This is a genomic window from Haloferax prahovense DSM 18310 (assembly GCF_000336815.1).
GTDB classification, from domain to species: Archaea; Halobacteriota; Halobacteria; order Halobacteriales; family Haloferacaceae; genus Haloferax; species Haloferax prahovense.
In genome coordinates this window covers 1-55,161 of sequence record NZ_AOLG01000010.1, presented here as the reverse complement: position 1 = coordinate 55,161, position 55,161 = coordinate 1, and the positions used below count along the sequence as shown (strand labels likewise).

General features: G+C 68.2%; 57 protein-coding genes, 1 tRNA gene and 1 other RNA gene. 35 read left to right on the top strand and 24 right to left on the bottom strand.

Annotation, left to right across the window (positions count from 1 at the left end; genetic code table 11):
• The first annotated feature begins 27 nt into the window (after nt 1–27).
• The 3 genes from C457_RS05440 to C457_RS05430 all read left to right on the top strand — a co-directional run bounded on the left by C457_RS05440 (nt 28) and on the right by C457_RS05430 (nt 3,712).
• Nucleotides 28–564: a type II toxin-antitoxin system RatA family toxin gene (locus C457_RS05440; RefSeq protein WP_008092660.1), complete on the top strand. Its 537-nt coding sequence runs from the start codon at nt 28–30 to the stop codon at nt 562–564.
• An 85-nt stretch (nt 565–649) separates the two neighbouring features.
• Entirely contained in the window at nt 650–1,987 is a 1,338-nt protein-coding gene (gene trkA / locus C457_RS05435) for a Trk system potassium transporter TrkA (protein WP_008092659.1), read from the top strand.
• 120 nt (nt 1,988–2,107) lie between these two features.
• The gene (locus C457_RS05430) at nt 2,108–3,712 is read left to right on the top strand and encodes a TrkH family potassium uptake protein (RefSeq protein ID WP_049913408.1); all 1,605 of its coding nucleotides are present in this window, start codon (nt 2,108–2,110) and stop codon (nt 3,710–3,712) included.
• Between the two features lie 34 nt (nt 3,713–3,746).
• Here C457_RS05430 and C457_RS05425 read toward each other — a convergent pair whose 3' ends face one another.
• Together C457_RS05425 and C457_RS05420 are read right to left on the bottom strand one after the other, a co-directional pair.
• On the bottom strand, nt 3,747–5,408 hold the full coding sequence (locus C457_RS05425) for a TrkH family potassium uptake protein (protein WP_008092655.1): 1,662 nt from the start codon (nt 5,406–5,408) through the stop codon (nt 3,747–3,749).
• Nucleotides 5,408–6,088, bottom strand: coding sequence for a potassium channel family protein (locus C457_RS05420; protein WP_008092653.1), 681 nt, complete (start codon nt 6,086–6,088; stop codon nt 5,408–5,410). Before C457_RS05420 ends, C457_RS05425 begins: the two co-directional genes overlap by 1 nt.
• A 274-nt stretch (nt 6,089–6,362) precedes the next feature.
• Between C457_RS05420 and C457_RS05415 the strand changes: the two genes are divergently transcribed.
• Together C457_RS05415 and C457_RS05410 are read left to right on the top strand one after the other, a co-directional pair.
• Complete coding sequence (locus C457_RS05415; protein WP_049913407.1) at nt 6,363–7,748, top strand: APC family permease; 1,386 nt, start codon at nt 6,363–6,365, stop codon at nt 7,746–7,748.
• A gap of 89 nt (nt 7,749–7,837) precedes the next feature.
• A complete protein-coding gene (locus C457_RS05410) occupies nt 7,838–8,500 on the top strand; it encodes a potassium channel family protein (protein ID WP_008092649.1) in 663 nt (220 codons plus the stop codon).
• Nucleotides 8,501–8,578: 78 nt separating this feature from the next.
• Here the strand turns inward: C457_RS05410 and gatA are convergent, their stop codons facing one another.
• Both gatA and gatC read right to left on the bottom strand, forming a co-directional pair.
• Nucleotides 8,579–9,850, bottom strand: coding sequence for an Asp-tRNA(Asn)/Glu-tRNA(Gln) amidotransferase subunit GatA (gatA, locus tag C457_RS05405; RefSeq protein WP_008092647.1), 1,272 nt, complete (start codon nt 9,848–9,850; stop codon nt 8,579–8,581).
• The gene (gatC, locus tag C457_RS05400; protein WP_008092645.1) at nt 9,851–10,129 is read right to left on the bottom strand and encodes an Asp-tRNA(Asn)/Glu-tRNA(Gln) amidotransferase subunit GatC; all 279 of its coding nucleotides are present in this window, start codon (nt 10,127–10,129) and stop codon (nt 9,851–9,853) included.
• A gap of 262 nt (nt 10,130–10,391) precedes the next feature.
• On the opposite strand from gatC, the gene C457_RS05395 reads away from it, so the two are divergent.
• Both C457_RS05395 and C457_RS05390 read left to right on the top strand, forming a co-directional pair.
• Complete coding sequence (locus tag C457_RS05395) at nt 10,392–11,348, top strand: transcription initiation factor IIB (protein WP_008092643.1); 957 nt, start codon at nt 10,392–10,394, stop codon at nt 11,346–11,348.
• Between the two features lie 96 nt (nt 11,349–11,444).
• Nucleotides 11,445–11,927, top strand: a complete 483-nt coding sequence (locus C457_RS05390) for an NUDIX hydrolase (protein ID WP_008092641.1) — start codon at nt 11,445–11,447, stop codon at nt 11,925–11,927.
• A gap of 35 nt (nt 11,928–11,962) precedes the next feature.
• On the opposite strand, the gene C457_RS05385 is transcribed toward C457_RS05390, so the two are convergent.
• On the bottom strand, nt 11,963–13,054 hold the full coding sequence (locus C457_RS05385) for an asparagine synthase C-terminal domain-containing protein (RefSeq protein WP_008092640.1): 1,092 nt from the start codon (nt 13,052–13,054) through the stop codon (nt 11,963–11,965).
• The gene (locus C457_RS05380; protein ID WP_004977563.1) at nt 13,054–13,737 is read right to left on the bottom strand and encodes a PHP domain-containing protein; all 684 of its coding nucleotides are present in this window, start codon (nt 13,735–13,737) and stop codon (nt 13,054–13,056) included. The genes C457_RS05385 and C457_RS05380 overlap by 1 nt, the downstream gene beginning before the upstream one ends.
• Before the next feature lie 268 nt (nt 13,738–14,005).
• On the opposite strand from C457_RS05380, the gene C457_RS05375 reads away from it, so the two are divergent.
• Nucleotides 14,006–14,440 carry a CBS domain-containing protein gene (locus C457_RS05375; RefSeq protein ID WP_049913405.1) on the top strand — a complete coding sequence of 145 codons (435 nt, stop codon included), beginning with the start codon at nt 14,006–14,008 and terminating at the stop codon, nt 14,438–14,440.
• 96 nt (nt 14,441–14,536) lie between these two features.
• Nucleotides 14,537–16,645, top strand: coding sequence for a phosphoribosylformylglycinamidine synthase subunit PurL (gene purL, locus C457_RS05370; RefSeq protein ID WP_008092635.1), 2,109 nt, complete (start codon nt 14,537–14,539; stop codon nt 16,643–16,645).
• Between the two features lie 48 nt (nt 16,646–16,693).
• On the opposite strand, the gene C457_RS05365 is transcribed toward purL, so the two are convergent.
• The 3 genes from C457_RS05365 to C457_RS20425 all read right to left on the bottom strand — a co-directional run bounded on the left by C457_RS05365 (nt 16,694) and on the right by C457_RS20425 (nt 18,211).
• Complete coding sequence (locus tag C457_RS05365; RefSeq protein ID WP_008092634.1) at nt 16,694–17,665, bottom strand: quinone oxidoreductase family protein; 972 nt, start codon at nt 17,663–17,665, stop codon at nt 16,694–16,696.
• Nucleotides 17,666–17,751: 86 nt separating this feature from the next.
• Complete coding sequence (locus C457_RS20570) at nt 17,752–17,925, bottom strand: DUF7550 family protein (protein WP_162832764.1); 174 nt, start codon at nt 17,923–17,925, stop codon at nt 17,752–17,754.
• Between the two features lie 127 nt (nt 17,926–18,052).
• A complete protein-coding gene (locus C457_RS20425; RefSeq protein WP_008092629.1) occupies nt 18,053–18,211 on the bottom strand; it encodes a hypothetical protein in 159 nt (52 codons plus the stop codon).
• Nucleotides 18,212–18,398: 187 nt separating this feature from the next.
• Between C457_RS20425 and hisF the strand changes: the two genes are divergently transcribed.
• Nucleotides 18,399–19,211, top strand: coding sequence for an imidazole glycerol phosphate synthase subunit HisF (gene hisF, locus C457_RS05360; RefSeq protein WP_008092627.1), 813 nt, complete (start codon nt 18,399–18,401; stop codon nt 19,209–19,211).
• 132 nt (nt 19,212–19,343) lie between these two features.
• Nucleotides 19,344–19,904, top strand: coding sequence for a DUF1684 domain-containing protein (locus C457_RS05355; protein WP_008092626.1), 561 nt, complete (start codon nt 19,344–19,346; stop codon nt 19,902–19,904).
• A gap of 51 nt (nt 19,905–19,955) precedes the next feature.
• On the opposite strand, the gene C457_RS05350 is transcribed toward C457_RS05355, so the two are convergent.
• Nucleotides 19,956–20,246, bottom strand: coding sequence for a DNA-directed RNA polymerase subunit L (locus C457_RS05350; protein ID WP_004970976.1), 291 nt, complete (start codon nt 20,244–20,246; stop codon nt 19,956–19,958).
• Nucleotides 20,247–20,272: 26 nt separating this feature from the next.
• The gene (locus C457_RS05345) at nt 20,273–21,265 is read right to left on the bottom strand and encodes an MBL fold metallo-hydrolase (RefSeq protein WP_008092623.1); all 993 of its coding nucleotides are present in this window, start codon (nt 21,263–21,265) and stop codon (nt 20,273–20,275) included.
• Between the two features lie 166 nt (nt 21,266–21,431).
• On the opposite strand from C457_RS05345, the gene C457_RS05340 reads away from it, so the two are divergent.
• Together C457_RS05340 and C457_RS05335 are read left to right on the top strand one after the other, a co-directional pair.
• The gene (locus C457_RS05340; protein ID WP_049913404.1) at nt 21,432–22,658 is read left to right on the top strand and encodes a J domain-containing protein; all 1,227 of its coding nucleotides are present in this window, start codon (nt 21,432–21,434) and stop codon (nt 22,656–22,658) included.
• Nucleotides 22,659–22,720: 62 nt separating this feature from the next.
• The gene (locus C457_RS05335) at nt 22,721–23,395 is read left to right on the top strand and encodes an MBL fold metallo-hydrolase (protein WP_008092616.1); all 675 of its coding nucleotides are present in this window, start codon (nt 22,721–22,723) and stop codon (nt 23,393–23,395) included.
• Nucleotides 23,396–23,805: 410 nt separating this feature from the next.
• Here the strand turns inward: C457_RS05335 and C457_RS05330 are convergent, their stop codons facing one another.
• Both C457_RS05330 and C457_RS05325 read right to left on the bottom strand, forming a co-directional pair.
• Nucleotides 23,806–24,432 (bottom strand): uracil-DNA glycosylase family protein, encoded by a 627-nt coding sequence (locus tag C457_RS05330; RefSeq protein WP_008092614.1) that lies wholly within the window; start codon nt 24,430–24,432, stop codon nt 23,806–23,808.
• 138 nt (nt 24,433–24,570) lie between these two features.
• Nucleotides 24,571–25,044 carry a DUF5793 family protein gene (locus tag C457_RS05325; protein WP_008092612.1) on the bottom strand — a complete coding sequence of 158 codons (474 nt, stop codon included), beginning with the start codon at nt 25,042–25,044 and terminating at the stop codon, nt 24,571–24,573.
• Nucleotides 25,045–25,184: 140 nt separating this feature from the next.
• Here C457_RS05325 and C457_RS05320 point away from each other — a divergent pair, with 140 nt between their 5' ends.
• From C457_RS05320 to C457_RS05275, 10 genes are all read left to right on the top strand, one after another.
• Nucleotides 25,185–25,553 carry a cupin domain-containing protein gene (locus tag C457_RS05320; RefSeq protein WP_008092610.1) on the top strand — a complete coding sequence of 123 codons (369 nt, stop codon included), beginning with the start codon at nt 25,185–25,187 and terminating at the stop codon, nt 25,551–25,553.
• 94 nt (nt 25,554–25,647) lie between these two features.
• The gene (locus C457_RS05315; RefSeq protein WP_008092609.1) at nt 25,648–26,145 is read left to right on the top strand and encodes a DUF7549 family protein; all 498 of its coding nucleotides are present in this window, start codon (nt 25,648–25,650) and stop codon (nt 26,143–26,145) included.
• A gap of 102 nt (nt 26,146–26,247) precedes the next feature.
• Entirely contained in the window at nt 26,248–27,942 is a 1,695-nt protein-coding gene (locus tag C457_RS05310; RefSeq protein ID WP_008092608.1) for a type II/IV secretion system ATPase subunit, read from the top strand.
• 1 nt (nt 27,943) lies between these two features.
• Nucleotides 27,944–30,070 carry a type II secretion system F family protein gene (locus tag C457_RS05305; RefSeq protein WP_008092607.1) on the top strand — a complete coding sequence of 709 codons (2,127 nt, stop codon included), beginning with the start codon at nt 27,944–27,946 and terminating at the stop codon, nt 30,068–30,070.
• 85 nt (nt 30,071–30,155) lie between these two features.
• A complete protein-coding gene (locus C457_RS05300) occupies nt 30,156–30,824 on the top strand; it encodes a class I SAM-dependent methyltransferase (RefSeq protein WP_008092606.1) in 669 nt (222 codons plus the stop codon).
• A 118-nt stretch (nt 30,825–30,942) separates the two neighbouring features.
• Nucleotides 30,943–31,971, top strand: a complete 1,029-nt coding sequence (locus C457_RS05295) for an NAD(P)/FAD-dependent oxidoreductase (protein WP_008092605.1) — start codon at nt 30,943–30,945, stop codon at nt 31,969–31,971.
• A gap of 122 nt (nt 31,972–32,093) precedes the next feature.
• Nucleotides 32,094–33,296 carry a DUF4382 domain-containing protein gene (locus C457_RS05290; RefSeq protein WP_049913409.1) on the top strand — a complete coding sequence of 401 codons (1,203 nt, stop codon included), beginning with the start codon at nt 32,094–32,096 and terminating at the stop codon, nt 33,294–33,296.
• 179 nt (nt 33,297–33,475) lie between these two features.
• Nucleotides 33,476–33,546, top strand: a tRNA-Gly gene (locus C457_RS05285).
• A gap of 113 nt (nt 33,547–33,659) precedes the next feature.
• A complete protein-coding gene (locus C457_RS05280) occupies nt 33,660–34,430 on the top strand; it encodes an SDR family oxidoreductase (RefSeq protein ID WP_008092602.1) in 771 nt (256 codons plus the stop codon).
• A gap of 199 nt (nt 34,431–34,629) precedes the next feature.
• Entirely contained in the window at nt 34,630–34,902 is a 273-nt protein-coding gene (locus C457_RS05275; RefSeq protein WP_008092600.1) for a twin-arginine translocase TatA/TatE family subunit, read from the top strand.
• Nucleotides 34,903–35,069: 167 nt separating this feature from the next.
• Here the strand turns inward: C457_RS05275 and ffs are convergent.
• Nucleotides 35,070–35,381: signal recognition particle sRNA (ffs, locus tag C457_RS19420), an RNA gene on the bottom strand.
• Between the two features lie 150 nt (nt 35,382–35,531).
• Complete coding sequence (locus C457_RS05270; protein WP_008092598.1) at nt 35,532–35,945, bottom strand: DUF7548 family protein; 414 nt, start codon at nt 35,943–35,945, stop codon at nt 35,532–35,534.
• A 93-nt stretch (nt 35,946–36,038) separates the two neighbouring features.
• On the opposite strand from C457_RS05270, the gene C457_RS05265 reads away from it, so the two are divergent.
• From C457_RS05265 to C457_RS05255, 3 genes are read left to right on the top strand one after another with little or no spacing between them, the layout of a single operon-like run.
• Entirely contained in the window at nt 36,039–37,190 is a 1,152-nt protein-coding gene (locus tag C457_RS05265) for a thiolase family protein (RefSeq protein ID WP_008092597.1), read from the top strand.
• Complete coding sequence (locus C457_RS05260; protein ID WP_008092595.1) at nt 37,190–37,567, top strand: OB-fold domain-containing protein; 378 nt, start codon at nt 37,190–37,192, stop codon at nt 37,565–37,567. The genes C457_RS05265 and C457_RS05260 overlap by 1 nt, the downstream gene beginning before the upstream one ends.
• Before the next feature lie 40 nt (nt 37,568–37,607).
• Entirely contained in the window at nt 37,608–38,075 is a 468-nt protein-coding gene (locus tag C457_RS05255) for a hypothetical protein (RefSeq protein ID WP_008092593.1), read from the top strand.
• 39 nt (nt 38,076–38,114) lie between these two features.
• Here the strand turns inward: C457_RS05255 and C457_RS05250 are convergent, their stop codons facing one another.
• The 3 genes from C457_RS05250 to C457_RS05240 form a co-directional block, all read right to left on the bottom strand.
• Nucleotides 38,115–38,918: a DUF7547 family protein gene (locus C457_RS05250; protein WP_008092591.1), complete on the bottom strand. Its 804-nt coding sequence runs from the start codon at nt 38,916–38,918 to the stop codon at nt 38,115–38,117.
• Nucleotides 38,919–38,989: 71 nt separating this feature from the next.
• Nucleotides 38,990–40,078 carry an NADH:flavin oxidoreductase/NADH oxidase gene (locus C457_RS05245; RefSeq protein ID WP_008092590.1) on the bottom strand — a complete coding sequence of 363 codons (1,089 nt, stop codon included), beginning with the start codon at nt 40,076–40,078 and terminating at the stop codon, nt 38,990–38,992.
• Between the two features lie 63 nt (nt 40,079–40,141).
• Nucleotides 40,142–40,906 carry a carbon-nitrogen hydrolase family protein gene (locus C457_RS05240; RefSeq protein WP_008092589.1) on the bottom strand — a complete coding sequence of 255 codons (765 nt, stop codon included), beginning with the start codon at nt 40,904–40,906 and terminating at the stop codon, nt 40,142–40,144.
• A gap of 118 nt (nt 40,907–41,024) precedes the next feature.
• Between C457_RS05240 and C457_RS05235 the strand changes: the two genes are divergently transcribed.
• Nucleotides 41,025–42,284 carry a HEAT repeat domain-containing protein gene (locus tag C457_RS05235; protein WP_008092588.1) on the top strand — a complete coding sequence of 420 codons (1,260 nt, stop codon included), beginning with the start codon at nt 41,025–41,027 and terminating at the stop codon, nt 42,282–42,284.
• Between the two features lie 126 nt (nt 42,285–42,410).
• Nucleotides 42,411–44,099 carry a phospholipase D-like domain-containing protein gene (locus C457_RS05230; RefSeq protein WP_008092586.1) on the top strand — a complete coding sequence of 563 codons (1,689 nt, stop codon included), beginning with the start codon at nt 42,411–42,413 and terminating at the stop codon, nt 44,097–44,099.
• Nucleotides 44,100–44,126: 27 nt separating this feature from the next.
• Here the strand turns inward: C457_RS05230 and C457_RS05225 are convergent, their stop codons facing one another.
• Nucleotides 44,127–46,028, bottom strand: coding sequence for a DHH family phosphoesterase (locus tag C457_RS05225; RefSeq protein WP_008092584.1), 1,902 nt, complete (start codon nt 46,026–46,028; stop codon nt 44,127–44,129).
• A gap of 104 nt (nt 46,029–46,132) precedes the next feature.
• Complete coding sequence (locus C457_RS05220; protein WP_008092582.1) at nt 46,133–46,987, bottom strand: fructosamine kinase family protein; 855 nt, start codon at nt 46,985–46,987, stop codon at nt 46,133–46,135.
• A 102-nt stretch (nt 46,988–47,089) separates the two neighbouring features.
• Here C457_RS05220 and C457_RS05215 point away from each other — a divergent pair, with 102 nt between their 5' ends.
• Both C457_RS05215 and C457_RS05210 read left to right on the top strand, forming a co-directional pair.
• Nucleotides 47,090–47,575 (top strand): Mov34/MPN/PAD-1 family protein, encoded by a 486-nt coding sequence (locus C457_RS05215; protein ID WP_004977600.1) that lies wholly within the window; start codon nt 47,090–47,092, stop codon nt 47,573–47,575.
• On the top strand, nt 47,572–48,000 hold the full coding sequence (locus C457_RS05210) for an adenylyltransferase/cytidyltransferase family protein (protein ID WP_008092579.1): 429 nt from the start codon (nt 47,572–47,574) through the stop codon (nt 47,998–48,000). Before C457_RS05215 ends, C457_RS05210 begins: the two co-directional genes overlap by 4 nt.
• A gap of 124 nt (nt 48,001–48,124) precedes the next feature.
• On the opposite strand, the gene coxB is transcribed toward C457_RS05210, so the two are convergent.
• On the bottom strand, nt 48,125–48,886 hold the full coding sequence (coxB, locus tag C457_RS05205; RefSeq protein ID WP_008092577.1) for a cytochrome c oxidase subunit II: 762 nt from the start codon (nt 48,884–48,886) through the stop codon (nt 48,125–48,127).
• A 162-nt stretch (nt 48,887–49,048) separates the two neighbouring features.
• Between coxB and C457_RS05200 the strand changes: the two genes are divergently transcribed.
• From C457_RS05200 to C457_RS05185, 4 genes are all read left to right on the top strand, one after another.
• Nucleotides 49,049–50,455, top strand: coding sequence for a heme o synthase (locus C457_RS05200; RefSeq protein ID WP_008092576.1), 1,407 nt, complete (start codon nt 49,049–49,051; stop codon nt 50,453–50,455).
• Between the two features lie 23 nt (nt 50,456–50,478).
• A complete protein-coding gene (locus C457_RS05195; RefSeq protein WP_008092575.1) occupies nt 50,479–51,138 on the top strand; it encodes a DUF7546 family protein in 660 nt (219 codons plus the stop codon).
• A gap of 66 nt (nt 51,139–51,204) precedes the next feature.
• Nucleotides 51,205–51,438 carry a SelT/SelW/SelH family protein gene (locus C457_RS05190; protein WP_008092573.1) on the top strand — a complete coding sequence of 78 codons (234 nt, stop codon included), beginning with the start codon at nt 51,205–51,207 and terminating at the stop codon, nt 51,436–51,438.
• Nucleotides 51,439–51,450: 12 nt separating this feature from the next.
• Nucleotides 51,451–51,855: a metal-dependent hydrolase gene (locus C457_RS05185; RefSeq protein ID WP_008092571.1), complete on the top strand. Its 405-nt coding sequence runs from the start codon at nt 51,451–51,453 to the stop codon at nt 51,853–51,855.
• Nucleotides 51,856–51,900: 45 nt separating this feature from the next.
• On the opposite strand, the gene C457_RS05180 is transcribed toward C457_RS05185, so the two are convergent.
• The gene (locus tag C457_RS05180; protein WP_008092570.1) at nt 51,901–52,923 is read right to left on the bottom strand and encodes an aldo/keto reductase; all 1,023 of its coding nucleotides are present in this window, start codon (nt 52,921–52,923) and stop codon (nt 51,901–51,903) included.
• Nucleotides 52,924–52,975: 52 nt separating this feature from the next.
• Complete coding sequence (locus tag C457_RS05175) at nt 52,976–53,203, bottom strand: hypothetical protein (RefSeq protein ID WP_008092568.1); 228 nt, start codon at nt 53,201–53,203, stop codon at nt 52,976–52,978.
• Between the two features lie 79 nt (nt 53,204–53,282).
• Here C457_RS05175 and C457_RS05170 point away from each other — a divergent pair, with 79 nt between their 5' ends.
• On the top strand, nt 53,283–54,281 hold the full coding sequence (locus C457_RS05170) for a Gfo/Idh/MocA family protein (protein WP_049913403.1): 999 nt from the start codon (nt 53,283–53,285) through the stop codon (nt 54,279–54,281).
• A gap of 32 nt (nt 54,282–54,313) precedes the next feature.
• Here C457_RS05170 and C457_RS05165 read toward each other — a convergent pair.
• A partial coding sequence (locus tag C457_RS05165) for a PQQ-dependent sugar dehydrogenase (protein WP_008092564.1) occupies nt 54,314–55,161 on the bottom strand: 848 nt, incomplete at its 5' end.

Below are 55,161 nucleotides of genomic sequence, written 5' to 3'. Positions count from 1 at the left end.
TGGTCCCGCCGACCCCATTCGACGCTCGTGGACGAGATAGCCGTCAGCACCGTCGTCTACCTGCCCCCCGAGGACATATACGAGTTTCTCGTGGACTTCCCGCGGTACGCCGACTACTCGAAGCATCTGCGAGACGTGCGACAGTCGGGCGACGGGTCGCCGGGCACGCGGTACGCCCTGTACTTTTCGTGGTGGAAGCTCACCTACACCGCCGAGTCGAAGGTGACGGACGTCACCCCGCCGACGCGCATCGACTGGACCATCACCAAGGACGTACACGCCGTCGGCCGCTGGCGGGTGGAGGAGCTCGACGACCTGCCCGACGAGGCCCCGTCGGACGCCGACACCGCCTGTCGCGTCTTCTTCGAGGTCGAGTACGACCCCGACAGCGTCTCCGCGGGCGACATCGACCTCCCGCGGTTCGTCTCGCTGGGCTGGGTCATCGACAAACTCCGACCGGTGCTCCAGAAGGAGGCCGAGCGAATCGTCGAGCGAATCGTCGCCGACATCGAGGGGCGGCCGCGGCGCGTTGAACTCACGATACACGCGAAACCGGGGCCGTGAGAGACGATGAGCGGGAGATTCGAGAAGGGAAATGCACATACGCGCCCGCAGTCCAACTCAGGGGTATGACAGGGGCTGGTCTCTGGTGCGCGTGATAATCATCGGTGCCGGACAGGTCGGGTCGTCCATCGCGGCCGACCTCGACGAGACCCACGAGGTCGTCGTCATCGACTGCGACCCGGAGCGCGTCGACGAACTGAACTACTCGCTCGACGTGCTGGCGCTCCACGGCGACGGAACCTCCGTGGACACGCTCGAAGAGGCCGACGTGGAGCGCGCCGACATGGTCATCGCCTCGACCGACGACGACGAGACGAACATCGTCGCCTGCGCGACCGCCAAGGCCATCTCGGACGCCTTCACCATCGCCCGCGTCAAGAACACGGAGTACCTCCGGACGTGGCAGCGCTCCGAGAAGGCGTTCGGCATCGACTTCATGGTCTGTACGAACCTGCTCGCCGCGGAGTCCATCGTCCGCGTCGTCGGCCTCCCCGCCGCCCGCGACGTGGACCCCTTCGCGGGCGGGCAGGTCCAGATGGCCGAGTTCGAAGTCGACGAGGAGAGCCCCGTCGCCAACCAGACCGTGAGCGAGGCCGACCGGTTCGACTCGCTGACCTTCGCGGCCATCCTCCGTGACGGCGAGGTCACCATCCCCCGCGGCGACTCCGTCATCGGCCCCGGCGACCGCGTCGTCGTCATCGGCAGCCCCAAGAGCGTTCAGGGGTTCGCAAGCTCCGTTTCGCCGGACGAACCGCCGGGCACCGCGGAGGAAGTCGTCATCGTCGGCGGGAGCGAAATCGGCTATCACGTCGCCCGCCTCCTCGAAGAGCGCGGCTTCAAGCCCAGACTCATCGAGCACGACCCAGACCGCGCCCGCGAACTCGCGGAGATGCTCCCCGGGACCATCGTCATGGAGAGCGACGCGACCGACGTGGACTTCCTCGAACGCGAGCACATCGGCGACGCCGACCTGCTCGTCTCGGCGCTCGACTCCGACGAGAAGAACCTGCTCGTGTCGCTTCTCGCCGCCCGCCTCGGCGTCGAACGCACCGTCGCCGTCATCGACACGACGCCGTACGTGGACCTGTTCGAGGCTGTCGGCGTCGACGTGGGCGTCAGCCCGCGCGAGGTCGTCGCCGAGGAGATAACGCGGTTCACCCGCGAGGGCGGCGCGGAGAATGTCGCGCTCATCGAGTCGAACAAGGCCGAGGTGCTGGAAATCGAAATCGACGCCGAGAGCGTCCTCGCCGGCAAGCCGATTCGGGAGTCGGTCGCGACGCTCCCCGAGGGCGTCGTCATCGGCGCGATAACCCGCCGCCGCGAGTTCATCACTCCCCGCGGCGACACCGTCATCGAACCCGGCGACCACGTCGTCGTCTTCGTCGATAGCTGCGTCATCGACGACGTGGCACCCAACCTGTAACTCGGTCCGTCGCCGCACGGCCCCCGTTCTGCTCCGAAAATCCGACCCCGTCACGCCGTCACGTGCCCGACCGCGAACCCGAACAGGGAAGAACCCGGCGCTCGGTACGTTAGTCCACGGATGAAATTGCGGGTCGATTACAGAGCCAGCCTGCGTCTCGTGGGGACCGTCCTGAAGTATCTCGCCGTCCCCCTTTGCTTCCCGCTCGTGGTCGCGCTGTACTACGGTGAGTCGGTGCTCCCGTTCGTCGTCACGATGGCCGTCACGGTCCTCGTCGGCGCGGGGCTCGAACGGCTCGCCGACGACCCCGACATCGGGGCCCGCGAGGGGTTCCTGATGGTCGCGGTGACGTGGTTGGCCGTCACGATAGTCGGTGCGATTCCGTTTCTCATCGAGGCCCACGGCATCCCCTTCGTCGCGTCTCCCATCCACCCCGAATCGACCCTCGGCAACCCGGTGAACGCGCTGTTCGAGACGATGAGTGGGTTCACCACGACCGGGGCGACGGTGCTCGGCGACATCTCGTTTAACTCGCACACCCGCGGCATCATGATGTGGCGACAGCTCACCCAGTGGCTCGGCGGGATGGGTATCGTCGTCCTCGCGGTCGCCATCCTCCCCGAACTCTCCGTCGGCGGCGCACAACTGATGGACGCGGAAGCGCCCGGCCCCGGCATCGAGAAGCTCACCCCGCGCATCGCCGAGACGGCCCGGGCGCTCTGGGGCGCGTACCTCGGTCTCACCGTCCTCGAAATCGTCCTCCTCTACGGCCTGTACGTCACCGGCAACGCCCCGAACATGGACGTGTACAACGCCATCGCCCACGGGCTGACGACGATGCCGACCGGCGGGTTCTCCCCAGAGGCCCGAAGCATCGAGGCGTTCTCCGCGGCCGCGCAGTGGGTCATCATCCCGTTCATGGTCGCCGCCGGCACCAACTTCGCGCTGTTCTGGCACGTGCTGACCGGCGAGCCGAAGCGGCTCTTCCGCGACACCGAGTTCAAGTCCTACCTCGGCGTTATCGGCGTCATCTCGGCTATCCTCGCGGCGATGCTCTTCCTCGGTGACGGCCTCATGTCCGTCGCGCCCGCGGGCGAAACCTACGACCAACTCTACCTCGAAGGCATCCGCACGGCCATCATCGGAAACGTCGAGCCGGCGGTCCGCCAGTCGGTGTTTCAGGTCGTCTCCATCGTCACAACGACCGGCTACGCCAGCATCGACTTCAACGCGTGGAGCGCACCGACCCAGTACGGCCTCCTATTCGCGATGTTCATCGGCGGCTCCGGGGGGTCGACCGGCGGGGCGATTAAAATCGTCCGCTGGTACGTCATCGTGAAATCGCTCCGCAGAGAGCTGTTCACGACGTCCCACCCCGAGGCGGTCCGCCCGGTCAGGCTCGCGGGCCGCGCGGTCGACGAACGGGCCATCCGCGGCATCTACGCCTTCACGCTCCTGTACCTCGTGCTCTTTTTCGTCTCGACCGGTCTGCTCCATCTCGACGCCGCGCGAACCGGCTTCGACGTGAGCATCCTCGAGACCATGAGCGCCGTCGCCGCGACCCTCGGGAACGTCGGGCCGGGCTTCGGCGTCGTCGGTCCGATGGGGAGCTATCTCGACTTCTCCAACGGCTCGAAACTGTACATGGTGCTTCTCATGTGGGTGGGGCGACTGGAGATTCTCCCCGTGTTGGTCATCTTCACGCCGGAGTACTGGCGGCGATAGCGCCGGAAAAACAGAAGTCAGTGCCCGTTTTTCGTCAGGGGTTCAACCCGTAGATGACCGAGCGAGCGAACACCAACACCGGGATGATTTCGAGGCGGCCGACCCACATGTTAAAGAGGAACATCGTCTCCGCCCACGGATTCATCCACGGGCCGGTGATGCCCGTCGAGATGCCGACGTTCCCCTGCGCGGACGCGACTTCGAACAGCGCGTCGGCGTAGGTGAACTCCGGCCCGGCGAGGTTCACGAGGAGGACGCTCGACCCGACGAGCAGCAGCAGCCAGAGCATCGAGACGATGGCCGCCTCGGAGAACTCGCGGTCCATCTCGGTCCGCGAGAGTCGGCGGCCGTTCATCTCGATGTTGACAATCGCGCTCTCGGGGAGGAAGACGCGGGAGAACTGCCAGCGGATGCCGCGGGAAATGGTGTAACCGCGGATGATTTTGATGCCGCCGACGGTCGACCCGGCGGCCCCGCCGAGGGTCATCGCCCCCGACAGCAGAATCTTCCCGCCGTCTGACCACTCGCCGAGCGGCGCGGCCTGAAAGCCGGTGCAGGTGAGCGCACTCACCCAGTGGAACGCGGCGTCGCGGACGGCGTCCGACTCCGGCCCGCCGACGACGCCCGAGAGGCCGAAGTAGTCGGCGGTCGCGACGAACGCGGACCCCGCGGTCGCGGGGAGACTGACGAGGTTCTGGACGGCCAGCGCGACCGCGCCGACCGCGAAGAGGACGAGAAGCCAGCGCGTCTGGAGGTCGCCCCAGAGGCGGTCGATGTCGCGGTTCTTCAGGATGGCGTAGTGGACGGGGAAGGCGATTGCCCCCAGCGCCATGATGGGGAGCAGCACCGTCTCGATGAGCGGCGAGTCGTACGTCCCGATGGAGCCGTCGGTGACGGCGAACCCGCCGGTCGACAGGCCGGTCATCGCGTGGTTGAGCGCCTGCCACGCGACTTCCCACAGCGGGAGCGCGGCCCCGTAGTCGCTGGCGCGGATGGCGAAAAAGAGGACGACCACCGAGAAGAGCGTGTAGGCGACGAAAATCTTCCACACCGTCCGAACCGTCGAGACGACGCTCGGGTGAATCTTCTCCTCTCTGGCCTCGCCGCGGTAGAGCGCGTAGCTCCCGCTGCCGGGCCGCGAGAGGATGGAGACCGTGAGGACGATGACGCCCACGCCGCCGACCCATTGGATGAGCGAGCGCCACCACTGAATCGTCCGCGGGAGCGACGGCTCGTGGATGCCCATCGTGAGTCCGCTGCCGGTCCACCCGCTCATGCTCTCGAACAGGGCGTGTAAGGGGTCGCGGAAGTAGACGAGGCTCGACTGGGCGTAGTCGACCCCGGCGGGAACGAGCGCCGTGAACACGCTCTGCGGGGCGAAGTGCGCCGTGAGGAAGAAGGGAAGCGACCCGAAGGCGGCGGTGGCGAACCAGCCCGCGGCTGCGATTATCATCCCGTGTTTCATGCGGGGCGCGGGGGCGTCTTCGAACGCCTTCCGCGCGCCCAGCCCGACGAACGCCGTCGCGCCCCCGGCGACGAGGAACGCGATGGCGGCGTACCACTCGCCGAAGCCGACCGCGACGAGGACCGACGCGGTCATCAGCGCCGACTCCATGGCGAGGAGCGAGCCCACGTCGCGCCCGATGACCGCGAGGTCGGCGGGCCATCCCGAGACGGTTCGTCCGCGGCGGGGCATCAGTGGTCCTCGTAGTGGCCGAACACGTCGGTCACGTCGGGCGTCGCACCCTTCGCGGAGTAGACCGTCAGGAGGTCACCCGCGCCGATGGTCGTGTTTCCGCGGGGCGTCACGGGGTCGTCGTCGCCCTCGCGCTCGATAGCGACGATGAGGGTGTCGCCGTCGAGGAGGTTCTCCTGGGCCGCCTCCTGAATCGTCATCCCCGTTATCGGCGCGTCCTCGTCGACGCGGATTTCGAACACTTCGGCGTGCTCGCCGATGCGCATGTAATCGACGATGGAGGGGCGTTTGACCGCCCGGTAGAGGTACTCCGCGATGAGCCGCTGGGGGTTCTCCATCGTGTTGACGCCGATTTGGCGGTAGAGGCTCATGTGCTCGGGGTTGTGGACGACGGAGACGATGTCGGGGATGTTGAGTTCCTTCGCCAGGAGGCAGACCATGATGTTGGTCGCGTCCTTGTCCGTCGTCGTGATGATGGCGTCGGCGCGGTCCGCACCGGCCTCGTCGAGCGTCTGTTTGACCGTGGCGTCGTCGTTGAGGACGAGACAGTCGAACGTCGCGGCGGCCGCCTCGGCCTTCGCCTCGTCGCGCTCGACGACGACGACCTCGTTGCCGCCCTCGGTGGCGATTTCGATGAGCGGCGTACCGATGTTGCCCGCACCGACGACGATGATGTACATGACGTTCCGGCGTGCGCATCGGCTGGTGGAAAATCTGTCGGCATGTCGTTTCGTTGTTCAAACGAGAACTTTCCGCGCAAACAGCTACCGAACTCGGCGTCGACGCGTGTTCGGTCACCCTACTGGATGATAAACTGAGCGTTTGTCCAGCCCGAACGCGCGTCTATGGCGTCTCGGTCGGGGTGGTGGACCGGATATTTATCAACAGATATGGTATATGTGGACACATGACGGCCCCAGCCAGTCGGTCCCGCGACCAAGCGAGGGTCCACCCGTGAGTCACTCTGGCGGGCGCGAACCGACGGTGAGTCTCAGTCTGCTCGACGCGACGATGGTCGGAATCGGCGCGATGATCGGCGCGGGAATCTTCGTGTTGACGGGGCTCGCAGTCGAGATCTCCGGCCCGGCGGCCATCGTCGCGTTCGCCCTCAACGGCGGCGTGACGACCTTCACGGCGCTTTCGTACGCCGAGCTCGCGGCCGCGATTCCGCGAAACGGCGGCGGGTACGCGTACGTCCGTGAGGTGTTTTCCGCACCCGTCGCCTTCGTCATGGGGTGGACGCGGTGGTTCACGTACATGATTGCGGGGTCGCTGTACGCGCTCGGGTTCGCCTCGAACTTCGTCGAGTTCGGGCACATCTACGGCTACCCCCTTCCGGGGCCGCCGGTCCTGTACGCGCTCGGGGCCGTCGTGACGCTCGTGGCGCTCAACGCCCTCTCGACGGAAGCCTCGGGACGGGGCGAGACAGCCATCACGCTACTCAAAATCGCCATCCTCGGCGTGTTCGTCGCGTTCGGTCTCACGGCTGCGGACGCGGGGGAGTTCGACCCGCTTTTCACCGAGGGAGCGCTGTCGGTCCTCCCCGCGATGGGGCTGACGTTCATCGCGTTTCAGGGATACGACCTCATCGCCACCGTCACCGAGGAAGTCGAGAACCCGCAGGTAAACATCCCGCGGGCAATCCTCCTCTCGGTCGCCGTCACCGTGGTCGTCTACCTGTTCGTCGTCTTCGTCGCCATCGGGACGCTCGGCGCGGACGGGCTCGCCGGCGCGGGCGAGACGGCAATCGCGCAGGCGGCGGAGGGTTTCATGCCGACGTTCCCGATCGTCGGAACGGGCGCGGCGCTCATCGCCTTCGGGGCGGTCTTTTCGACCATCTCGGCGCTCAACGCGGTCGTCATCGGGTCGTCGCGAGTGGCGTTCGCCATGGGCCGCGAACGACAGTTGCCCGCCCGCCTCGGCCGGTTCCACCACCGGTACGGGACACCGCTCGTCGCCATTCTCGCGTCGGCCGTGGTGATGCTCGTCGCCGTCCTCGTCGTTCCCATCCGCATCGTCGGGAATCTGGCGAGTCTGTTCTCGCTTCTGGGGTTCATCATCGTCAACTACGCGTTGATTCGGCTTCGGCGGCGACAGCCGAACCTACAGCGACCTTTCGAAGTGCCGCTGTACCCCGTCACTCCGGTCCTCGGCATCGTCTGTAACGTGCTTTTGGCCCTCTTTATCGACTGGTTCACCTGGGTGCTGGCCATCGGCTGGCTCGTCGTCGGCGGCGGCGTCTACCTCCTCTTGTCGAGGCGCGACGACGTCGGCCCGGCGGGACCACCCGAGATTCAGGAGCCGGAGCCGATTGACCCGGCGGAGGGAGCCGACGACTGACCGACGAATCGACCCGAGAGTCCGAAGACTACCCGCCGACGAAACACCACACCGAGACGACTACTACACGCCGACACCAATTCACACGCATGCCCGACCCAGTAACACACGATTTACGCGTCGTCGTCGCCGGCGGGGGAGAGTTGGGCCTTCGGACGGCCGAACTCCTCTCCGACCGGGGCCACGACGTGGTCATCGTCGAAGCGGACCCGGACCGAATCCCGGACGTCGCCGACAAGTACATCGCCACCGTCATCGAGGGGGACGCCTCCCGCCCGGAGATACTCAGACAGGCCCAACCCGAGCGGAGCGACGTGGTGGCCGCACTCACCGACGACGAGTCGACCAATTTCGCCATCTGCCTGGCCGCTCAGCGGATGTCGGACGTTCGGACCGTCATGCGAATCACCGGGACGCCGGACGAACTCTACGAGGAGTTCGTGGACGGACTCGTCTTCCCAGAGCGACTCGGCGCGCGGGCGGCGACCAACGAAATCGCGAACGGCGGCGTTCGAACTATCGAAGACATCGGTGGCAACGTCGAAATCGTGGAGGTCGAAGTCGCCGAAGACGCGCCCGTCGCCGGCAAGCGACTCGACGAGGTTCGGCTCCCACAGGGGAGTCTCATCATCGTCGACTATCAGGGGAACCGAATCGGCGGCCCCGACACCGTCCTCGAAGCCGGTCACCGCTACGTGCTCGGCGTCGAGTCGGACGTGGCCGACGAAGTGATGAATCTGTTTCGGGGATAGTCCACCGACGACGACGACCGACGACGCGGAACCGAGCGACTCGATCGGCGCTCGGTGCCGTGAAAAGTCGTGCCCGTGTTAGTTCTCGACCGCGGACGCGGCGCGGACGATGGTCTCCTCGCCGAACTTCGGGCCGATGAGCTGGAGGCCGACCGGGAGACCGTCGGTCTCGCCCGCCGGCACCGAGATGGCGGGGAGGTTCGCGAGGTTCACCGGCACGGTGTTCGCGTCGGCGAGGTACATCTGCAGCGGGTCGTCGAGGCTCTCGCCGAGTTCGAACGGCGGGACCGGCATCGTCGGCGACGCGACCACGTCCACGTCCTCGAACGCCTCGTCGAAGTCCTGTTTGACCCACGCGCGGGCGTCCTGGGCCTTCGCGTAGTACTTGTCGTGGTAGCCCGCAGAGAGGGCGTACGTGCCGAGGAGGATGCGGCGCTTGACCTCGGAGCCGAAGCCGTCTTCGCGAGCGCGGGCGAACGCCTCGTTCCAGTTGCCGTCGTAACCGCCGGACTTGCCGTAGCGGACCCCGTCGAAGCGGGCGAGGTTCGACGACGCCTCGGACATGGCGATGACGTAGTAGGCGGCGACGGCCTTCTCGACGGAGGGCATGCTGACCTCGCGGTACTCCGCGCCCTGCGCTTCGAGTTCGTCGAGCGCGGCCCAGAACGCCGCTTCGACGCCCTCGTCCGCGCCCTCGACGAACTCGGTCGGGACGCCGATGGTGAGGCCGTCCACGTCGCCGTCGGCGGCCGCGGCGTAGTTCGAGTCGGCACCGGCGTCGCGGGTCGTGCCGTCTCGGTCGTCGGGGCCGGCGATGACGTCGAGGAGCGCGGCGGCGTCCTCGACGGTCGGCGCGATGGGGCCGATCTGTTCGAGGGAGTTCGCGTAGGCGACGAGGCCGTACCGCGAGACGAGGCCGTAGGTCGGCTTGATGCCGACGACGCCGCAGAACGCGGCGGGACAACGGATGGAGCCACCCGTATCGGTGCCGAGCGCGAGGTCGGCCTCGCCGGCGGCGACGGCGGCCGCGGAGCCACCGGAGGAGCCGCCGGGGACGCGGGACTCGTCGACGGGGTTCTTCGTCGGGCCGAACGCCGAGGTCTCGGTCGTCGTCCCCATGCCGAACTCGTCCATGTTGGCCTTGCCGACGATGGTCGCGCCGGCGCCCTTCAGGAGTTCGACGACGGTCGCGTCGTACGGCGGGACGTAGTCTTCGAGCATCGCGGAGCCGCAGGTCGTCCGCAGCCCCTCCGTGGAGATGTTGTCCTTGACGGCGACCGTCTTGCCGGCCAGCGGGCCGTCGTCGGAGCCGTCGAGCGTCTCTTTCGTGATGAAGGCGTTCAGCGACATCTACGACACCCGCGGGCCCTTGAAGAAGCCGTCTTCGGTCTCTGCGGCGTTCGAGAGCGCCTCCTCTTGGGAGAGGCCGTCGCGGACCTCGTCGGGGCGCATCACGTTCACCAGTTCGTCCTCGCGGTCGACTTCGGGGACCTCGTCGAGGGCGTCGAAGTAGCCGAGGATGTCCGCGAACTGCGCCGCGAACTCCTCGACCTCGTCCTCGTCGAGGTCGACCCGCGCCAACTCGGCGACGTGTCGAACCTCGTCGGCGTCGACGGGCGTATCGCTCATGTATCGGAGGTGACGGAGACCGGGAGTAAGAGTTTCGGTGTGGGTCGTTTCGTCCGGTCCCCGGTGCGGACCCGCCCGGTCGAGGCCACCGACGAGGCGGCCGAGATTGACCGTGCGAACTCAGCCCATTCCGTCCTTCTGCCGCCGTCAGATATAAGTAACGAGGGTCGATACGAATAGACGGAGAACGACCGTTCCCAGTTGCTTCTCTCGCACACAAATGACAGAAAGTGTCCGACGTTTCACGACCGGCAACGCGCGCGTGCGCAATGAGAATACGAAAGATACCGAACAGACCGACGCTGAGCGGGAGCAGACGCGCTCGTGTCCCGAGTGCGGCTCGGAGAGTCTCGTCGCCGACTCCGAACACGGCGAGACGGTCTGCGAGGACTGCGGCCTCGTCGTGGAGGAAAACGAGATAGACCACGGCCCCGAGTGGCGCGCGTTCAACTCCTCGGAGAAAGACCAGAAGTCCCGCGTCGGCGCGCCCACGACGAACATGATGCACGACAAGGGGCTGTCGACCAACATCGGCTGGCAGAACAAAGACGCCTACGGGCGCTCGCTGTCGTCCCGCCAACGCGAGAAGATGCAGCGACTTCGCACGTGGAACGAGCGGTTCCGCACCCGCGACTCCAAGGAGCGCAACCTCAAGCAGGCGCTCGGCGAAATCGACCGCATGGCCTCCGCGCTCGGCCTCCCGGACAACGTCCGCGAGACCGCCTCGGTCATCTATCGCCGCGCGCTCGACGACGACCTGCTCCCCGGCCGCTCCATCGAGGGCGTCGCCACGTCGGCGCTGTACGCCGCCGCTCGCATGGCCGACACTCCGCGGTCGCTCGACGAGATTACGAGCGTCTCGCGCGTCGAGAAGGACGAAATCGCCCGCACCTACCGCTACGTCGTCCGCGAGCTGAAGCTCGAAATCAAGCCCGCCGACCCCGAGCAGTACGTCCCGCGGTTCGCCAGCGAACTCGGCCTCTCCGACGAGTCCGAGCGACGCGCGCGCCAACTCTTGAAGAACGCCAAAGAACAGGGTGTCCACTCCGGCAAGTCGCCGGTCGGCCTCGCCGCCGCCGCCGTCTACGCGGCCTCGCTTCTCACCAACGAGAAGGTGACGCAAAACGAGGTCTCCGAGGTCGCCAACATCTCGGAAGTCACCATCCGCAACCGCTACCACGAACTCCTCGAAGCCGAAGAGCAGGTCCAACTGCCCTAACCCGGCCGGGCCGCTCGGTTCGCGCCGCCGCGTCTCGCTCCGCTTCGTTTCGTCTCGTTTCGCAACAGCCATGCCGCTCGCTCCGGAGCCACAGCCATGGAGACGACGCGACACTTCACCTCGACCGTGTACATCGTCAACGACGGCGCGGTGGCCCTCCACCGACACGAGCGCCTCGGCATCCGCATCCCGCCGGGCGGCCACGTCGACCGCGACGAACTCCCCCACGAGGCCGGCCTGCGCGAGGTCCGCGAGGAGACGGGCCTCGACCCGGAACTCGTCGACGACACGCCGACCGTCCCCGCGCCCGACGGTCGGGCGCTCCCACAACCCCGCCAGCAGATGCTCTACGACATCAACGTCCACGGCGACGGCTCGGTCGGCCACCAGCACATCGACCACATCTTCTACGCCCGCGTGGACTCCCGCGACATCGACCCCGCGTCGGGCGAGGCCGACCCCGAGGTCTGGTCGTGGTACGACGAGTCGGACCTCCGCGAGAGCGACCTCGACCCCGACACGGTGCAGTTCGCCCTGGAGGCCATCGAGGTCGTACGCGGCGACGAAACCGAAAACTGAGTCGAACAGAGGCGACGAGACCGACAGGACCCGGCCTACTCCACGAGCGATTCGACGTACCGCTGGACGTGGTTCTCCATCCGTCGCTTGAACCCCGCCTGTCGCGCGAGCCGGTCGAGTTCGCGCGAGGCGTAGGTCCCGTACTGGACCGCCTTCTTGTCCGCTTCCGCGACCGACTCGGGGAGCACGCCGCTCGCGGCCTCCCTGAGCGCGACCTTCCGCCGGTCGCCGTCGACGAGTAACGCGCCGGGAAGCGGGAGCGCCGCCGAGACTACGCGGTCGTGGAGCAACGGCGCGACGGGCTCGACCCCGGCGGCGCGGAGGACGAGCAGGTCGCGTTCGAGCTGGTCGGGGAGCGTGAGAATCATCTCGCGGGCGGCCCCGCGGACGGTTTCGGCCTCGACGCGCGGGTCGTCGGGAGCCTTCTGGACTTTGGCGTAGCCGCCGAACAGTTCGTCCGCGCCCTGCCCGACCGCGAGGCGGTCGTAGCCGTCTTCGGCGACTTGCTCAGCGAGTAGATACAGCGGGAGGACGATTTGCACGTCCATCGGGTTCGTCCGCCCGAGCGCGGCGACGATTTCCGGAACGGCGCGTTCGAGCGCCTCGTGAGTGAGTTCGACAACGGCGAGGTCGCGGTCCATCGCGGCGGCGGCCTCGCGGGCGGCGGCGACGTCGTGGGAGCCCTCGAAGCCGGCGACGTAACAGGGGGTGTCAGGCACGCCGGCCGCGACGACCGCGGAGTCGACGCCGCCCGAGAAGGCCACGGCGAGACCGTCGTCGTCGACCGACCGAACCGAATCGAAGACCGCGTCGCGGACGCGCTCGAGCGCGGCGTCGCGATCGGTGGCTGCCGGCGGGTCGGGGAGCGACCAGACGCGTTCGTCGTCGCCGGCGGCTTCACCGGCCGTCTCGCGGGCGTGACCGGCGGGGACGGCGACCGGGTCGTCGAGGTCGCGGTGGTCGAACGACCACCGCTCTGGGTCGTCGCGTTCGGTGAAGAGGGGCTGACGACCGAGCACGTCGCGGACGAGTCGGCCGTCGAGTTCGCCCGCGAAGCCCGCGGTTCCGGGGAGCGGGTCGCGCTCGGCGAGGGCGCGTCGGACGAGGTCGGGGGAAGCGCCGCGCATCAAAAGAGGTCCGTCAGGGCGTGTTTCAGGCGTCGGGTCGCGCCGCCCGCGGCCTGCCGGAACGAGATGCGCCACGGGGTCTTGTTGCCGACGACGCTGGTTCGCCCCTCGGCGACGGCCGAGAGGATGGCGTCCGCGCTTCGGGTGTCGGTGCCGACCTCGGTGACGGCCTGTCCGACCATCTCCGCGATGTGAGCGTCGCTCCCGGCCGTCATCGGGAGGTTCCGCCGCTTGGCGAACCGCTCGGCGCGCTGGTTTGCGATGCCGGTGAGGAGCCGCGAGTTGTAGATTTCGATGGCGTCGGCGCTGGCGAGTTGCGCGCTGGAGATGTGCGGAGCGACGCCGTGACGCGACTTCTGGAAGGGGTGCGGGACGACGGCGATACCGCCGGCGTCGTGGATGCGGTCGAGCGTCTCGTCGTACGACAACCCCGCTGGAATCAGTTCCTCGACACCGAGCGCGAGGACGTGACCCGCGGCGCAGGTGACTTCCATCCCGGGGATGCCGACCAGTCCGTAGTCGGCCGCGAGTTCCGCGGCTTCGAGGCTGGCGTCTATCTCGTCGTGGTCGGTCACGGCGAGGGCGTCCAAGCCGACCGCGACCGCCTGTTCGAGGAGGTACTCGATTGGGTCCCGCCCGTCGTAGGACAGAGACGAATGCGAGTGCAACTCGACCGATAACACACCGTCTCCTAACGATGGAGGCTAAAAAAGCGCCCCGGTCCCGGTGTGATTGGCGTGTGTACCTCACGCAGGGTTTCCGGTGGGGTATCGGGCACGCCGCCCGTTGATGACGCCGACGCGAGAGACCGTCCGCGTCCGCAGACACTCCGCGCGCGCCGACATACCGCCAAAACTGGTCGAAATGTAAGAATACAGAAATAATATCGCGGGCGACGAACTCCACGGACGGTGGCGCACCCGCACCGCGCGGCTCCACCGGGTGAGAGAGATGACCGTACGAGACATCGCACGACCGAGAGACGAACTGGTGACAGCGAGGGAAGACACGCCGATTCGAGAGCTGGCGAAGCTGATGGAGGACCGAAAGGTCGGTTCGGTCGTCGTCGCTGACGGCGACGACATACAGGGTATCGTGACTGACCGAGACATCGCGCTCAAGTGCGTCGCCGCCGGCGGCGACACGAACGGGATGACGGCGAGAGACGCGATGACCGAGCGACCGTTCACCGTCGACGCCGACGTGGGCGTCTTCGACCTGTTCCGGCAGATGCGGGAACACGGCGTCCGGCGCGCGCCGATAACCGACGGCGGCAGGCTGACGGGTATCGTCACGATGGACGACCTGCTCGTGTTGCTCCAAGACGAGATGCACGAGCTGACGGAGATAATCCGCGCCGAGTCGCCGCCGTACACGCCCGCGTGAGTCGGATGCGGGCGACGACGGCGGCTCCGACCACATTTTACGCACGTTCGTGCACATAGAAAGGGTTTACAATGTGCGTTCTGACCATACCAGTGAATGACGCTTTCCGACGCGGACCGCGACCTCGTCGTCGCCGAACTCGGTCGAGACCCGACGCCGGCCGAGGAGATACTCTTCGAAAACCTCTGGAGCGAACACTGCGCCTACCGGTCGTCTCGCCCGCTTCTGTCGGCGTTCGACTCGGAGGGCGACCAGGTCGTCATCGGTCCCGGTGACGACGCCGCGGTCGTCGCTCTGGACGACGACACCTACATCACGCTCGGTATCGAGAGCCACAACCACCCCTCCTACGTCGACCCCTACGACGGCGCGGCCACGGGCGTCGGCGGCATCGTCCGCGACACCCTCTCGATGGGCGCATACCCCATCGCGCTGGCCGACTGCCTCTACTTCGGCGACTTCGACCGCGAGCACTCGCGGTACCTCCTCGACGGCGTCGTCGAGGGCATCGCCGACTACGGCAACGCCATCGGTGTCCCGACCGTGACCGGCTCGACCTCGTTCCACGAGAACTACGAGGGCAATCCGCTCGTCAACGTCGCCTGCGTCGGCCTCCTCTCGGCCGATCGCCTCGTCACGGCCGAAGCGCAGAAGGCCGGCAACAAACTCGTTCTCGTCGGCAGTTCGACCGGCCGCGACGGTCTCGGCGGCGCGTCCTTCGCCAGCGAGGACCTCGCGGAGGACGCCGAAACCGAAGACCGGCCCGCGGTGCAGGTCGGCGACCCCTACACGGAGAAACTGCTCATCGAGTGCAACGAGGCGCTCATCGACGAGGACCTCGTCGAGTCCGCCCGCGACCTCGGGGCCGCCGGTCTCGGCGGCGCGTCCTCCGAACTCGTCGCCAAGGGCGGTTTCGGCGCGGAAATCGACCTCGAGAAGGTCCACCAGCGCGAGCCGAACATGAACGCCTTCGAGATTCTCCTCTCGGAGTCCCAAGAGCGCATGTGCTACGAGGTGACCCCCGAGAACGTCGAGCGCGTGCAGGAACTCGCCGCGCGCTTCGACCTCGGCAGCGCCGTCATCGGCGAGGTCGCCGAGGGCAACTACGTCTGTACCTTCGACGGCGAACCCGTCGTCGACGTGCCGCCGGAGTTCCTCGCTGAGGGCGCGCCGATGAACGACCTCGACTCGGTCGAACCCGAGTCGGCGGCGCGCGACCTACCCGCGTTCGACCTCTCCGAGGCGTTCGAGGCGGTCGTCTCCGACCCCAACACGGCGTCGAAGCGCTGGGTCTACCGCCAGTACGACCACGAGGTCGGCCTGCGGACCGCCCGACGCCCCGGCGACGACGCGGCGCTCCTCGACGTGCCCGAGGCCGACACGAAACTCGCGTTCACCGGCGGCGCGGACCCCAACTGGACGACCGCCGCGCCCTACGACGGCGCGCGCGCGGTCGCCTTCGAGAACGCGACCAACCTCGCCGCGAAAGGCGCGTCGCCCCTCGCGACCGTCGACTGCCTCAACGGCGGCAACCCCGAGAAGCCCGACGTGTACGGCGGCTTCAAGGGCATCGTCGACGGCCTCGCCGACATGTGCCGGGCGCTTTCGGTCCCGGTCGTCGGCGGCAACGTCTCGCTGTACAACGACTCCGTCTCCGGCCCGATTCCGCCGACGCCGACGTTGGCGATGGTGGGTAAGGCCGACGGCTCCTCGCCCGGCCTCTCGCTCTCGGGCGAGGGCGACCTGTTCCTCGTCGGCCACTCCGGCGGGGCGCTCGGCGGCTCGGCGGTCCTCGAACACGCCGGCGGCTCCGACGCCTTCCCGGCGCTCCCCGAGGACGCCGACGCCGCGACGGCGGTTGAGACGATTCAGGCCGTCGCCGCGGACGACGCCACGGTCGCGGTCCACGACGTGAGCCACGGCGGCCTCGCGGTCGCGCTGGCCGAGATGGTCACAGACGAGGTCGGCGCGGACGTGTCCGTCGACGACTACGTCTCGCTGTTCGAGGAGACGCCCGGTCGCGTCGTCGTCGAGACGACCGACGAGGCCGCGCTCCGCGACCTCGTGGGCGACGTGCCCGTGGTCGAACTCGGAACGACGACCGACGACGCGACGCTCTCGGTCGCGGTCGACGGCGACGAGGCCGCCTACGACGCGGCCGACATCGCCGACCTGCGCGACGTGCTGGCTCGCGAACTCGACTGAACCGAAAGCTAAACTGAAAAGGCGCGGTGCCGCGTCACGCCGCTTCCGTTACGGTTCGAGGACGACTTTCCCGCTGCTCTTTCTGGCTTCGATGTACTCGTGGGCCGCCGCGGCGTCTTCGAGGGCGAACGTCTCGCCGACGACCACGTCGAGTTCGCCCGCGGCGAGCAGTTCGGATAGTTCCGGCACCGCGCCGAGAATCGACTCGGGGCGCTGCTGCATGGCGCTTCCGAGGTGGAAGCCGATGACCGACTTGTTCTCGAACAGCAGGCGCGTCGGGTCCGCCTCGGCCGCGTCGCCGGACGCCGCCCCGTAGGTGACGAGTCGGCCGAAGTCGGCGAGGGCGTCCAGACTGCGCCGGAACGTCTCGCCGCCGACGCCGTCGAGGACGAGGTCGACGCCCGCGCCGTCGGTCTCGTCGGCGACGACCTCGCGGAAGTCCGCTTCGGTGTACTGGATGCCGTGGTCGAGTCCGAGGTCGGCCGCGAGGTCGAGTTTCTCCTCGGTGCTGGCCGTGCCGAACGTCTCGACGCCGGCGTGGGAGGCGAGTTGGACCGCCGCGGTGCCGACGCCGCCGGCGGCCGCCTGAATCAGCACGCGCTCGTCGTCGGCGAGGTCGCCCCACTCGTGGAGGCAGTTGTACGCGGTGAGGAACTGGACGGGGAAGCCGGCGGCCTCGGCGAACGACATCGACTCGTGGACGTCGAACAGCGTCGGGGCCGGCGTGGTGACGTACTCGGCGTACGCCCCGCCGCCGGTCATGGCGACGACGCGCTCGCCGACCTCGCGGTCGACGCCGTCGCCGACCGCGTCGATGGTTCCTGCGGCCTCCATCCCCGGCGTATACGGCGGTGCCGGGCCGTCTCGGTAGGTCCCGCGCCGCTGCATGATGTCGGCGAAGTTGATGCCGGCGGCCTCGACGGCGATGCGGACCTCGCCCGGTCCCGGCTCGGGCGTCTCGGTCTCTCGCAGTTCGAGGCTGTCGGAACTCCCGTACTCGGTGACGACGATAGATTTCACGCCGAGTCGTAGCGCCGGGTGTCGTAAAAGCGGAGAGAACGCGGAAGTTCGTACAAATTGCCGGTTCTGGGGGTCCCCGAGCGCGCTTACGCCAGCGCCAGCGGGAGGCCGAACACGACGACGAGGCCGACGACGAGAACGAGGATACCGGTCGTGACCTGACTCATCGAGAAGTCCTGCATCGGGGAGGTGACGCGGGCGTCCTCGTCCGCGTGGTGGTCGTCGTGTCCGTGGTCGCCGTGGTCGTGGTCGTCGCTCATACGCGGGGCGACGGGTTCGCGGTACAAAAACGCACCTAACCGTCGTCCGCGGACGGCGCGGCCCGCGAGTCGGCAGCCAGTCGCGGGAGAACGCCTCGCCGGACGGGGCAGGACCGGAGCAGCACGGTCAGGTTCGGGACAGATACAGCACGACCAGAAACGCGAGCGCGAGCGGGAGGAACGGAATCGCGGCGTCGAGCGGGACCAGAAGCGCCACTATCGCGGCCATCACCACGAACTCGACGACCACCAGCAGGCTGAGTAGCTCGGCTGAATCCGCCATCATTCGAACTGGAACCCGCGTCGTGGTTCTCACGGACGGGACATCAAGGTGGCTCTGCCGCGGGGGACGGCGAGGGAACCGGCTCAGTCTCGCGGTCACCGGGCGACTCGGCAAGGTGGTCGGAATTCCGCCCACCACCTGCCGTAGTCGAAACGGTGAAACGGCTCTTTCGCCAACGATTCGGTAGCGAATGCTCACGAAGCGCATCATCCCCTGTATCGACGTTGACCTCGACGAGGACGGGAACCCGGCCGTCTACACCGGCGTCAACTTCGAGGACCTGAAGTACACGGGCGACCCGGTCGAAATGGCCAAACTGTACAACGAGGCGGGCGCGGACGAGTTCGTCTTCCTCGACATCACCGCCTCCGCGGAGGGGCGCGAGACGATGCTCGACACCGTCTCGAAGGTCGCAGACGAGGTGTTCATCCCGCTGACCGTCGGCGGCGGCATCCGCACCCGCGACGACATCAAAGAGACGCTCCGCGCCGGCGCGGACAAGGTCTCTATCAACACCGCGGCGCTCCAGAACCCCGACCTCATCGAGGAAGGCGCGCGCTCCTTCGGGAGTCAGTGCATCGTCATCTCGGTAGACGCCCGGCGGCGCTACGACGAGGATGGCGAGCACTACGTCGAGGTCGACGGCGAGTCCTGCTGGTTCGAGTGTACGGTCAAAGGCGGCCGCGAGGGAACCGGCGTCGACGTGGTCGAGTGGGCCCGCGAGGCCGAATCGCGCGGCGCGGGCGAGCTGTTCATCAACTCCATCGACGCCGACGGGACGAAAGACGGCTACGACATCCCGCTGACGAAGGCCGTCTGCGACAGCGTCTCGACCCCCGTCATCGCCTCCTCCGGCTGTGGCGGCCCTGAAGACATGTACGAGGTCTTCACCGAGGCCGGCGCGGACGCCGGTCTCGCCGCCTCCATCTTCCACTTCGACGAGTACACCATTCGGGACGTCAAGGAGTACCTCGACGAGCGCGACGTGCCGGTTCGACTGTAAACGTCCACGTCCCTTCTCCGTACCTCTTCGTCCCTCTTTTCGCGCCCGCCGCCGGCCCCGCCCGCCGGTCGTGCGCCCCCCGCGCAGTCGGAACTAATCTTAACCCGCCGGCGCACCGTATCTCGACCCGAGATGACCGACGACGCGTGGCTCGAAGCCCTCCGCACACACCGCGAAGAGAAGGACCGCTATCTCGCCGCGGACCGCAACTCGCCGATTCCGCCGGACCAGCGGGAGTTTTTCGACGGCCTCGACTACTTCGACCCCGACCCCGACCTCCGGTTCGAACTCGAACTCCGGGCGTACGACGACCCCGAGCGCATCACCATCGGCACCACCACCGACGGCGAGCGCGAGTACCTCGCGTGGGGTCGCTTCGAGTTCGAGGTCGGTGGCGAGACGCACTCCCTCGACGCCTACCGCGCCGACGCCGACGAGGACCGCCTGTGGGTTCCCTTCCGCGACGAGACGAACACCGAGGAGACCTACGGGGCCGGCCGCTACCTCGACCTCGAAGCCGCGGACCGGACCGACGACGGCCGGTGGGTCGTCGACTTCAACGACGCGTACAACCCGTTTTGCGCCTACTCCCCGCGCTACGAGTGTCCGCTCGTCCCGATGGAGAACTGGCTCGAAGTCCGTATCGAAGCCGGCGAGAAGGACTACGAAGGCCCGGGCGGCGGAGGCGAATGACCGAGAAACGCACCGCTCACGGTCGGAGCGAAACGAGAGAGAACCCGCAGATTACGCGTCGATACCGGCGCGGTAGGCGTCGGTGAAATCGTCGGCGGTGCGCTGGACGCCGCGAGCGGCCTCCGCGAGCGCGTCGAGGGGGTCGACGCCGGGTTCCGTCTTGATAGAGAGGACGGGGTCCGTCTGTCCGCCGGACTGCTCGGGGTTCACGTCGTAGGTCGCGGCCGTGACGGTGTCGGTCTGGAGGAGTTCGCCCTTCAGGACGTTCATGAAGGTGTGGTCCTCGCCGCCGATTTCGATGCGGAGTTCCTCGTCGGTCTTGTCGATGACCCGCAGTTCCATGGCTCTCCGTTCCCTCCAGCGGCGTTTTAACGTTTCGTCTCGGGGACCGCGACCAGTTCGTCGAAGTCCGGGTCCGCGTCGAGGAGTTCGTACCGCCCGTCGCCGTCTGGGGCCGCGACGACGCCCTCGGCGACGAGGTGGTCCAAGTGGGCGAACGCCTCGCCGGGGCCGTGGAGAATGTGGATGGCCGAGAGGTCGCCGAACAGGCGCGCGCTCACGGTCCACGCGTCGGCCGGGCCGTGTTCGTCGAGGACCGAGACGACGCGCTCGGTGCGCTCGCGGTGGTGCTCGGCGATGACGCGCGCCCGGCCGGCGGGGTCGTCGATGGGGTCGCGGTGGCCGGGCCACGCCTGCGCGAAGTCGAGGTCGACGAGGCGCGCGAGGCTGTCGAGGTAGGTTTCGAGCGGGCGGTCGACCCGGAGGTCCGCGCCGCCGACGTTCGGGGTGTACTTCGGGAGAATCGCGTCGCCGACGAACGCCTCGCGGCCGCGCTCGCCGTCGAAGGCGAAGGCGCTCAGCCCCGCGGCGTGGCCGGGGAGGTGGACGACTTCGAGGTCGCCGTCGCCGGCGGCGATGCGGTCGCCGTCCTCGACGGGCGTCACGTCGACCCGGTCGCCCCGGAGGTCGTCGTGGCCGTCGAGGAACGCGGTCACTTCGGCGAGCGGTTCCTCGGGAATACGCCACTCCCCGAAGCGGCGCTCGCGAATCTCGCGCTCGGCCGCGATAGCGTCTGGGTCGCCCGCGACGATGCCCGCGTCGTCGGCGTGGACGTACACCGGCGCGCCGCTTTCGGTCTGGAGTTCGCCCGCGAGACCGGCGTGGTCGGCGTGCCAGTGGGTGAGGACGATTGCTTCGAGGTCGGCGACCCCGTAGCCGGCCGCGTCGAGTCCCTCGCGGAGGTCTCGGCGGACCGAGTCGGTCGCGACGCCGGCGTCGACCAGCGTCGGCCGGTCGCCGGGGAGGAGGTAGGCGTTGTTCAAGCCCTCGAAGACGGTGTTACCCAGCCGTATCCGTTCCATGCGGCCACCTGGCCGTCGAGGTTCATGATTATTCCGAATGGTCTCGGAGGGCCTAGCGTCCCGCGGTTTGTCGGTCGGTCGCCGTCGGTCGGTCCGTTGACGCCCCGGCTTGCCAGCGAACGCCCGGTACATTCAAAAGCCGGCGTTGCATCGAATCGCACGTCGAATGCCGGTGGACTTCTACGAACTCCTCGGGGTCGAACGCGACGCCGAGACGGCGGAGATAAAGCAGGCCTTTCGTCAGCGCGCTCGGGAGTACCACCCCGACGTCAACGACGACGAGCGAGCGACTGCGCAGTTCACCGTCGTCCGGAAGGCCTACGAAGTCCTCACCGACGACGCCGAGCGCGCCGACTACGACCGGATGGGCCACGGGACGTACGTCGAGAAACGGCTCGACGGCCTGACGAAGTTCAAATACCCCGGGAAAGCCGGAGAGAACGGCGGTTCCGGGTCGGAAACCGGCAGTCGGTCGACTTCGAGTCGGGCGTCATCGTCGCGGTCCTCGACCGGACGGTCGTCTTCGTCCACGACGTCTTCTTCGTCCTCCGGACGGTCGTCTTCGTCCACGACGTCTTCTTCGTCCTCCGGACGGTCGTCTTCGTCCACGACGTCTTCTTCGTCCTCCGGTCGGTCGTCTTCTTCGTCCTCGTCGTCCCGGTCGTCGTCCTCCCGACGGTCGAGTTCCGGACGCGCGTCGTCTTCGTCTTCGAACGCGAGTTCGTCGCGGTCGAGTCGGTCGCGCACCTCGGGGTCGGCTTCCTCGTCGTCCTCGTCGCGGTCCACGGGCTCCACACAGTCGACCACCGCGGGCGGGTCGTCGCGCACCCGCGCCCGAAACTCGCAGTCCGGTCGGGCGGGGACGACCGGCCGGTTCGAACGCGGACGCGGCGGGTCCGAGTCGGCGGCCGCGACCGCGTCCGGGTCGACGAACCCGCTTTGGTACGGGTGGGGCGTCTCGCTCCTCGCGCTCCTCGCGTACCTCGGCGGCTTCGCGTGGCTCCTCGCGGGCGACGGCGCGGGATTCGTGACCGCGCTCGCGTCGCTCGACACCGCCGCGCCCGCCGCTGGACTCCTCGCGTCGTCGCCGCTGTCGCTGCCGAGCCTCGCGGCCCTGCAAGCCGCGGCAGCGACGCCGACGGTGCTCGTCTTTCCGGTCGCGGCGGCGCTGCTCGCCGTCTCGCTCGCCGCTGTCATCGCTCGGTTCGGCCACGCGTGGACCACGTGGTTCTACGCGCTCGCGGCGACCGTGCCGCTGGCGCTCGTGGCAGCCGGCGCGGTCGGCGTCGGGCGACCCGTCACGGTCGACCTCCTCGGATTCGTCGTCTGTCCGCTCCTCGGAGCCGGCGGATTCGTCGTCGACGCGGGTCGGTATCTCTTCGCCTCGCGGTAACGTCTCGAACCGCGGCGTCGCCGTCGCCCACGATTTTTGTCGTTCGCGTCCGACGGTTCGGTATGGCCATCCCGACCGACTCGGTCCGGCGGTTCCGACTCCGCGGCGTGAACGCGTACCTCGTCTCCGACGGCTCGGAGACGGTGCTCGTGGACGCCGGGACGCCGCGGGATCGCGACCGACTCCTCCGCGGTCTCGCCCGCGTGGACCTCGACCCCGGCGCTATCGACCGGGTGCTCGTGACCCACTTCGACCTCGACCACGTCGGGACGCTCGCCTCGCTCAGCCTCCGCGACGACGTGCCGATTCACCTCGCCGAGCCGGACGCCTCGCACCTGACGGGCGCGTCGAAGCCGTCGCTCCGGTCGGCGAAGGGCGCGGCGCAGCGCGTGCTCACGTCGTTTCTCGACCGACCGACGAACCCCGTGGAGGTCGTCCGCGACGGCGACGAACTCGGCGGCTTCGTCGCGTATCGGACGCCGGGACACACTCCCGGTCACACCGCGTTCGTCCACGAGGACCACGGCGTCGCGTTCGTCGGCGACATGGTCCGCGAGTCGAACGGGAGCCTCGGGCTGTTGCCGGGGGTACTCGCGACCGACGCCGCGGAGAACAGGCGGAGCGTCCGCGAGTTCGCGGCGCGCTGTCCGCCGGTCGACGTGGTCGCCATGGGACACGGCGAACCGGTCACGGCGTACGGATACGGCGCGCTGAAGCGACTCGCGGACAAGCTCTAATCCGACAGCGACCGCTCTCGAGAGGTATGACGGGTCGCGTGACGGCGAGAAACCGGGCTGTCGCTCGTGTCTGAGTTAAGAGCGGGGACCGCGGCCGAGCGCAGGTCCCCGGACTGACCAAGCCACTGTGAGGAGCACCAGTCTCACAGCTGCCTGACGCGCCCGGCGGAAGTGAATCGAACCACGCGCGTCAACACCACGTTGGACACTAGTTGTAAAAAGTCCTTTGTTATCGCCAATTAGAACCACGCCCTCCAGAACGACTGGATAAATATGCTCTTATGTGAGCCATATGGGCGCATCAACTGAACATATCGTAACCTTCATGGTTGTTACTGGACGAACGAACGGCAGAATCGTGAAGAATCTATCGAATCCGCGGACGACGGTCGAATACGGCGGAAAATACGCTATCTGACCAGGTACGGGTCCGCTCCGGGCATGAAGCGACCGAGGTCTGACTCGCGGCGGAAGTCGGTCGACTGGAGTTCCAGCAGGCCGGCGACGAGTTCGTCGTGGTCGCCGTCGTCCCACTCGTCGGGGTCCTTGATGGGCAACACGAGAAAGCCGCTCCCGCGGAGTTCTTTCCCGTGGAGCACCTCCATGTCGACGTCGGTCTTCCAGCCGACGGACGTGTAGTTGTTCAGGACGTGCTTCGTCGCCACCGCACCGACCGGCAGGAGGACGTGGGCGGCGATGGCGCGGAGTTCCGCGTCGAAAAAGCGCTCCATGTCGGTGTAGTCGGCCGCCGACGGCGTCCCGTCCGGCACGCACATGTGTAGATACGAGAAGAACGTGCGGTTCACCGTCGGTTCGTCACCCGCCTCGGCCAGCAACTCGCCGTCTTCGAGCGCCGGGAACAGTCTGTCGCCCGCCTCCCCCGAAAAGGGGATGCCGGTCTCGACGCCCCCGTGGACGCCGGGGTGGTCGCCGATGACGTGGAAGTCGGCGTTGGCGTCGCCGTAGCCGGGGACGTACCGGTCACACGACGGTCGCATGTCGAACGGGTTTCTCGTGCGGTCGGTTACGTTTCTCACGGTACTCTCTGTGGGAGCGGTCGGTAAAGAAGACGTGGTTCGCCCCGATATCGTACACGAACGAGCGTGAGGGACGCGTCGAGAGGGACGCGTCGAGAGGGAACGTCGTCCGCGCGGTCGCCCCGCCGAGGACCTCGGTCAGAGTTCGACGCCCGAGGGGATGAGGCTCTGGCTCCGCAGGAGCGTCCCGTCGCCGTCGTAGACGAGGAACGTGGATTTCCCGAAGGTCTCGAAGTGGTCGCCCTCGATGGCCACGTCGACGCGGTAGCGCCCCTCGTCGTCGCCCGCGGCGCGCCCGTACTCGCGAGCCGCGCGGATGAAGTCCAACACGTCGTCGGCGCGAGCGTTGAGTTCGAGGACGTAGTCGCCGGTGAGCCGGTCCGTCACGCTCACGACGCCTCGGGCGTCCGAGTCGTCGACGGAGTCTTGCAGCCGAAAGGAGACGTCCAGTTCCTCCGCGGCGAGCACGTCGCCGCTGGTCGAGAGGAACCGCGACCGGAGCTCCTCGGCCGGGCCGTAGAAGTCGATAGATACCGTCGGTTGGCGAGGGTCGCCGTCGTCCTCGTACCAATCGACATCGCGGACATCGAGTTCGAAGTAGTCACGCCGCATTCCGTACTGTTGGTTGTACTGCGCGGCCTATTAACGTGACGCCGCCGGACCGTCGTTCCGACGTCGAAACCGGCCGATTACGCCGGTTCGACGCGCTCTCTGCACAACGGTTATCGGCCGCCGCCGCGAGCGGACCGCATATGGAACCCGTCAACCTCGACGAGAGCTTCGCGTCGTTCGACGAGACGTGGGCCCCGAGAATCGCCGCGGAGCTGAACGACTACGCGGTGAAGGTCGCGAAACTCGACGGCGAGTTCGTCTGGCACGCCCACGACGAGACTGACGAGTTGTTCCTCGTCCGCGACGGGCGGCTTCGAATCGAGTTCCGCGACCGCGACGACGCGGTACTCGGGTCGGGCGACCTCCTCGTGGTCCCCCGCGGCGTCGAACACCGGCCCGTGGCGCTCGAACCGACCGAGGTCCTCCTCGTCGAGCCGACCGAGACGCTCAACACCGGCGACGCCGAGAAGAGCGACCTGACTCACGGCGACCCCGAACGGCTCTCCTGAGGGGTCAACCGGGCGTGTTCGTTCCCGCCACGTCGCCGCGATGGCCCGCCTCTACTGTCGGTAGTTTTTACCTGTCAGCCCGTGCGATTGTCCTATGGTCTGGGTCCGCTCCGAACACGCGGGTGCGCTGGCCGTCGTCTCGACGTGGCTCTGCGCGCTCCTCCCGTGGAACGTCACGTACACGCCGAACCTCTCGGGCGTGAGCCTGCTTTTCGTCCGGTTCCCCTTCGCCGAGATTCAGTTCGCGTGGGGCCTCTCCAGCCGCGTCGCGGTCAGGAGCCCGCTGTCCGCGCTGTCGCTGCAGTCGGGACAGACCGTCGCCGTCGCCTACCAAGCGTGGGTCGTCGGCGCGGCCATCCTCGCGCTCGCGGTCCTGTTTTCCATCGTCTATTACCTGCGCGACGAGCGGGTCGAAGCCGGGCCGGTCGACCCCGTTCGAGTCCTCGGCGGCCTCCTCGGCGTCGTCGGCGTCGTCCTCGCCGCAGCGACGTATCTGCTCGCGACGCGCGGGCTTCCGGGTATCCCGCTCCCGCTCGGCGTCGTCATCTCGCTCGTTCTCGCCGGCGTGCTCCTAACGGTCGACCGGACCTGAACGCGAGCCGCGGGCCGGGTCGTTCTCGCCGAGTGACAATCTCCCGCGCGGACCTTTTAAGTTCCAACCCCCCATACCTCCCGACCAACCAACCGGGTGACGATGGCACGAGATATCACGAGCGAGACGGAGGCGACGCGCGACCCGCCGGGTGACCGAGGGGTGTTGCGACTCCTCGCCGACGGGGAGTTCGACGCCGCGACCGCCGAGACCCAGCGGCTCCTGCGCCGGACCGCGGAGATGCTCCGGGGGTCGAAGCTCGACGTGCTCCCGCTGACGCCGGATGACACGCCGCTCGGGACCTACGAGATTCCCGAGGGCCACGAGGAGGTCGAGCGTTACTGGGTGAACGCCCCCTTCGCCTACGTCGTCGTCACCTACGACACGGACGCGACCGCCCACCAGTACCACACCGTCGAACCCGACCTCGACGAGTTCGAGGCGTCGCTGCTCGAACGCGTTCGCACCGACGTGCGCGACCCGCTTTTGTACCGCCGCGAGGCGGACCCGCGGACCGAGTCGGCGCTCGTCGAAGAGCTCCAGTCGCTTCTCGAGCAGTACGGGCTGGAACTCGACATGAACACCTTCTACACGCTGTTGTACTACCTCCGGCGGGACTTCCACGGCTACGGTCGCCTGGACCCGCTGATGAAGGACCCGCACATCGAGGACATCTCGTGTGACGGCTACGACCTCCCGCTTTTCGTCTACCACGACGAGTACACCGACATCGCCACCAACGTCTCGTTCGAGGCCGAGGAACTCGACAACTTCGTCATCCGCCTCGCCCAGCGCTCCGGCCAGCACATCAGCGTCGGCGACCCCGTCCTCGGGACGACGCTCCCGAACGGCGCGCGCGCCGAGTTGGCCCTCGGCGAGGAGGTCACCCCGCGCGGGTCAGCCTTCACCATCCGCCTCTACGCCGAAGAGCCGTTCACGCCCATCGACCTCGTTCGCTACGGCACGTTCTCCATCGAGCAGATGGCCTACCTGTGGCTCTGTATCGAACACAACAAGAGCCTCATCTTCGCGGGCGGCACCGCCTCGGGGAAGACCACCTCGATGAACGCGGTGTCGATGTTCGTCCCCCCGCGGTCGAAGGTGTTGTCCATCGAGGACACCCGCGAACTCGCGCTCTACCACGACAACTGGCTGTCGTCTGTTACCCGCGAGCGACTCCACGAGGGGACCGACATCTCGATGTACGACCTGCTTCGCTCGGCGCTCCGGCACCGCCCCGAGTACATCATCGTCGGCGAGGTCCGCGGCGACGAGGCCGTGACGCTGTTCCAGGCGATGAACACGGGGCACACGACGTTCTCGACGATGCACGCCGACAGCATCGAGACGGTCATCAACCGCCTCGAAAACGAGCCCATCAACGTCCCGCGCGCGATGGTGCAGTCGCTCGACCTGCTGTGCGTCCAGACGCTCACCCGCCACGACGGCGAGCGCGTCCGCCGCTCGCAGACCATCGGCGAAATCGGCGACATCGACCAGCGGACCGGCGAACTCGACTACTCGTCGGCGTTCGCGTGGGAGCCAGAGACCGACACGTTCAGCCGGAACGACAGCTCGCTCCTCACCGAAATCCAGCGCGAGAACGGCTGGTCGCGGACCGAACTCCGTCGGGAACTCCGTCGCCGCGAGGTGTTCCTCCGGTACCTCCTCGACAAGGACGTCTCCGACTACCGGCGGTTCACCGCGCTCATCAACGAGTACTACGCGGACTCCGAAGACGTGATGCGGCGCGTCGAGGCCGACGAGGACATCGTCGACGCCGGCACGGAGGCCTGAGATGGCCGCCGCGCAGTACCTGTACCTGCTCCCCCTCGTTCTCGCCGTCCTCCTCGTTCTCCCCGTCGTCCTGTCGCCGGTGAGCCGTTCGGCCGGCCTCCTCGTCTCGCGGGTCGCCCTCTCCGTCTTCGGCTTCTACGTCGCCAACGAGAACCCCCGGCGCAGGGAGCAGCGAAACCAACTCCGAGCGGCCCACGTGAGCGTCACCCACCGCGTGTACGCCTCGCGGACGCTCCTCATGGCGGCCGTCTTCGGCGTCGCCGGGAGCGTCTTCGGCGTCTATCTCGCCGCGGTGACCCTCGAAACGCTCGCCGTTCAGTCCGAGGCGATTCGCGAAGTTCTTCCGGCCGCCCTCGGCTTCCTCGGCGGGCTCACGAGCATCCAGGCGCTCCCGCTCCGCGACCTGTTTCTCGCGCTCTTGCTTTCGAGCGCGACGCTCGGGGCGCTCCTCGCGCTCGGCGTCTACTGGGGTCGGTGGTACGTCCTCACCGAGCGCGCCCGCACCCGCTCGTCGGAAATCGAGGCGACGCTCCCGCGGACGGTCGCGTTCGTCTTCGCGCTGTCGCGGTCGGGGATGCCGTTCCCGCAGGTGCTGGAGACGCTGGCCCGAAACGAGGCAATCTACGGCGAGGCGGCGCGGGAGGTCAGTATCGTCGTCCGCGACATGGACGCCTTCGGCACCGACGTGCTAAGCGCCCTCCAGACGATGGCCACGCGGACGCCGAGCCCGAGTCTCGAAGAGTTCGCCGAGAACCTCGCCAGCGTGCTCGGGAGCGGTCGCAACCTCTCGTCGTTCCTCCAAGAGCAGTACGAGCGGTTTCAGGCGGAGGCGGAGGCCCAACAACAGCAGTATCTCGACCTCCTGTCGACGTTCGCCGAGGTGTACGTCACCGTCCTCGTGGCCGGGCCGCTGTTTTTCATCACCGTCCTCGTCGTCATCGGTCTCGTCCTCGCGGACACGCTGACGCTCATCCGAATCGTCGGCTACCTCGGCATCCCGCTGGCGAGTTTCGGCTTCGTCGTCTACATCGACAGCATCACCGAGTCGCTCCGGGGCGCGGCGGTCGCCGACGACGACGCGGAGGCCGCGGGCGCGTCGCTCCGGCGCATCGACGCGAACGGCGGCGTCGGTTCGGCCCCGGCGACCGACGGCGGCGAGACCGACACCCGAGGCGACCCGTGGCGCGCGAACCGCGAGCGACTCGCCGCCTACGACCGGTTCCGCGCGGTTCGCGACTGGTTCGACCGCCCGCTCGACACCCTCGGCCGCCACCCGCTCGCCACGCTCGCGCTCACCGTTCCACTGGGGCTCGTCTGGGTCGCCCTGCGGACCACGTTCCCCGCCGACCCGACGCTCCTCGGCGTCGCCGACGCGGTGGACCAACACGTCGTGGAGGCCGCAATCGGCGCGCTCGTCGTCGTCTCGGCGTTCCACGAGCTTCGGAAGCGGCGAATTCGAGCCATCGAGCGGAGCATGCCCGACTTCCTCGACCGCCTCGCGAGCGTCAACGAGGCCGGACTGACGGTCGTCCAGAGCCTCCGCCGGGTGTCCGCGTCGGACCTCGGCCCCCTCGGCGACGAGGTCGACCGCGCCGTCCGCGACATCGACTGGGGGGCCGACGCCCAGACCGCGCTCCGGCGGATGGACCGCCGGACGACGAGTCCGATGGTGTCGCGGTCGGTGACGCTCATCACCAACGCGATGAGCGCGAGCGGCGACCTCGCGCCCGTGCTCCGCATCGCGGCCAACGAGGCCCAAGACAGCCGCCGACTCGCCCGCGAGCGGAATCAGGAGATGGTCACCTACCTGCTCGTCATCTACATCTCGTTTCTCGTCTTCCTCGGCATCGTCGCCGCGCTGACAGTGTCGTTCATCCCAGCGGTCGAGCAGGCCAGCGCCGGTGCCATCGGCTCCGGCGAGGTCGCGGGCGTCACCTCCGGCGCGTTCTCCGGCCTCCGCGACGTGAACACCGACTCCTACACGCTGTTGTTCTTCCACGTCACGGCGATTCAGGGACTCTGCTCGGGACTCATCGCCGGACAGCTCGGCGAGGGACAGGTCGCCGACGGCGTCAAACACGCCGCCGTCCTGCTCGCCATCACCTACGTGACGTTCATGTTCATCTAAGTTCCGCGCCCGTCCGGCGACCCGTGACTCCCGACCGCCGCCCGCGACCCGTGCGGTCTTTGTCTCACCGCCTCGACCGACCGGCATGGACGGAGACGAACCCCGAGACGGGGTCCGCGAGACGTACGACCGCATCGCGTCGCACTTCGCCTCGACCCGCGAGTACCCGTGGCCCGAAGTCGAGTCGTTCGTCGGCGACGCGACCGAGTCGGGGGCGGCGGCCCGCGCGCTCGACCTCGGCTGCGGCAACGGCCGGCACGTGGAACTCCTCTCCGCGCACGCAGAGGAAGTCGTCGGCCTCGACGTGAGTCGCGGCCTCCTCGACGAGGCGGTCGCGCGAGCGGCCGAGCGCGGCTTCGACGCCGGACTCGTGCAGGGCGACGCCTCGCGACTCCCCTTCACCGACGGCGCCTTCGACCTCGCGGTGTACGTGGCGACGATTCACCACCTCGCGCCGCGGGCGGCGCGCGTGGCGAGCCTGAACGAACTCGCGCGCGTGCTCGACGCCGACGGCCGCGCGGTCGTCAGCGCGTGGAGCACCGCCCACGACACGTTCGACCGCGAGGACGGCTTCGACACGACGGTCGACTGGACGCTCCCCGGCGGCGAGACGGTGCCCCGATTTTACCACATCTACGCGCCCGACGAGTTCGACGCCGACCTCGACGCGAGCGACCTCGCGGTCGTCGAATCGACGGTGTCCAGCGGGAACTGCTACGCCGTCGTCGCGGGCGCTGAGCCTCGCGGGCGCTGAGCGTCACGGGCGGTTTCGGGCGTCGGGCAGAATCGTGTTGTTTGCTAACTCGTTTCGGGTGGATGCCGGCCGCGCACAGGTGATGTGGGCTTAAGAGCGCCGCGACGAATTCCCGTGTATGACTGAAATCGACGAACCACGGGAGTACGAGGTTGTCGTCGTGGGCGGCGGCCCCGCGGGCCTCCAGACCGCGCTCTACACGACGCGACTGGGCCACGACACCGCGCTCGTGGACCGCGGCGGCGGCCGCGCGGCCATGATGCTCGACACGCACAACGTCATCGGCGTCACCGAGGACGTCTCTGGCAACGAGTTCCTCGAAACCGCGCGCGGGCAACTCGAAGACTACGGGACCGACATCCACCGCGACTTCGTGACCGACGCGGAACGGTTGGACGACGGCCGGTTCCGCCTCGTCGGCAACGAGGGCGAGTTCGTCGCCGACCGCGTCGTCCTCGGCGTCGGCTTCAACGACGAGCGCCCCGACCCGCCGCTTCCCCGCACCGGGAAGGGCCTGCACTACTGCCTGCACTGCGACGCCTACATGTTCGTCGACGAGTCGGTGTACGTGATGGGCCACTCGGACTCCGCGGCCTACGTCGCCATGATAATGCTCAATTTCACCGACGAGGTGGACCTGCTGCTCCGCGGCGACGAGCCGACGTGGTCCGACGAGACGGACGAACTCGTCCGCGCGCACCCCGTCGACATCGTCGAAGCGGAGATTTCGGGCATGACGAAGCGCGACGACGGCTGGCTGGAGAGCTTCGAGTTCGAAGACGGCACCGTCCGCGAGTACAAAGGCGGCTTCGCGATGTACGGCTCGAGCTACAACACGACGCTGTTCGAGGCGCTCGACGTGGAGCTCAACGACGACGAGACGGTCCCCGTGGACGACCACGGCCGGACCAGCGCCGACGGCGTGTTCGCGGTCGGCGACATCACCCCCGGTCACAACCAGATTCCGGTGGCGATGGGCAAGGGCGCAAAGGCCGGCATCGCCATCCACATGGAGCTCCGCGAGTTCCCCAAGAGCCTCGACGAGATTCGCGCCGAGGGCGCGGTGAGCGTCGACGACGTGCCCGGCATCTCCCCCGGACTGCTCGACAAGGCGAAACGGTTTAACGAATCACACGCGGACGACTGAGGCCGTAATTCGGCGAAATTCGGTGAAAACCGAGGCGTACGAACACCCCTCTAAAGTTCTCTCGGCCAGTACGGTCTCTCACGATGAAACGTACTGGACTTGCGACTGTCTTGCTCGCGCTCATGGTCGTACTGGCCGGCTGCGCGGGCGGGACCGGCACGCTGACCGAGACGCAGACCGACGGGGCCGCCGACGCGACGACGACCGCGTCGTCTGACGGCGACGCCGCCCGGACGGGGACCGTGAACTTCTACGTGAGCGACGAGCAGAACGCCATCGCGGACTTCGAGCACGTCAACGTCACCATCGAGCGCGTGACGCTCGTCCGCGCGGACGGCGACGCCGAGTCGGAGAGCGAGGTCGAAACCGAGGACGCGGAATCCGAAGCCGACGAGAACGACACGGACGCCGACGCGGAGGCGAACGCGAGCGTCGAGGTCGAACTCGAAGCCAACGCGACGGCGAACGCGACGAACACGTCCGTCTCGACCAACGGGTCGGTCGACGCCGACGCCGACGCCGAGGTCGAAGAATCGGCCGACGTGAACGACACCGACGCGGCCGAGGGCGAGTCGAGCGTCACCTACGAGGTCGACAACGTGACCGTCGACCTGACCGAACTGCAGGGCGAAAACGCGAGTCTCGTCGGCGAGTACGACGTGCCGGAGGGCAACTACACGAAGGTCTTCGTGCACGTGGGCGACGTGAACGGGACGCTGAAGACCGGCGAACAGGTCAACGTGAAGCTCCCGAGTAACAAGCTTCAGCTCAACACGGACTTCGAAGTCGGCAACGGCGAATCCGTTGACTTCGTCTTCGACATCACCGCGTTCGAGGCGGGCAACAGCGGGAAGTACATCCTCAAGCCCGTCGTGAGCGAGTCGGGGACGGACGTGCCGATTACGAAGGTCGGCGCGGAGAAGAAGGCCGAGGCGGAGGCGGAAGCCGAGGCCGAGGGTGACGCGAACGCCGAGGTCGAAGCGGGCGAAAACGGGACCGATGACGGCGAGCGCGCCGAACTCAACGCCGAGAGCGACCTCACCGTGAGCTTCGACGGGAACGTCTCCGCCGGCGAGAACGTGACGGTCGTCGTCACGCGGAACGGGGCGCCCGTGGAGAACGCGACGGTGACGATAAACGACGAGACCGCCGGCACGACCGACGCCGACGGTGAGTTAGGCATCGCCATCCCCGACGAGCGAGACGTGACGGTGGTCGTCGTCGACGGGGAGACCGAATCCGAGACGGAGTTCGAGTTCGAATTCCTCGGGAGCGCCCCCGACAGCCCCGCTGGGGGCGGCGAATCGCCCTCCCTCGTCGCCTGACCGAAAAGGTAACATCCTTATTGGGGCGTCGAGAATGAAGGGATAGACGCGACGTTCGCGCGCACCGGTGTCTCGGCCGAGCGAAGCGAGGCCGAGGCTCGGTGCGCGAGTGAGGGACGAACGAGTGCACCGGTGTTGAGACGGACTCCGTCCGTCGATGCACGGTGCGAATGAAATGAGCACCGGTGGTCTAATGGTAAGACATTGGCCTTCCAAGCCAATTATCTGGGTTCGATTCCCAGCCGGTGCATCTTCTTCGGACCGCTGTTCGCCACGGAGAGCGTTCAGCGACTCTCACTTCGTCGGAACTGGCGGCTATCCTTAACTATCGTTCCCTCCATATTCGTGTGAGGTGTATTACAGATGAGTTTACTCGACGGCCGCGTCGCGGTCGTCACCGGCGGTAGCTCGGGTATCGGACGGGGAATCGCGCTGGCCTACGCCGAGGCGGGCGCGGACGTGGTTGTCTGCGACATCCGCGAAGAGCCGAAGGAAGGCGGCGCGTCGACCCACGAGAAAATCGAATCGGACACCGACTCGTCGGCGACGTACGTCGAACTCGACGTGACCGACCCGGCCGCGTTCGAGGAGGCGATGGACGCCGCCGAGGCGTTCGGCGGCGTGGACGTGATGGTGAACAACGCCGGCATCTGGCGGCCCGAAGACTTCCTCGAAGTCACCGAAGACGAGTTCCAAGAGATGATGGACATCAACCTGAAGGGTGTGTACTTCGGGGCGCAGGCGGCCGCAACGCGGATGGTCGAATCCGGCGGCGGGAGCATCATCAACATCTCTAGCGTCAACGGCATCTTCGGCAATGGCAACTACCCGTCGTACAGCGCGTCGAAGGGGGCCGTCCGGACGCTCTCGTACTCGCTCGCCCACGGACTCGGCGGGGACAACGTCCGGGTGAACGCGATTCACCCCGGCGCTATCAAGACGAAAATCGGTCCCGAAGGGGCCGAGGAGACGAGCGAGGAACAGATGGCGCAGTTGAACGCGATGATTCCGCTCGGTCGGCAGGGCGAACCGGACGACGTGGCCGGCGTGGCGGTCTTCCTCGCCAGCGACCTCTCGAAGTACGTCACCGGCGAATCCATCGTCGTCGACGGCGGCTGGACCAGTTGGCGGTGACGCGGGGCTGGCCCGTGGCTGACGCGGTCAGTTCCGAGGTTGAGACGGGACCGATGCGCGGTTGACGCGGTCGGTCCGACGCTCGGTCCGTCGTGCCGCTCGAACGTCCATGAGCCCCCGAAATACGCGGACTACGGCGACTTCGGGGCTCAATCCCGGACCGTCTCTCTTATCTTCCCCCCGAACGTAACCGAACGTAATGCTGGATTCCATTCCACTGTTCCCCGGACTCCCGGGCGGCCCAGAACTGCTCATCGTCCTGCTCATCATCGTCCTCCTGTTCGGCGCGAACAAACTCCCCCAACTGGCCCGGTCGTCGGGCCAGGCCATGGGCGAGTTCCGCCGCGGCCGCGAGGAGATCGAAGACGAACTGAAGAAGGGCGCAGAGGAAGGCGAGAACGACGACGACGAAGAAGACGAGACCGAGGCTGAGGCCGAAGCGACCGAGACGGAAGCCGAGAACAAACAGTAAGCGTCTCCCCCGGGGGAACAGACCCCTTGTGCGGTATTTCAGTTCGCCGAGTACCGACAGTCGCGCGTGCGGTACGTGCCGCCGGAGCGAGGGCTCTTGGACTCTATACGTCGAATCCGCGACCGAGAGACCGGTCGGTCGGCGGGTAACTACGATGAGGTATGAATGGGTGGACAGCGAGGTTGCCCGGCGTTCCGACGTGGGGAATCCCGGTTGCCTCCTCCACCCCGCGATCCCTCGAGCGACGCACGTCCGATGGTCCGCTGCTCGCTTCCGCGCCTGGCGGGGTACCACCGATGAACCGCGCGAACCCTTCCCTGCGGAAGGGGTACGCGGAGCCGCTGTCCCCGAAGGACGAGGTTTCTACGTTGGCTTCCGGGGCCCGCGCCGGTCTGACCGGACGCGCCCGTGTTCGGTCCCCGCTGAAGACCTATTTCGCGGGTAGAGAGCAGGGCCTAACTGCCCGACCTAGTCCACTTCCTCATTATCCATCGACTGTTAAGGGCCTTTCGACTCGGATGCGGTAAAATCGGGGGACACCGTCGGGGTGGTTCGACGCGGCGCTCCGAGAGCGGAGCGCGAGAAAACGAGTCAACACCGGCATCGACTCCGGCACCGCCGACGCCGGCTTACAACACGCCGCGGGCGTACCACGCGCCGCCGACGAAGGTGACGAACGCGGCGGCCACGACTGACCAGCGGTGGTAGGTGAGCCACGAGTACTGCTGGTCGAAGCTGAACAGGAGCGTCGGGTCGATGGAGAACGACCACAGCGCGGCGATGCCGAGCATCGAAAGCGAGAGGACGAAGGCGAGTCCGGCGGCCGTCGCCGGGTCGGTCCGCTCCTGTCTGCCGGAGAGGAAGACGATGGTTTCGAGAAGCGCGAGCATCCCGACGAACGAGATGCCGACCGGGCCCGCGGCGTAGTAGGCGGCCACCTGTCCGTCCCCGCCCTCGATGGCGACGGCGGGAACCGCGACGGCGATTGCGAGGAGCAGCGCGCCGACGATTCCGACGGCCGGCGCGAGGCGTTCGGCGTCCATGGCCGGTCGTTCGGGCGACCGACTGATAAACGGTTTGAGACGTGCCGGCGAGGGATTGCCCGGTTTTAAATCGCGCTGCGACGACGTGCGCGTATGGACCGCGTAGCGATTATCGGTGCATCGATGACCCAGTTCGGGCAGCGAGACGCGTGGATTCGCGAACTGCTCGCGGAAGCGGGACAGGCCGCCCTCGCGGACGCCGACGTCTCGCCCGACGAAATCGAGCACCTCTACGTCTCGAACATGGCGAGCGGCGAGTTCGAGGGCCAGACGGGCGTGCCGAACGCCCTCGCTCACGACCTCGCGGCGATGCCCGCCTACACCGCCCGAATCGACCAGACCTCGTCGTCCGGCGGCGCGGGCGTCTACGCCGCGTGGCAGTCGGTCGCCTCCGGCGCGTCCGACATGACGATGCTCGTCGGCGGCGAGAAGATGACCCACCGCTCGACCGCCGAGGCGACCGACGTCATCGCCTCGCTGACGCATCCGGTGGAGTACAAACACGGCGTGACGCTCCCCTCCTTCGCGGGGCTGACCGCACGGCTCTACCTCGACACCTACGACGCCCCGCGGGAGTCGCTCGGGAAGGTCGCCGTCAAGAACCACAAAAACGGCGTCGACAACCCCCACGCCCAGTTCCGAAAGGAGGTCGACCTCGACACCGTCATGGACTCGCCAATCGTCGCCGACCCGCTTCGCCTCTACGACTTCTGTCCCATCACCGACGGCTCGGCGGCGCTCGTCTTCTGCCCCGAGTCGGTCGCCCGCGAGTACACCGACGACTACGCCGTCATCTCCGGCATCGGCGGCGCGACCGACACCCACGTCGTCCACGAGCGCGCCGACCCGACCACGATGGGCGGGGTCGTCAACTCCTCTGAAATCGCCTACGAGATGGCCGACCTCGAACCCGACGACATCGAGGTGGCTGAACTCCACGACATGTTCACCATCCTCGAGTTCCTCCAGTCGGAGGACCTCGGCTTCTTCGAGAAGGGCGAAGGCTGGAAGGCGGTCGAGGAGGGCGTCACGGACCGCGACGGCGACCTCCCCATCAACACGTCCGGCGGCCTGAAGTCGAAGGGCCACCCCCTCGGGGCCTCGGGCGTCGCGCAGGTGTACGAGATTTACAAACAGCTCATCGGTGACGCAGGCGAGCGGCAGGTCGACGCCGACGTGGGCCTCGCGTGCAACGTCGGTGGCTTCGGCAACTGCGTGACCACGACCATCATGGAGTCCCGATAATGTCCGACGACGTACCCGCGATGGAGGCGTACCGCTACCCCGACGGGAGCATCACCTACCCCGGCCACCCGGTCGGTCCCGGCGGCGAGGAACCGGTCGGCACGGTCGACCTCAGCGACTACACGGCGACGGTGCTGACGTGGACGAAATCGACGGCGACACCGCCGGGCGTCCGCCAGCCCAACACGCTCGCCATCGTCGAGTTCGACGTGGACGGCGAGCCCGTCCGAGCCATCGGGCAGGTCACTGGCGAGGACGACGTCGACATCGGCGACGAGGTTCGACCGGTCTACTGCGAGGAACTCCGCGAACCCGGTGCGGGCATCCGTGAGCCCGCGAGTCAGGAGTGGGACGGCTACCGCTTCGAACCGCGCTGAGCGGGCGAGTGTTGATATAACTACACCTTCTATCTCCCGTATGAACCGCACCAGCGGCGTCTCCTTCGCGCGCGACGCGGCGGTCGCCACGGCGGTACTGGCCGGGCTGTACGGGCTCGGCTACGGCATCCAGTTCCAACCGTTCCAACTGCCGACGTACCTGCTCATCGTCGGCTTCGACGCTCTCGAAGTCGCGTTCGGGTCCGCGGGTGCGGGCTACGACCTGCGTTTCGCCGCCTATCTCGTCGGCCTCGGCGTCGTCGCCGCGGGCGTCTCCCGTGTCGTCCGCGGGAAGTCGAAGACGGCCGGGCTCGCATGGTGGCGCGTCGGCGTGGCGTCGGCGCTGGCGGTCGTGGGCGTCATCTCGCTGCTGTTCGCGCTGTTGGTCCTCGTCAACGGCGTGCAGTTCACGCCCGTCCTCGTGACCGGCGGCGCGGGCATCGCGCTCCTCGCGCTTGCGGCGTGGGTCGGCGACCTGGTTCGCGTGGACGTTCGACCGGCGCGGTAACCGGGAATCGCTCGGCACGGAGGGCGCGTGTTCCGCCGCTCAGCGGTCGCTCGGCTCGTCGCCCGCATCGGCGTCGGACCCGTCACCGTCGTCGTCGCCCTTTACCTCGCGCTTAATCGACTCCAGCTCGGCGTCGACGTCGACTTTGGGTCCGTCGCTCTCGTCGTCCCCGCCGTCCGGGTCGGCCTCTTCTGTCACGTCGATTCGGACCGGCCCCGTGCCGACCGGTTCGGCGTCGCTTGAGACGCGGCTCTCGTCGCGGGAACGCCGGGCGTCGTCACGCCGTTGCCACTCCGATTCGAACGTTCGTTCGTCCTCGCGCCAGCGACGCTCTCGGGTCGTTCGCTCGCGCTCGGCCTCGGTGATTCGCTCGTCGAGTTCGTCGGCGAGCGAGCGGGCGCGGTCCATCACGTCGCGCGCCTCGGGGTTCGTCGGCAGGTCGGCCTCCGACAGCGCGTTTCTGAGTTCGTCGAGGGCGCGGTCGACGCCGGAGACGGCGCTCTTCGGGACGTTTCGCATCCGGGACTCCGTCTCGCTTCTGGCGTCTTCCATCGCGCGGCCGGGGTCGGACAGCCGCATGAGACGGCGGAGGAGTTCGAGGGAGGCGATGGTCGCTTCGAGGACGGCGATGACCGTCGGGATGGTGTACGACTCGGTGAATCGCAGTACCTCACCGAACGTCGGCGGACGCGGGGGCCGAAAGCGGTCGTCGCCGGTGACGCGTCGGCCGCGGCCGCGGTTGCGGTCGCGCTCCTCGCGGAGTTCCGCGCCGAGTTCGTCGAGCGTGTCCCCGAGTTCGTCGAGTAAATCGAGGATGTCGTCGTCGCGTCGTCGGTCGCTCATGGCCAACGGTTGGGTCGCCGCGGGGATAAGCGTTCGAGGGGTGGCGAACCCGCGCGGGTCGAGGTCGACCCCTACCGGCGCGGGACCGCGCGCTGGTACTGCGGCGGCCACTCCGCGTCGGCGTCGAGTTCCTCGGCGGCGTGGAGCGCGAAGTACGGGTCGCGAAGGTGCTCGCGGCCGACGATGGCGAGGTCGGCTCGCCCGTTGCTGACGACTTCGTCGGCGTGGCGGGCGGTTCGGATGCCGCCGACCGCGCCGACCATCATGTCGGTCTCCTCGCGGATGACCTCCGCGAAGGGAACCTGATAGCCGGGGCCGGTGTTCGGAATGCGCTGGTCGGGGTGGATGCCGCCGGCACTCACGTCGACGAGGTCGACGCCGAGGTCGTCGAGGTCGGCCGCGAGGCGGACCGACTGCTCGATGTCCCACGACTCGCGGTCGTCCAGCCAGTCGGTCGCGGAGATGCGGACGAAGACGGGCTTGTCGTCAGGCCAGACCTCCCGGACCGCTTGCGTGACCTCGCGGAGGAGCCGCGTCCGGTTCTCGAAGGAGCCGCCGTACTCGTCGTCGCGGTGGTTCGTGATCGGCGAGAGGAACTCGTGGAGGAGGTAGCCGTGGGCCGCGTGGACCTCGGCGATTTCGAAGCCGGCGTCGAGGGCGCGCTCGGCCGCGGCGCGGAAGTCGTCGACGACGCCTTCGATTCCGTCGGTCGAGAGCTTCCGGAGCGGCGGGGCCTCGCCCTCGTAGGGCCACGGCACGTCGCTGGGGGCGACGGTGGTCCATCCGCCGTCTTCGGGCGCGACCGGCTCGCTCCCCTCCCACGGCCGGGACTTGCTCGCCTTTCGGCCCGCGTGGGCGAGTTGGATTGCCGGTACGCTCCCCATCGACGAGACGAACGAGGTTATCTGCTGAAGCTTCTCGACGTGGTCGTCCGACCAGATTCCGAGGTCGTTCGGCGAGATGCGACCCTCAGGGGAGACGGCCGTCGCCTCGGACATGACGATGCCCGCGCCGCCGACGGCGCGGCTTCCGAGGTGGACGAGATGCCAGTCCTCGGCGAACCCGTCGGTCGAGGAGTACTGGCACATCGGCGAGACCATGATTCGGTTCCGAACCTCGGTGTCGCGGAGCGAAAGCGGCGTAACGAGCGTGTCCGTCATCGACCCCGATTGGGCGGGGGCGGAAAAACCCCCCTCGGTTCCGGTGATGCAGTCCGGTTTCGGCTACTCCACCGACCCGACGAACGCGCGCTGTTCGGCGAGCAGGTCGCGGTCGAGCGTCCAGACGAGGTCGCGCTCGCCGCGGTTCAGCGCCGCCGCGACGACGCCGTCGGGACGAACGACGAGCGAGCGACCCGCGTACTCCGAGGTATCGGACCCGGAAACAGACCCGCTCCCCGTCCGGTTCGCGCCGACGAGCCACCGCACCCCGTCGAGGGCGCGGGCGCGACAGAGCAGTCGCCAGTTCGTCGAGTGAGCGGCGGGCCACGCGCCGACGACGAACAGGGCGTCGATTCGCTCGTCGGTCAACGCGGCGCTGTCGCCGACGAAGTTCAGGTCGTAGCAGGTGAGGAGTCCCGTCCGTCCGGCGGGTGTGTCCGTGACGACGAGTTCGTCGCCCGGCGTGACGACCTCGGATTCGCCGCCCCAGAGGTGCCGCTTCCGGTAGACCGCGGCGGAGCCGTCGGGACGGACGTAGGCGGCCGCGTTGTAGAGCGTCTCGCCGTCGCGTTCGAGGTAGCCCGCGAGCACGTCGAGTTCGTTGTCGGCGGCGACGGACGCGAGGAAGTCGGTCGCGCGCTCCCGGGGTATCGCGCCGCTGAAGGCGCGGCTGTCCGCGACGAAGCCCGTGAGCGCGTACTCGGAGAACAGCGCGATGTCGACCGACTCGGAGAGGTCGGCGGCGCGGGCGCGCACGTCATCCTCGTTTCGCGCCGGGTCGAGGTCGAACGCCGCGCGCTGTGGCACGGCGATGGTTGGACCGGTCACGCTCGGAGGAACGGATGGGCCGCGAAAAAGTGGCCCGGATAGTATCGGCGGTCGGTGCCACCCGGAGACGCGAAGCGAAGGGAAACGCTCTTTTTACAGTCGAACGGACTTCCGGCATATGAGTGACGGGGACGACGACACGACAGAACTCTCGCCCGAGAGCTTCGACGAGCGCCTGACCGAGGCCGAGGAGGCTCTCGAGGCGGCCGAGACCGAAGCCGACCTCGACGAGGTCGAGGCCACGCTCGACGAGATCGAGGCCGACGTGGAGGCCGCGGACCTGCCCGAACCGGACGACGAAGACGAGGACGACCCCGCCGAGGAACTCGAATCGCGCCTGTCCGACCTGCGCGACGAACTCGAATCCCAGCGCGGTCCCTACGCCGAAGACGCCGTCGAAACGCTCGAAGAGGCCAAGTCCACCATCGCAGACACCCGGTGGACCGAGCAGGGCGAAGGCGAAATCGTCGCCGCGGTCGAGACGTTCGCCGACGAGTTCAACGGCGTGCTCGACGCGAGCGTCTCCGTCGACGGCGACGACGAGGACTCCCTCACCGCCGCCGTCGACGACGCTGTCTCGGCCGTCGAAGCGGCCGACCTCGACGCCGACGAGGACGCAGAAACCATCGCGGACCTCATCGAGGTCGCCGACGGCCTCGCGGACGGCCTCGACGACGCCCAGGAGTGGGACGACCTCGAAACCCGCGAGAAGCTCCAAGTGCAGGGCTTCTACGACGTGCTCGGCCACTACAAGGACTACCCGCCGGAGCTGTCGGCGCTGAAGGAACACGAAAAGCGCGGCAACGTCGAGATGATTGCCCTCGCGTTCGAGAGCTTCCAGTCCGACTTCATGCAGGAGTACTGCATCGAGGCGTTCACGCGGATGAACGACGACAGCGCCTACGAGACCATCGAGGGGCAGGCCAAGCGCCGCGACAAGGGCGTCATCAAGGCCATCGGCAAGATGGCCGCCGAGGAGGGCGTCGAGATGCTCGTCGACTACGTCGACACCGACAGCGACCCCGCGCTCCAGAAGGTCGTGTTCAAGGCGCTCGGCGAAATCGGCTCCGAGGAGGCGACCCAGCCCATCGCGAACAAGCTCGTCACCGAGAACGACAACGTCCGCTCGGCCGCCGCGCGCGCGCTCGGCCTCATCGGCGACACCCGCGCCGTCGACCCGCTCTCGGACGTCGTCGCCGACGACGACGTGGACTCCGTCCGCGCCAGCGCCGCGTGGGCGCTCCGACAGATCGGCACGGAAGACGCGCTCGAAGCGGCCGCCGGCTACGTCGACGACCGCTCGTTCCTCGTCCAACGCGAGGCCGAACTCGCCGCCGAGTTCCTCGGCGACGACGTCGAAGCCGAAGCGACCGTCTGAGGCCGCACGACGACGCGACACCCTCGCGGTTCTGCGGTTCTCCTCTCGTGTTCTTTCTCTCGCAACCGCTCGCGCTGAGCCACCGGTCGCGAACGTTTTTGTAGGGTGACGCGACCACCGCGTGGTGTGTCTCGTCGCGCCCTCGCCGCCGCGCTCGCCGCCTCGCTCGTGGTCCTGCTCGCGGCCGTCGTTCCCGCGCCGATAGCGGCCGCGCCGGGCGAGACGAACGCGACGAACGCGCCCGACTCGGCTACCCCCGCCAACCCGTCGGCGTCCGGCGGCCCTCGAATCGTCTCCGCGCTGCCCGACCCGGCGACGCCCGACGACCGCGGCGAGTTCGTCGCCGTCGCCGCGCCCGCGGGAACCGAACTCTCGCTGTCCGACGGCGAAGACACCGTCTCGTTCGCCGCACCCGGCGGGACGGTCGCCGTCGCCGCCGACCCGGACGCGGCGGCGAACCTGACCGACCACCCCGTCGTCGCGCCCGGCCTCGACCTCGCCAACGGCGGCGAGACGGTCACGCTCCGCGTCGTCGGTGACGACGGCTACGAAGGGAGCGTCAGCGCCCCTATCGAAGGCGGAAACGGCGTCGTCGCCGACCGCCTTACCTACGACCGGAGCCACGAGGGCGCGCTCCTCGAACGCCGGGACGGCGCGTGGTCGTGGTGGCCGCGGTCCCTCCCCCGACGGGACGTCGCGACCCACGGCCCCGCGAACGCGACGCTGTTCGTCCTCCCGGACTCACCCGAGCGCCCGGTCTCGACGCTCCGGTCCGCGGACGAGCGGATTCTGCTCGCCGGCTACGTCGTCTCCTCCGCGCGCGTCGCCGACGAACTCGTCGCCGCCCGCGAGCGCGGCGTCGCCGTGTCGGTGCTGGTCGAAGACAGCCCGGTCGGCGGCTTTCCGCGGCGGTCGGCGCGGGTCCTCGACCGCCTCGTCGACGCCGGCGTCTCGGTCCGCGTCGTCGGCGACCCGCACTCGTTTCACCACCCGAAGTACGCCGTCGTCGACGACGCGGCGCTCGTGATGACCGAGAACTGGAAACCGGCCGGAACCGGCGGGCGAAAGAGCCGCGGCTGGGGCGTCGTCGCGCGCTCTCCGAGCGTCGCAGCCGACCTCGCGACCACCTTCGCTGACGACGCGGCGCTCCCGGAGACGGTCCCGTGGGAGACGTACCGAGTCGGTCGGTCGTTCGTCCGCACCGAGTCGGCGAACGGCTCGTATCCCTCCCGCATCGCGCCAGAGTCCGTTCGGGTCGACCGCGTCGCCGTCCTCCGCGCGCCCGACAACGCCGAGTCCGCGGTCGTCTCTCGACTCGACGCCGCCGACGCCCGAATCGACGTGCTACAGCCGACCGTCGAGGCCGGCGGGCCGTTCGTTCGCGCGCTCAAGCGCGCCGCCGACCGCGGCGTCCGCGTTCGGCTCCTCCTCGGGAGCGCGTGGTACGTGGAGGAGGAAAACCGCGCGCTCGCGGAGCGGTTGAACGAGTGGGCCGACAGGGCTGGAAAGCCGCTTTCGGTCCGCCTCGCGCGACCCGGCGGCCGGTACGGCGCGATTCACGCGAAGGGCGTCGTCGCCGACGACACCGCGCTCGTCGGCAGTCTCAACTGGAACCGACACTCGGCCCGCGAGAACCGCGAAGTCGTCCTCGCGCTGTCGGACCCGGCCGCCGCGGCGTACTTCCGCGGGGCGTTCGCGGCGGACTGGCGAGCGAGCGGGCGCGGGGCGGAGTCGAAGCCGGGGCTCGTCGCCGCGGCCGCCCTCGCGGTCGTCGTCGGAGTCGCGGCGCTCAGGCGACTGGAGTTCGAAGAATAAGTGTCCGCGTGAGCCGCGACTGCGACCTTACGCCGTCGTCGACAGCTCTTCGTCGATGTCGGCTTCGGCCATCTTCTCGACGAGGCTGTCGATGACCTCCTCGCGCATGCCGCTGACGAACTTGATGGAGCCGACGACGAGGTGGCCGCCGCCGGAGACGCCGCCTCCGACGACTTCCTCGTTCAGTTCGGCGACCATCCGCGGGATGTCGAGGCGGACGCCGTCAGAGCGGAGGACGGCGAAGTCGGGACCGTAGCCGATGGTGATGACCGGCTCGCCCGTCTCCTGGACCTTGCGGTCGTGGAGCTTGCCCGTGGTCTTGCCCGGCGCGGGGTAGGTAAAGCGGTGGGCCCACTTGTCGAGGTCGATGCGGTAGAGGTTGGCCCCGCTGTCGAGGCGCTCGTGTTCGAGGTGCGGTTCGGCCGCTTCGAGCTGACGGTCCACGTCGCGCTCGGCGCGCGTCGAGAGGAACTCGACGAGCTCGCGGTGTCGCTCATCGTCGTCGCAGCCGACGTTGAGCACGTCGTTGACGATGGACGCGCCGTCGTTGTAGCGCAGCCAGTGGGCGGCGTAGTCGAGCGCCTCGCCAACGTCGAGGAGCTGTTCGCGGTCGTAGCCCTCGTCCTCGGCGAGCGCGATGTAGTTGTCCATGACCTCCGCCTTCGAGCGGTCCGACAGCCCGGCGACGGCGGGGACGTGACGGAGTTCGTCGGTCACGTCGGGGTGAATCATCCGCGCGAGTTCAACGCACATCATGCCGGTCGTGATGCGGTAGTCCTCGTCGTGGAGGTACGGGTTGACGTGCGCATCGAGGAGGTGGTTGACCGCCTCGGGGTCGGGGTGGTGGTGGTCGACGACGGCGATGGGCACGTCGTAGTGCGCGAGGTTCTCGTAGGCGGGCACGTCCTCCTCGGTCGACCCGTTGTCGAGCATGAGCAGGAAGGGGAGCCGCTGGCCGTGGCGGGCGCGACCTTCGAGCGCGAAGTTCAGGTCGCGGGTCACGTCCTCCATCTCGTAGAACGGGGCCTTGCTCGGCAGGCGCTTGAACAGGTGACGCGGCGCGTCGGGGTCGTCGTGGACCTCGGTGATGAGCCGTTCGAGGGCCAGCTGGACCGGAACGGACGCGCACATGCCGTCGCCGTCGGCGTGGTGGCGGACGCGAATCGGGCGGCCTTCGAGGACCGTCCGGCGGAGCAGGCGGGCCACGTCTTCGAGGTCGCCGCGGAGCTTCTCGAACGCCGGCCACTCCACGAGCGGTTCGACCGGCTCGGGCTCGGCGCGCTCGTCGAGCGCGGCGTCGATGCGCTGGCGGGCGTCGGCCGCGGTCTCGTCGTCGAGAACGGTCAGACCGTCGACCTCGAGCTGGCGGGTCCCCTCGTGGTCTTCGACGGTGCCGGCCATGCGGACCACGTCGTCGAGGTCGACTTCGGGGAACGCGCGGACGCCGGCCTCTTCGAAGGCGGCGGCCGCGACGATGCCGGAGTCGTCGGCGATGCGGAAGACGGTCGGACCGCCGGTCTGCTTAATCTGCGTGACGACGCCCTCGACCGTGACCGAATCGCCGACTGTAAGGTTGGAGATAGGCGTGATGGTCGGTTCGTGGTCGACGGTCAGCGTGCGGTAGTCGTCGGGCGTTTCCTCGGCGAACGCGATGTCGCCGTTCTCTCGGACGGATTCGAGGCGGACGACCAGTCGGTCGCCGACCTCGTAGTCGGTCGAGAGATTGGACTCGTGGATGAGACCGGAGACGGAGTCGGAGATGTCGACGAAGATACCGTACTCCACGACGCCGTTGACGACGGCGTGGTAGTAGGCGTCGGTCTCGACGTCGTCGGCGGTACAGTTCGGTGCGAGATCGTAGACGATAGGTCGTGCGTCCGAATTCGGACCCGAGTCGTCGCCGGAATCCCCGGCGTGCTCGTCGCTCATGGTCCCGCTAGGTTAGGGGGTAGTGTTAAGCTTTACAAAAGCATCTCACGTGCGCGACCGGTTCCCACGACTCGATTCGCCCCGAACACTGCGGGGACTGGGCGTCAGTACCCGAGTTCGTCAAGCGCGTCTTCGACCGACGGGACGTAGTCTCCTCCGAAGACGCGGACGTGTTCGAGAAGGGGAAACAGCGCGTAGACGGGCGAGCGCTCCTCGAAGAAGCCGTCGGCGATGGGTCGTGACTCGTCGTAGGCGTCGAAGAAATCGTCGCCGGCGGCGTCGAACCAGTCGATGTAGGCGAGTTCGACCTCGGGGTGGCCGTAGTAACACGCCGGGTCGAGGAAGGCGACGACGCGGTCGCCGCGGACGCGGAGGTTCGCGCCCCAGACGTCGCCGTGGACGAGTCGCGGGGCCGCCGGCTCGACGAGGAGCGCGTCGAGGTCGCCCGCGACCGACTCGATTCGCTCGGCGGTCGCGTCCGGGAGTCCCGAATCGAGCGCCGCATCGGTCCACGGGAGGAGGCGCTGGTCGCGGAAGAACTCGACCCACGAGTCGGTCCACGGGTTCGGCTGACGGTACGGGCCGGAGAGCGTGTCGTAGGGGAAGCCGAACGCCGGCGCGGTCGTCTCGTGGAGCGCGGCGAGGTGGACGGCGAGGTCGCGCTCGGCGGCGGGAGTCAGGTCGGACGTCCCCTCGACGTAGTCGAGGACGAGCAGGCCGGGGTCGGCGTGGTGGACCGCGGGGACCGGGAGCCCGGCGGAACCGAGCGAGTCGAGCATCGCGGCCTCCACGTCGAGCGGCGTGTCGCCGACCTTGGCGACGACGGGGTCGTGCCCGTCGAAGTCGAGACGATAGACGCGCCCGACGTGCCCGCCGTCCAGTTCGGTCGTCGCGGTCGGCGGCGCGTCCGCGGAGAGCGCGTTCGTCACGCGGGCGACGAGGTCGGAATCGAGCGTCACACCGGAGTTCGGGCGAGCGCCGACCTCAGTATGGCGGTTCCGTTCCGGCGATCGACTCGGCGTTCCGGAACCCTTAGATGGAGCGCCCGCGGACGGTTCGGTATGCGACTCTTCCGGTCGCGGGAGGTCGTCGGCATCGCCGCCGACGCCCTCGACTTCGCGCTCGAAGCCTCTGCGGAGACGCATCCGAACGAGTACATGGGACTCCTCCGCGGCGAGGACGCCCGCCGACTCGGCGTCGACCGCGACGGCTACGTCGTGACGGACGTGCTCATCATCCCGGGGACCGTCTCGGACCCCTACAGCGCGACCGTCAGGAACGACCTCGTGCCGAACGACTTCCGCGCCGTCGGGTCGATTCACTCGCACCCGAACGGCGTCCTCCGACCGAGCGACGCCGACCTCGACACCTTCGGGAGCGGCCGGGTCCACATCATCATCGGCGCGCCCTACGGCCTCGATGACTGGGAGGCGTTCGACCAGTCGGGCGAGGTCCGCGACCTCGACGTGCTCGACGTCGACCTCCCCGACCCCGAATCGTTCTTCGACTTCACGCAGGACGACATCGACGCGGAGTTGGACCGATGAGACGGGTCATCGCCCAGGGGACCTTCGACATCCTCCACCCCGGTCACGTCCACTACCTCTCGGACGCCGCGTCGCTCGGCGACGAACTCCACGTCATCATCGCCCGCGGCGAGAACGTGACGCACAAGCCGAAGCCGATACTCGACGACCGCCAGCGCCGCGACATGGTCGCCGCGCTCGACGTGGTCGACGAGGCGCACCTCGGCCACGCCGAGGATATCTTCGTCCCTATCGAGAAAATCGACCCCGACGTCATCGTCCTCGGCTACGACCAACACCACGACGAGTCGGGCATCAAAGCCGCCCTCGACGCCCGCGGCATCGACTGCGAGGTCACGCGCGCGACGCCGCGCGAGCAGCGCCACGACGACGAACTCCTCTCGACGGGCCGCATCATCGACCGCATCGTCGAGCGGCGCTGTTGAGACCTCGCCCGTCTTCGACGCACGACCCGATTCGCCGACGTTTCGAAGCGTTCTCTGACGGCCGAACGCGACGAGCGCGAGCGTCGTCACTCGGCGGGGAGTGTCGAAAGAGAAGGGAGGTCCGTTACTGCGTGGAGTTCGTCGCGGTGGAGTTCGAAGACGAGGACGACGACTCGCTGTTGGCCGACTGCTGCTCGTCGAGCCAGTTCTGGTACTCTTCCTGCGAGACGACTTCGACGGTGAAGTACATCTGAGAGTGCGCGACGCCGCAGTACTCAGTACAGTAGCCCTGGTAGGTGCCCTCCTCGTAGGCGACGGTCTTGATGGTGTTCGTCGAACCCGGCATCGCGTCCTGCTTGAGGCCGAGTTTGGGGACGTGGAATCCATGTATCACGTCCGTTGCAGTCACCTGGAAGTAGACCGGGCGGTCCTTGGGGATGACAATCTCGTTGCCGGACGTGAAGTTACCCTCTTCGGGGTAGTACATGTTCCAACCCCACTGGTAGGCTTCGGCCGTGACGACGACCGGGTCGTCGTCCATGGCGATGTCGTTGCCCTGGTGCGTGACGTTTTCGTTGGCCAGCACGCCGTAGGAGGCGACGCCGACGAAAAGCAGGATAATCGCTGTCGCGATGGTCCACGTGATTTCGAGCCGGCGGTTCTCCTTGGTCGGCAGTGCGCGCTCGCTGTTGCGGAACTTGATGACCGTGTAGAGGAGGATGACCTCCACCAGCACGGTAATCGGGATAGCGACGTACAGCAGCTTCCCGTTGAGCTGGTTGATAAGTTCCGACGTGGCGGACGCCTGCGCGGCGGCGGGGGTGGCAACGAGCGCCATCACGACCGTCGCGAGCAGGGACGCGAGCGCGAAACGCGTCTTTCTCATGCTGAGCGAGACTTAGGAACAACCGCATAAATGCATACCGACTCTCGGCCCGCCGTTTATCAACCCGCCCCCGCCATATCGCGGGGAGCGGCACCCGAACGCGAGGCGGAAAAGCGCGGGTCCTAAATACGGGACGGCCCAACAGGCCCGTAGGTGAATTTCGTGGCCACGAATCGCGATTCGAACACGTTCCACGGCCTGCTCGCCGCGACGGCGATGGGCGTCTATCTGCTTCTCATCGTCGGCGCGACGACCGCGCTCACGGACGCGACCGCCGCGTGTAGCGCCTGGCCCGCGTGCGGAGACGGCTTTTCGCTCCCCGCGACGCTCGACGGCTGGGTCGCCCTCGGTCACCGCGTCGCGGCCGTCCTCGTCGGTCTCCTCACGCTCGCCACGCTCGTCTCGGCGTGGCGAACCGACACGTCCCGCCGGGTGAGAGCAACCGTCACTGCGTCGGCGGTGCTCTACCCCGCACAGGCCGGTCTCGGCGCGGTCGTCGCCACCGTCGGCGTCGGCCCCGCGCTCTCGACGCTCCACTTGGTTCTCGGGATGGTCATCTTCGGCGGCTTCGTCGCCGCGCTCGCGTGGACGCTCGAAGCGGCCACCGGCGACCCCGACGACGCGCCGGTCGGCACCCCGTCGATGAGCCCCCCGACCGACGACGGCGAGCGACCGCCGGTCCCGACCGAACCTGTCGCCCGCGCGAAGGCGACGGTCAACGCGTACTTCCGGCTCATGAAGCCGCGGCTGATGTGGCTCCTCTGTCTCGTCGCGTCGGCGGCGATGGCGCTCGCCGGCACCGTCTCGCCCGGCCTCACGCCCGAGGTCATCGCGGCGACACTCGGCGGCGGCGTCCTCTCTATCGGCGCGTCCGGCACGTTCAACCACGTTCTCGAACGCGACGTGGACCGCCGGATGCAGCGGACGAGCGACCGGCCGCTTGCGGTCGACCTCGTGCCCGTCCGCAATGCCGTCGCGTTCGGCCTGCTTCTGACGGTCGCGTCGGTGGCGCTGTTCGCGTCCGTCAACTGGCTCGCGGCCGTCCTCGGCGTCGTCGCTATCGCCTTCTACAGCGTCGTCTACACGCTCATCCTGAAGCCAAACACGGTCCAGAACACCGTCATCGGCGGTGCGGCCGGCGCGCTTCCGGCGCTCATCGGCTGGGTCGCCGTCACCGGCGACGTCGGCCTCGGCGGCGTCGTCCTCGCCGTGGTCATCTTCCTGTGGACGCCCGCGCACTTCTACAACCTCGCGTTGGCCTACAAGGACGACTACGCCCGCGGCGGCTTCCCGATGATGCCCGTCGTCCGCGGCGAGACCGAGACGCGAAAACACATCCTCTGGTGGCTCGGCGCGACGCTCGTCGCCGCCGCCGGCCTCGCGGTCATGGACGCTCTCGGGGTCGTCTACCTCGTGACGAGCATCCTCTTCGGCGGCGCGTTCCTCTACTTCGTCGTGCGCCTGCACTACGAGCGCGACGACACCGCCGCGTTCCGGGCGTTCCACGCCTCGAACGCCTACCTCGGCATGCTGCTCCTCGCCATCGTCGTCGACACGCTCGCGCTCTGAGCCCCGACCGCTACTCCCCACACATGGCAACCGCATCCGCACTCCCCCGCCCCTCGCGGGCCAGTCTGCTCCGCGCCGCCTTCGCCGTGAACACGACGCTGATCCTAGCGTTCGTCTACCTGCTTTTCACCGAGGCGAGCGTCGGCGCGCCGCGCTACGCGCTCTACGGCGTCGCGTGGGTCATCGTCGGCCTCTGGGTCATGTTCGACACCGACGTCGCGCCCGCCTCCGCCGCGACGAAGCGCAAGGCGGCCGTCGTCGCGGTCGGCTACTTCGCGCTCCTCGCGGTCGCCGGCGGCCTCGTCACCTCACCCGTGCCCGGCGGCACGAACGGCGTCCGCGTCGCCTTCCTCCCGCCGGGGTGGGGCCCGGCGCTCGTCTACGGCGGCGACCTGTTCAACCTCGTCCTCATGCCGGCGCGCGTGGTCGGCTACGCGGCGCTCGCGTTCCTCGTCTACGACACGGTCGTCGAGGCGGCGGGCGCGGCCGTCTCCGGGGTCGTCGGCCTGTTCTCTTGTGTCTCGTGTTCGTGGCCCATTCTCGCGTCGGTCGCCACGAGCGTCTTCGGCGGCGGGACGGCCATCGCCGCGACCGTGACGACGCTCTCGTACGACCTCTCGACGCTGGTCTTTCTCGTCACCGTCGTCTTGCTCCGGTGGCGACCCGGCTTCGGGACGTCGTAGTGACGGTCCCAGGAGCGCTCGCGGCCCGCCCCCTCGCTTTTACGCGCTCGCCGTGAACGTCCGGTCATGACAAGCGTCGAAATCGAATACTGCGTTCCCTGCGGCTTCCTCGACCGCGCCGAGCAACTACAGCACGCGCTGCTCGAACAGTTCGGCGACCGGCTCGACCGCGTGGCGCTCGTGACGGGCGACCACGGCGTTCTCACCGTCACCGTCGACGGCGAGCGCGTCTGGGACAAGTCGGAAGACGAGTTCGACCCGGACCTCGTGCTCCGGCGGGTCCGCCCGCACGTCGACTGAACGGGGCGGGACGTGAAGTCACTCGAACACGCCGTCGTCGGGGCGGTCGCCGGGGCAGTCGCCGCGGTCGCGTTGGACCCGCCGGGGAGCCTGCCGCTTCTCGTCGCCGGCGCGGTCTTCGTGAGCGTCTTCATCGACCTCGACCATTTCGTCATCGCCCGCGTCCAGCGCGGCGACTGGGCGAACCTGCGGCTCGCGGTGACGAACCCGCGGGTCGGCCTCCTCGACCAAGAGCGGGTGTTCGAGGAGTTCGACACCGAGTTCAATCGCAAGCGACTCCTGAGCCACCACCTCGTCGGCGGCGTCGCCGTCGGCGCGGTCGCGCTCTCGGGACTCGGGTCGCTCGCGGCGTTTCTCGCGGTCGTGCTCTACGTCCACGTCGTCTGCGACTACCTGCGAGACCTCGGCATCGCGTGAAAAGAGTCGCAAGCTGGTCCGGTCGCCCGCGTCGCCCGCGGTCGCTTAGTGGCCCCAGCGCCGACCGTCTTCGTCGTAGCGGGCGTTCATGATGCGCTCCCACTGGTCGGTCGAGATGTCCACGTCGGCCGCGCCGACGTTCTCGTCGAGTTGGTCGGTCGTCCGCGCGCCGACGATGGGAACGACGGTCGCCTCGGGGTAGTCCATCAGCCAGCGGAGCGCGACCTGCGCGGGGCTGGCATCGACTTCGTCGGCGACCGCGCGAATCTCGTCGAGCACCTTCCAGCCGCGCTCGGAGACGTAGAACCGGTCGAACCGCTCGTCGAACGACCCGCGCGCGCCGTCGGGCGCGACGTACTCGGTCGGGTCGTCGGAGTCGGTGCGCTCGTACTTGCCCGTGAGGAAACCGCCCGCGAGCGGCGAGTACGGACAGACCGCGATGTCCTGGTCGCCGCACGCGTCGAGGTAGTCTTTCACGTCCTCGTAGTAGCCGGCGTGGAACAGCGGCTGGGTCACGTCGAAGCGGGCGTAGTCGTGCACGTCGGACTTCCACAGCGCCTTCGTGAGCTGCCACGACGCCATCGTGGACGCGCCGAGGTAGTTGACCTTCCCCTCCTCGACGAGGCCGTTGAGCGCCCGGAGCGTCTCCTCGATGGGCGTCTCCTCGTCCCAGCGGTGGATGTAGTAGAGGTCGAGGTAGTCGGTGTCGAGGCGGTCGAGCGTGCCCTCGATCTGGTTGCGGATGTGGGTCCGCGAGAGGCCGCGACCGTTGGGGTTGTCCTCGTCGAACGGGAAGTACACCTTCGAGGCGAGCACGTAGTCCTCGCGGTCGCGCTCGGCCAGCCAGTTGCCGATGTACTCCTCGGAGGTGCCGTTCGGGTTGCCGTAGACGTTGGCGGTGTCGATGAAGTTCCCGCCGCGCTCCTCGAACGCGTCGAGGAGTTCGTGGGCCTCCTCCTCGTCGGTCTCGAGGACGCCGCTGTTCTTTCGACCGAATCGCCACGTGCCGAAGCACAACTCAGAGACGCGGGTGCCGGTCGACCCGAGTCGTCGATAGTCGAGGCTCATGGTCGATGCCACGACGGCGGGCGACTAAAGCGTGCGAGTAGCGGCGAGACGCTCAGCCTTGTTCGTCGGCGTCGGGCGATTCGGCGCGGGTCGCGTCCGTCTCGAACTCGAACAGTCCGCGCGCGACCGGCGCGCCGCCGAGCGCGAGCGCGAGGAGGAGCACCGCGAACCCGACGGTGACGAACCCCTGCGACGGGTTCTCGGCGAGCGACGTGACGTGGAGGGCCACCCCGACCAACGCGAGTACGACGGCGAACCGCTGGAGGACTGCGTCGTCCATGGCCGACCCACACGAGCCACCCGGGAAGCCCTTGCGACTCGCCCGCACGCTTTTGCGGCTTCCGCGCGACTACTACGCCATGTTCAGAGTCGCAGGTATCGGCCTCGGAAGCCTCGGCGTGCTGGAGTGCCGCTTGCTCAACGAACTGGAGGGCGTGCGCGTCGTCGCCGGCGTCGACCCCGTAGACGAGGTGCGCGAGCGGTTCGGAGACGAGTTCGACGTGCTGACCTACGAGACGACCGAGGAACTGCTGGACGCCGAGTTCCTCGACGCGGTGACCATCGCCTCACCGCACACCAAGCACTTCGACCAGGCGCTCGCGGCGCTCGACGCCGACCTCCACGTCCACCTCGAAAAGCCGATGGTGACCGACCTCGGCGGCGCGCGGGCGCTCGTCGACCGCGCCGAGGAGCGCGGCCTCACCCTCGCGGTCGGCTACCAACGCCGCTTCGACCCGCGGTTTCACGAACTCAGGCGCGTCATCGACAGCGGCCGCATCGGCGACCCGCACATGGTGGTCTGCCACCTCGAACAGGAGTGGATTCGCTGGACGAAAGACGAGTGGCGCGGCGACCCGTCCCTCTCGGGCGGCGGCCAACTGTACGACTCGGGGTCGCACCTCCTCGACGCGGTGCTCTGGGTGACGCGCTCGAAACCGGTGACGGTCGCCGCGGCGGTCGACCACCGCGGCCACGACGTGGACGTGAACTCGGCGCTCGCGGTCGTCCTCGACCGCGACGGCGACCGCCTCACCGCGAGCGTGGGCGTCTCCGGCGACGGACAGAGCGTCCCCGACCCCGGCGAGTCGCTCCGCGTCATCGGCACCGAGGGGATGGTCGCCTTCGACGGCGAGACCATCGAGGTGGCCGAGGGGGGGATGACCTACACCGCCACGCCGCCGACGCCCGACTTCGAGGAGTTGACCCGGAAGAAGCTCCGGAACTTCGTGGACGCCGCGCGCGACGAGGCCGACCTCGCCATCCCGGCCGAGGACGCTCTCCACGTGACCGCGCTGACCGAGGCTGCCTACGAGTCGGCGACGACGGGCAGGCGAGTCAACGTCGACGGCGACGCCTGAGTCGCGGACGCTGGAACGACTTGCCCCCGACCTCAGACGCCGGTCAGCCGGTTCAGCGCGCCCGACGACCCGGTGACAATCGGCCGGTCGCTGGTGCAGACGTACAGTTCGCCGTCGGGGGCGCGGCCGAACGCGAGGACGTTCGTCCCCCCGTCGTCGCGGTCCGTCACGGGAATCTCCGCGATGTCCCACGGCCGCGACTCGCTCGGGCGGGCGGCGAACAACCGTCCCTCAGACTGCCAGTCGGCGAAGACGTACGCGCCCGAGAGCGCCGAAATCGACTCGCCGCGGTAGACGTGGCCGCCGATGACGGCCACGCCGGACGGTCCGTCCCCGCTGTGGGGGTACTCCAGCACCGGGTCGAGAAGCGGTGCGCCGTCGGGCGTCTCGGTCGGGCAGTCGTCGGCGCGGAAGCAGTGTGCGCCCTCGCGAACGTTCCAGCCGTAGTTGCCGCCGCGCTCCAAGAGGTTCACCTCCTCCCACGCGCCCTGTCCCACGTCGGCGACGTAGCAGTCCTCGCCGTCGAACGAGAGCCGCCACGGGTTTCTGAGCCCCCACGCGTACTGCTCGTCGAGGCCGTCGGAGCCGACGAGCGGGTTGTCCTCGGGGATTCCGTACGGCCGGTCGTCGTCGCCGGAGACGCCGCCGGTGGAGTCCACGTCGATGCGGAGGACGCTCCCGAGGAGGTTCTCGGTCACGTCCTGTCCGTTGCCGCCCGGAACGGCGTCGTACCAGTCGTCGACGTGGCCGCGTCCCTCGTCGTTCGCGCCGCCGCCGTCGCCCGTGGCGACGTAGAGATAGCCGTCCGGACCGAACGCGACGGCTCCGGCGTTGTGGTTCGACTGGGGCTCGGGGCTGTTTCTTATACACATCTCTGATG

Excerpts from the sequence above, each read along its gene's own strand:
- C457_RS05430 (WP_049913408.1), top strand. The coding sequence starts at position 2,108 with ATGAAATTGCGGGTCGATTACAGAGCCAGCCTGCGTCTCGTGGGGACC.
- C457_RS05425 (WP_008092655.1), bottom strand. The coding sequence starts at position 5,408 with ATGCCCCGCCGCGGACGAACCGTCTCGGGATGGCCCGCCGACCTCGCG.
- C457_RS05420 (WP_008092653.1), bottom strand. The coding sequence starts at position 6,088 with ATGTACATCATCGTCGTCGGTGCGGGCAACATCGGTACGCCGCTCATC.
- C457_RS05410 (WP_008092649.1), top strand. The coding sequence starts at position 7,838 with ATGCCCGACCCAGTAACACACGATTTACGCGTCGTCGTCGCCGGCGGG.
- gatA (WP_008092647.1), bottom strand. The coding sequence starts at position 9,850 with ATGTCGCTGAACGCCTTCATCACGAAAGAGACGCTCGACGGCTCCGAC.
- gatC (WP_008092645.1), bottom strand. The coding sequence starts at position 10,129 with ATGAGCGATACGCCCGTCGACGCCGACGAGGTTCGACACGTCGCCGAG.
- C457_RS05390 (WP_008092641.1), top strand. The coding sequence starts at position 11,445 with ATGGAGACGACGCGACACTTCACCTCGACCGTGTACATCGTCAACGAC.
- C457_RS05385 (WP_008092640.1), bottom strand. The coding sequence starts at position 13,054 with ATGCGCGGCGCTTCCCCCGACCTCGTCCGACGCGCCCTCGCCGAGCGC.
- C457_RS05375 (WP_049913405.1), top strand. The coding sequence starts at position 14,006 with ATGACCGTACGAGACATCGCACGACCGAGAGACGAACTGGTGACAGCG.
- purL (WP_008092635.1), top strand. The coding sequence starts at position 14,537 with ATGACGCTTTCCGACGCGGACCGCGACCTCGTCGTCGCCGAACTCGGT.
- C457_RS20570 (WP_162832764.1), bottom strand. The coding sequence starts at position 17,925 with ATGAGCGACGACCACGACCACGGCGACCACGGACACGACGACCACCAC.
- C457_RS20425 (WP_008092629.1), bottom strand. The coding sequence starts at position 18,211 with ATGATGGCGGATTCAGCCGAGCTACTCAGCCTGCTGGTGGTCGTCGAG.
- hisF (WP_008092627.1), top strand. The coding sequence starts at position 18,399 with ATGCTCACGAAGCGCATCATCCCCTGTATCGACGTTGACCTCGACGAG.
- C457_RS05355 (WP_008092626.1), top strand. The coding sequence starts at position 19,344 with ATGACCGACGACGCGTGGCTCGAAGCCCTCCGCACACACCGCGAAGAG.
- C457_RS05350 (WP_004970976.1), bottom strand. The coding sequence starts at position 20,246 with ATGGAACTGCGGGTCATCGACAAGACCGACGAGGAACTCCGCATCGAA.
- C457_RS05345 (WP_008092623.1), bottom strand. The coding sequence starts at position 21,265 with ATGGAACGGATACGGCTGGGTAACACCGTCTTCGAGGGCTTGAACAAC.
- C457_RS05340 (WP_049913404.1), top strand. The coding sequence starts at position 21,432 with ATGCCGGTGGACTTCTACGAACTCCTCGGGGTCGAACGCGACGCCGAG.
- C457_RS05335 (WP_008092616.1), top strand. The coding sequence starts at position 22,721 with ATGGCCATCCCGACCGACTCGGTCCGGCGGTTCCGACTCCGCGGCGTG.
- C457_RS05325 (WP_008092612.1), bottom strand. The coding sequence starts at position 25,044 with ATGCGGCGTGACTACTTCGAACTCGATGTCCGCGATGTCGATTGGTAC.
- C457_RS05320 (WP_008092610.1), top strand. The coding sequence starts at position 25,185 with ATGGAACCCGTCAACCTCGACGAGAGCTTCGCGTCGTTCGACGAGACG.
- C457_RS05315 (WP_008092609.1), top strand. The coding sequence starts at position 25,648 with ATGGTCTGGGTCCGCTCCGAACACGCGGGTGCGCTGGCCGTCGTCTCG.
- C457_RS05310 (WP_008092608.1), top strand. The coding sequence starts at position 26,248 with ATGGCACGAGATATCACGAGCGAGACGGAGGCGACGCGCGACCCGCCG.
- C457_RS05305 (WP_008092607.1), top strand. The coding sequence starts at position 27,944 with ATGGCCGCCGCGCAGTACCTGTACCTGCTCCCCCTCGTTCTCGCCGTC.
- C457_RS05300 (WP_008092606.1), top strand. The coding sequence starts at position 30,156 with ATGGACGGAGACGAACCCCGAGACGGGGTCCGCGAGACGTACGACCGC.
- C457_RS05295 (WP_008092605.1), top strand. The coding sequence starts at position 30,943 with ATGACTGAAATCGACGAACCACGGGAGTACGAGGTTGTCGTCGTGGGC.
- C457_RS05290 (WP_049913409.1), top strand. The coding sequence starts at position 32,094 with ATGGTCGTACTGGCCGGCTGCGCGGGCGGGACCGGCACGCTGACCGAG.
- C457_RS05280 (WP_008092602.1), top strand. The coding sequence starts at position 33,660 with ATGAGTTTACTCGACGGCCGCGTCGCGGTCGTCACCGGCGGTAGCTCG.
- C457_RS05275 (WP_008092600.1), top strand. The coding sequence starts at position 34,630 with ATGCTGGATTCCATTCCACTGTTCCCCGGACTCCCGGGCGGCCCAGAA.
- C457_RS05270 (WP_008092598.1), bottom strand. The coding sequence starts at position 35,945 with ATGGACGCCGAACGCCTCGCGCCGGCCGTCGGAATCGTCGGCGCGCTG.
- C457_RS05265 (WP_008092597.1), top strand. The coding sequence starts at position 36,039 with ATGGACCGCGTAGCGATTATCGGTGCATCGATGACCCAGTTCGGGCAG.
- C457_RS05260 (WP_008092595.1), top strand. The coding sequence starts at position 37,190 with ATGTCCGACGACGTACCCGCGATGGAGGCGTACCGCTACCCCGACGGG.
- C457_RS05255 (WP_008092593.1), top strand. The coding sequence starts at position 37,608 with ATGAACCGCACCAGCGGCGTCTCCTTCGCGCGCGACGCGGCGGTCGCC.
- C457_RS05250 (WP_008092591.1), bottom strand. The coding sequence starts at position 38,918 with ATGAGCGACCGACGACGCGACGACGACATCCTCGATTTACTCGACGAA.
- C457_RS05245 (WP_008092590.1), bottom strand. The coding sequence starts at position 40,078 with ATGACGGACACGCTCGTTACGCCGCTTTCGCTCCGCGACACCGAGGTT.
- C457_RS05235 (WP_008092588.1), top strand. The coding sequence starts at position 41,025 with ATGAGTGACGGGGACGACGACACGACAGAACTCTCGCCCGAGAGCTTC.
- C457_RS05225 (WP_008092584.1), bottom strand. The coding sequence starts at position 46,028 with ATGAGCGACGAGCACGCCGGGGATTCCGGCGACGACTCGGGTCCGAAT.
- C457_RS05215 (WP_004977600.1), top strand. The coding sequence starts at position 47,090 with ATGCGACTCTTCCGGTCGCGGGAGGTCGTCGGCATCGCCGCCGACGCC.
- C457_RS05210 (WP_008092579.1), top strand. The coding sequence starts at position 47,572 with ATGAGACGGGTCATCGCCCAGGGGACCTTCGACATCCTCCACCCCGGT.
- coxB (WP_008092577.1), bottom strand. The coding sequence starts at position 48,886 with ATGAGAAAGACGCGTTTCGCGCTCGCGTCCCTGCTCGCGACGGTCGTG.
- C457_RS05195 (WP_008092575.1), top strand. The coding sequence starts at position 50,479 with ATGGCAACCGCATCCGCACTCCCCCGCCCCTCGCGGGCCAGTCTGCTC.
- C457_RS05190 (WP_008092573.1), top strand. The coding sequence starts at position 51,205 with ATGACAAGCGTCGAAATCGAATACTGCGTTCCCTGCGGCTTCCTCGAC.
- C457_RS05180 (WP_008092570.1), bottom strand. The coding sequence starts at position 52,923 with ATGAGCCTCGACTATCGACGACTCGGGTCGACCGGCACCCGCGTCTCT.
- C457_RS05175 (WP_008092568.1), bottom strand. The coding sequence starts at position 53,203 with ATGGACGACGCAGTCCTCCAGCGGTTCGCCGTCGTACTCGCGTTGGTC.
- C457_RS05170 (WP_049913403.1), top strand. The coding sequence starts at position 53,283 with ATGTTCAGAGTCGCAGGTATCGGCCTCGGAAGCCTCGGCGTGCTGGAG.